This is a genomic window from Mycobacteriales bacterium, from assembly GCA_035550055.1.
GTDB lineage: Bacteria > Actinomycetota > Actinomycetes > JAFAQI01 > JAFAQI01 > DASZTV01.
The window spans coordinates 1-57,671 of record DASZRO010000035.1 but is presented as its reverse complement, the minus strand read 5'-3'; the positions used below and the strand labels follow the sequence as shown (position 1 = coordinate 57,671).

Genomic DNA, 57,671 nt, shown 5'->3' with positions numbered 1-57,671 from the left:
TCCAGGTGTCCACCGTCATCGAGTCCCACTCGAGCGCCTGCTCGCGGCTCGGCGAGTCCCAGGGATGGGTGGGGTCGACCTGCTTGGCCAGCTCGTTCCACAGCAGCAGGGTCTCCGCGCCGCCGACGTCGCCGAGGTCGATCGGGAGCCGGGTGCCGCTGTCCGTCGTACGAAGCCCTGACACCGTCTCGTTGACGTAGGAGCCCGAGTCGTAGGTCTTGAACGTGTGGACGCCCACCGACTTGGCGAGATCGAAGATGCGGTGCTGAGTCCGCTGCACGGCTTGGCCGGGGATCGTCGACGAGGTGGTCTCGCCCGGGATCGGGCCGACCCACTGCCCGCCGACGTCGAGGACGCGCCCGTCCCGCAGTTCGTAGGACAGCGTGCGCCCGCCGACGCGGTGGCGGGCTTCGAGGACGACGACGCGCACCCCCTTGGCGACCAGCCGGCGTGCGGCGGTCAGCCCGGCGAGACCTGCCCCGACGATGACGACGTCGGTGGTGCGGGTTCCGGCCAGACCGTGCGCGGCGCCGGTGTCGACGAGCAACGGAGCGGCGCGCAGCTGCGCCGGCAACATCACCCCGGCTCCGGCAGCAGCACCCAGGAACGCCCGGCGACTGAGCACGAGGCAGAATAAGGCGCGATGCTGGCCGTTGGCGGGAACCGATGGCGGTGCCTTTCCCGCGGCGCCTTCGTCGCCTGCGCCTCATTCGGCTTCCTGATCGCGGTCGCGTTCCCGGCGAGCGCTCACGCGGTCCTCGAACACAGCTCGCCCGCGGCGGACAGCGTCGTCAAGACCGAGCCGCCCGTCGTCGTCCTCACCTACGACGAGACGGTCGTCACCGCCAGCGACGCACTGCGCGTGTACGACGACAAGCTGCGTGCGGTGCAGGTGGGGCCCACCACCCATCCGAACGGCCGCGGCGACACGGTCGAGACCACGCTGCCGCCGGGGCTCGCCGACGGCACGTACACGGTGACCTGGCGGGTGACGTCCGCCGACACCCACATCGTGTCGGGCAGCTTCGAGTTCTCGATCGGGCACCGGACGAAGGTGACGGGCGCCCCGCCGACCGTCCGGCAGGATCCCGCGACGCTGAGCGCATCAGGAGTGATCCGCGGCCTTGGCTACCTCGGACTGGTGGCCGGCCCCGGACTGCTCGTCGCTGCGCTGTGGCTGTGGCCGGCCGGCCTGGCGTTGCGGCGGGTGCGCTGGACGATCCTCGGCGGCGGGATCGGTCTGGCCGTGGTGACCCTCGCCGGCTTCGTCGTGCAAGGTGCGCTGGCCGCCGGGGTACCGCTCGCCCACGCCTTGCACCGCTCGGTGTTGCGGCTCGGGACGGACGGTCGCTTCGGCAGGGCCGGCATGGAGCGGCTCGCCCTCGTCGTGGTGCTCGCCGACATCTTCCTCATCACCCGCGACCACGAGCGGGCCAGGCGCTACGCGGCTTCCGGGGTGACGCTGGCGCTTGCCGCCACCTGGCCCTACGCCGGTCACGCCTCGACCGGGTCGCTGGTGCCGCTGGCGTTCATCGCCGACCTTGCCCACGTCGCCGCGATGACGATCTGGCTCGGTGGACTGCTGCTGCTCGTTGTCGGTGTGCTCAGCGTGGGTGACGACGCCGCTGCTGCGGTGGTGGCCCGGTTCTCGGACTGGGCGCTCGCGGCCGTCGCGCTGATCGTCGCCACCGGGTTGTTCGCCACCTGGCGCAACGTGCGGCACTGGGGTGCGTTCACCGCGACGAGGTACGGCGTGCTGCTGCTGGTGAAGACCGCGATCGTGGTGGTGGTGATCGCGATCGCGGTGATCTCCCGTCGGCTCGCGGCGCGACAGGTGTCCCGGCTGCGCAGGTCGGTCGCTGCGGAGTTCGCCGTGGCCGTGGCGATTCTCGGGGTGACCGCCGCACTCACCGGCACCGCCCAGGCCTACGAGGTCTACGCCCCGCCGTACACGCAGTCGGCGACCGACGGCGGGATCGTCGTCACCGTTCACCTCGACCACACCAGAGTGGGCAGCGTCGATCTGGTCGCGTCGACCCGCCGGCTCGACGGCGCAGCACAGCGGATCGACAAGATCACCGGCTCGCTCACCGAGGTCGATCCGTCGGTCGGCCCGCTTCCGATCACGTTCCGGCCCGCCGGGACCGGCCGTGAGCTCGCGACCGTCGTGTTCCCGGACCGGGGCTCGTGGCAGGTCCAGCTCGACATCCAGACCTCGCCGATCAACGAGGTCGCGGTCACCGCTACCGTCCCTATCGAATAGCTCCAGCAGAGGAGACCCGATGCTTCGCCTTCGCCGGCTGGCCACCGTGGTGGTGGTTGCGCCGATCGTCGTACTGGCCGCAGCGCTGCCGGCCTCTGCCCACGTCACGGTGCACTCGTACGACGCGGTGCGTGGCGGCAGCGACGCGGTGCTGTCCTTCCGCACGCCGAACGAGATGGACAACGCGACGACGGTGAAGCTGCAGGTGTTCCTGCCGACGGACACGCCGTTGCTCGGCGTCTTGGTGCAGCCGCTGGACGGCTGGCAGTTCGCGGTGAAGAACATCACGCTGAACAAGCCGGTCCAGACCGATGACGGGCCGATCACTCAGGCCGTCTCAGAGGTGACGTGGACCGGCGGCCACATCCCGGTGGGTGGCTACCAGGACTTCGACATCGACGTGAGTGACCTGCCGAAGGTGCCGTCGCTGACGTTCAAGGCGTTGCAGACCTACAGCAACGGCAAGGTCGTGCGCTGGATCGAGACGGCGCCCAAGGGCGGCCCGGAGCCGGACTTTCCCGCGCCGACCCTTCACCTGCCTCGACACCTCGCATCGACCGCAGCGGGCGGCCACTCCTCGAAGAACCTCAACCGGGGGCTCGCGATCGCGGGACTCGCCCTCGGCGCCCTCTCGTTGGTCGTCGCGGGCTTTGCGCTGCTCCGGCGCTGGGAAGCTGGCTGACGCGCAAGACTGTCGGTCGTGAGCACGATCCCGCTGCCGGAGCGGCAGCGCGGCGTGCCACCCCCTCAGCGCGGCGTGCCGGCGCGGGTCGCCAGGTGGACGTGGCGGCGCATCGAGAGGTTCTTCGGCGGTCCCGCGCGCACACAGGTCGTCGTCGTACTCGGCGGGGTGCTCGCCTTGTCCAGCGCGGACACCGCGACCGTGGGGGCGTCGGCGACGCCGCTGCGCAACGCCCTGCACATCTCCAACTCCGACATCGGCCTGCTGGTCGGGGTGAACTGCGTCGTGGCGGCGATCGCGAGCCTGCCGTTCGGCGCCCTCGCCGACCGGATGAAGCGCACCCGGCTGCTCGGGTTGTCGATCCTGCTGTGGGGGGCGTGCATGGTGTGGAGCGCGCTGGTGCACTCGTTCACCCACCTGCTGATCGCCCGGCTCGCCCTCGGCGTGGTGACGGCCTCTGCCGGGCCGGTGATCGCGTCGATGCTGGGCGACTGGTTCCCGAGCGGGGAACGCGGCCGGATCTACAGCTACGTGTTGGCCGGCGAGCTGCTCGGCGGGGGCGTCGGCTTCGCGGTGACCGGTGACGTGTCGGCTCTGTCCTGGCGGTTGTCCTTCCTGCTCCTGGCCGTGCCCGCGTTCCTGCTCGGGCGCATGGTGCTGCGGCTGCCCGAGCCGATGCGCGGCGGCGCCGGCATGATCCCCGACGGTGCCACCGAGATCCCGCGCCGAGCGCTGGTGATCGACGAGCCGCTCGACGTGGTCGAGGAGACGGTCGACAACGTGGCGCACGACGTCTCCCGCCACAAGGGAATCGAGCCGGAGCACGACCAGGTGCTCGACATGGATCCGCGGTTGATGGGCTTCTGGCAGGCGACGCGCTACATCATGTCGATCCGTACCAACGTCGTGATGATCATCGCCAGCGCGTGCGGCTACTTCTATCTGACCGGGGTGCAGACCTTCGGCGTCGAGATGGCGCAGAACCAGTACGGCGTGAACACCGCGCTCGCGAACCTGCTGATCCTGGTCGTCGGGATCGGCGCGGTCGCAGGTGTCCTCATCGGCGGCCGGCTCGGCGACGGAATGCTGAAGCGGAAGTTCCTGAACTCACGCGTCTTCGTCGCCGCGGTGGGCTCGGCGATCGCCGCCGGGGCGTTCATTCCGGCGCTGATGACGCACCACCCGATGCGGGCGCTGCCGTACCTGATCCTTGCCGCGTTCGGGTTGTCGGCGCAGAATCCGCCACTCAACGCCGCCCGGCTCGACATCATGCCGGCGCCGCTGTGGGGGCGCGCGGAGGGCATCCGCACGTTCCTGCGCACGGCTGCGCAGGCCTTGGCGCCGATGCTGTTCGGCGTGGTGTCCGACGTCGTGTTCGGCGGCGGCAAAGGCGCGCTGCGCTGGACGTTCCTCGTGATGCTGGTGCCGCTCGTCGCGAGCGCGTTCTATCTGTTCAAGGCGATGCGGACCTACCCACGTGACGTGGCGACCGCCGCGGCGCATGCCGAGTACCGGCGATGACGCGGCTCTGCTGTCTCAGCGCCTGCGGTCCCCGAGCCGCTGCAGGTAGTCGTTGTACGCCGCGAGGGCTTCGTCGCTGTCCGGATCGGCGGTCGGTGCCGGCTCGCCGTCGTTCACCGGCCGCGCGCCGACCAGGTCGTGCTGGTAGTTCGCCCGCGCCGAGTCGAGCCAGCCGCCCAGGTCAGAGGTGGCACCCGTGCCGGCGGCCCGCGCCCAGCCGACCGCGGCCACGCCGAACATGACAGCCATGATCGCGTCGCCGCCCACCCACATCACCGCACCGCCGGCGTGGAGGTCGGTGAGCAGGCTCGGTGCCCACGCCGGGTGCATCGCGGCCATCATCGGCCAGGGGTAGGAGTTGGTCTGGCCCAGCACCACGCCGGTGAAGGTGTCGACGGGCATCGCGACGACGAGCATCGCCATGCGCAACGGCGCCGACAGCTTCCAGCGGATCGGCGCGTCGCCGATGAGCGGCAGGAAGAACAGCGTGCCGGCGACGACGTACATCAGCTGTTCGACGCCGGTCAGCCACGGGTGGAGCATCATCTGGTTCATGAAGCCGGTGAGGTGCGTCCCGACGATCACCGCGGCGTAGAGCGCCAGCCCGACGCCGGGATTGGTGACGAGTGACACCGCCCTGCCGCGCAACGCGCGGTCGAACCGTTCCCTCGCTGTGGTCGGCAGTGCGGCGCTGGTCAGGTCGAGCGGGCGGCCCGCGACCAGCAGCACCGGCACCACCATCACGAGCAGCAGGTGCCCGACCATGTGCACCCAGAACAACGCGTCGTCGTACACGCGCGGACCGCCCTGGGTCGTGAAGACGAGCACCGCGACCCCGCCGAGCCAGGACGCGGTCGCCCGGTGCTGCCAGGACGCGCCGCGCCGTCGAGCGGTCGCGAGGGCGATCAGGTAGCCGATCAGGAGCAGCGCCGCGGCCAGCGCGGACCAGACGTGCAACGACCACATCGAGAACAGCCGGGACGCGGTGAGCTTCGGTAGCGCCAGTGCGGACGGCGGCGACCGGCCGGTCGTCGTGGCGCCGACCGACATGCCGGGCATCGACATGCCCGGCATCTGGTCGGCCGAGCTGGTCGGGGACCCGGGCAGGCCGGTGTCGGCGACGACCGGAACGGTGAGGTTGACGCTGCCCGCCTTCGCAAAGACGACGGTGAGCTGCTCGACCATGCCCCGGCGTAGCGCCTTGGCCGGTTGCTGAAGCATCAGGTGGTAGGAACCGGGCGTGAGGACGAGCTGCCCGTGGGCGGGGACGACCGCGCCGCCGGGCAGCATCACCATCTGCTCGGCGCCGTCAGAGGTGGTCGCGTAGCGGTGCAGCGTCGCGCTGGCGAAGTCACTCGACGTCACCCGTAGGAGCTGGTCGGATGTCGAGCCGCTGTTCGTCACGGTGAAGTACGCCGCGGCCAGCGAGGCGGTCGCCGGCGCCGGGATGTAGGCGTGGGTGATCGACAGCGGGCCGACCCGCGCGTGACCGCCGGTCACGTCCAGGGAGGTGTCGGTGACCTGAAGGGAGCCGGACGAGGCGCCGCCGCAGGCCGCCGCCGCAAAGACGAGGCCGAGCAGCACGGGAACCAGGCGGCGCCGCCTCACGCGCCCCATTTGCCTTCCTTCACCAGGGCGGCGAGATCCCCCTTGATGTCCTGGATCGTGGTCGGTCCCTCGGTGTAGAGCAGATGCGCGAGGTGGTCCGGGGTGAACGCCAGGATCTCCGCGGAGTGCTCCACGGTGTAGCCGTGCTTGCTGTGCGGGCGCACCTGGCTGGCCGGCACCCCGAGTTCGTGCTGCACCGCGATGATCTGGCGGATGCTGCCGCGCAGCCCGATGAACGATGGGTCGAAGTGGTCGAGCCAAGTGCGGATGACCGTGGTCGAGTCGCGGACCGGATCCACGCTGATGAAGGCGACCTTGACGTGGCGGCGTACCGCCGTACTCGACTCGCGCAGGGCTTGGGCGATGTCGGCCATGAGGGTGGGGCAGATGTCCGGGCAGTGCGTGTACCCGAAGTAGACGAGCACGATCTTGCCGGCGGTCCGGGCGCGGAGGTCGTATTGGTGGCCCGAGGTGTCCTCGAGGGTGAACGACGGCTCGTGGGTGGGCGGTTGGAGCAGGTCGCCGGCGAAGCTCGCCTGGGTGCCTCCGCCGATGATCGCGACGGGGGTGTTCCCGGAGCCGGAGGAGCAGCCGGCGAGTACGGCGAGGGCAGTTACGGCGGCCGCCGCCGTACCGCGAAGTCGTCTCATCCGGATCTCGTGCCTCATAGCGTTCGCCCCATCGAATGGTCCCACGCGGCCGGGCCCGGCCTGCCGCCGCCCTGACGCCCGCCCCGGGTTCGAAGTAGCACACAACCCCGGTCCTTTTGCCGGAGTTGCGGCGTCGTGTCCGGTTCGTGGGCGGGGTTGTGTGCTACTTCGAGCAGGGGGCGAGGGTGACGTGGACCGGGCCGTCGCTGGTCAGGTGCACCTTCGCGTTGCAGTCGACGTGGGCCCGTCGTACGTCGATGACGACGCGCGCGATGTTGGTCGCCGCCACGTCGAGTACGTCGCGGCGGGCGGTCTTCGGCGCCGCGCCCCAGGTCTGGCTGAACTGCACGTAGGGAATGGCCACCTTCGTGCCGCCGGTCAGTACGCCGGCGCCGTAGCGTTCCCCCGACGGCGTCGGGTCGCCGCCGGCGAAGCCTTCAGAGCGCACGTCGATCGTCCCGATCGCGCCAGGCTTGCTCACCTTCAGCCCGGACAGCCAGTACGCGTGGTCGGCGACCACCTTGCCCAGGGCCGAGTCGCCCGACGGGTCGACGACGTAGGTGACGTGTGCCGGGTTGCGGTCGACGCGATGCGTGCCGAGCCACTGCGCGCCGGGTCCGTACTGGTCGTTGGTTGCCAGCGTCAGGTGGTCTGACACCGTGAACACGTCCTCGACGTAGCGCAACCCGTCCTTGGTCATCTGGGCGGTGTTCTGCAGCGTCTCGTCGATCGGTACGAGCTCGTCGGCGGTCGCGTTCCACGCCAGCACCGGGACGTTGCGCAGCGAGGGCAGCCCCGACGCCGGGCTGGCCTCGCCGACCACCGAGAACGCACGCGCGAACAGGTCCGGCCAGCGTTCGGCGAGGCGGTAGGTCCCGAAGCCACCCATCGAGTAGCCGCTGACGTCGACCCAGCTCGGGTCGAGGTGGTAGAGGTGGGCGACCGCGTTCCAGACCTCGAAGGTGTCGGCTTCGGCGATGCCGGCGTAGCCGCCGTCGGGGCCGCGCCCGTTCGGCGTGATGACGATCGACCCGGCACCGCGATCGGCGAGCTGGCTCTGGTTGGCACTCGTCGCGAACTGGTTGTAGTTCGCCGAGAGCGAGTGCAGCAGCAGGGTCAGTCCGTACCCGGTCGCCGGCGCCGGTCTGGGCGGAACGTAGACGTTGTACGGCTGCAGGTTGCCGACGAAGCGCCCCTTGCAGGCGGCGCCCAGGTCGACGCCGCCGACCAGCTCGCTGCAGACGCCGCCCGGGTTCAGGCCCTGGCCGAACGCGTAGTGGCTGGCGAGGATGCGGTCCATCGACCCGGAGGTCGGTACGCCGGAGTTGTCCGTCACGTCGTGGTGGAGCTTGGCGAAGCTGACCTCGGCGTGGAACGGCGTGACGGTCCCCAGCGCCAGCTCGCTCGCCTGCTCGTGCTCGCGCCACATCGCACCCTGCACGAAGCCGCCGGCGGCGGTGTCGGCGATGGTCTCGGTCGGAGCGTGGATGTCCGGCCACGGCTCGTGGTAGCGCGGCCCGACGTTGACGATCGCGGCCGCCGTCGGCCCGGCGCCACCCGGCGTGGTCGCGGTCGCCGGACCGAGCGCCGGCTTCAAGTAGGCGTCGTGCGCGGCGTCCCACAGGCCGACGCCGACGGTCATCCGCACGGTGCTCTCGCCCGGGTTCCACGCCGCGTGCGGGACCTCCACGGTGAACTGGTGGCGGCGCACACTCACCGACACCCTCGGAGCGGGCGTCACGGCCTTGCCGGTCGCGGCGTCGGTCATCGTCGCGGTCCGTCCGTGAACGGTGACGAAGTACGCCGCGGGTGAGCTGACCCCCGCGCCGTACGGCCACGCCCGCGGTTGCGCCGAGTCGCCGAGCGCGATGGTGAACCCGACGAGGGAGGGGTCGGTGAGGCTGTTGAGGGTGACGCGGAACGCGGTTGCGTCGGCGAGTGGCTTGGTCCGGAACTCGACGAGGTCGGCGGCGTTGTCGGCGTACTTCTTCGCGGTCGGGTACGTGTAGGTGCCGGCGGTCGAGGAGAACAGGAAGTCGACCAGCTTGTACGGCGTCGTCGGGTCGAGGACGCCGAGCGCGCCGTGGTCGTCGTAGAGGTAGTCCTGGTACATCCACTCGCCGTCGCGGTACGCCGACGTCCCGGAGACCAGGATCGGCGGGGCCTTCCAGATCCCGCGGTTGTCGAGCTGAGGTGCGACCGCCGGCTTCGCGTAGAGGATGTCCGGCCCGGGCCGGTGCCCACTGCTGACGTGAGGCAACGAGTCGGCGAGGGCCCATGCTGTTGCCGCCCGGCTGATGCCGGTCGGGCTCGATGTCGCGTTGGAGGCGGCCGCGGCACCGACTCCGGTTGCGGTCATCAAGACAGTCACGACCGCAATGGCCGGGCGTCGCTTCATGCTCGCCAACTTCGACGCAGGTGACGAACGAACCTCCCGATATGGTCCGCATCGTGGCTGTCTGCTCCGCCGTACCGGTGATCGACCTGGCGCCGTGGTTCGAGGGAACTGCTGACGGCCGCGCGAAGGTCGCCCACGCGGTCGACGTGGCGCTGCGCGAGATCGGGTTCTTGCTGATCGTGAATCACGGCGTCGATGTGTCGCTGCGCGACGCGGTCCGTGAGACGTCGCGTAGCTTCTTCCGGTTGCCCGCCTCGGTGAAGGAGCGTTACCGCTCGCAGGTCGGCGGCGACACCTGGATGCCGCGCGGCTGGACCCCGATGGGCGCGGAAGCGAACGCGAACTCCGACGAGGGCGTGACCGCCCCGCCGGATCTGAAGGAGTCGTTCAACATCGCCTGCTTCACCCCCACCGGCGACCCGGCGATCGACCGCGAGTGGTTCACCGACAACGTGTGGCCGGCCGAGGTTCCCGAGTACCGGACGGCGGTCACGGCGTACGTCGAGAAGATGCGCGGCCTGGTCGACGAGCTGCTCGAGATCGCTGCCGTCGCGTTCGGTCTGCCGGACCGTCACTTCCTCGACCAGGCCGGTCATCCGACGTGGTCGTTCTACACGCACTGGTACCCCGCCCTTCGCGAGATCGGCGAGCCTGCGCTTGGGCAGCTGCGGATCGGGTCCCACACCGACTTCGGGACGTTCACCATCCTGGACCGCCAGCTCGGCACCGGCGGGCTGCAGGTGCTGGGCAAGGACGGCGAGTGGGCTGACGCCCCCTGGGTCGACGGCGCGTTCACCATCAACATCGGCGACCTGATGGCGCGGTGGAGCGGGGACCGCTGGCTGTCGAACCGCCATCGGGTGCTCGCTCCGGACGCGTCGGCGCCGGACGAGGACCTCATGTCGCTCGTCTACTTCCACGAGGCGGACCCGGCCGCCGTCATCCGCAGCGTCCCACCGCCGGTCGGGATCGTCGAGCACGAACCGGTGGTCGCCGCCGACTACCTGCGCGCGAAGCTCGCCGCGATCGCGGTCTGACTAGCAGCCTTTGATGGTGACCGCTTCCACCTGGGCGGTCACCTGCGCCTGAGCAGCGTGCACCAGCGGCGAGGAGTTCAGCACGGCCACGCCGAGCGTGGCGCAGGTCGCGGACAAGGCGACACCCACGGCGGTGCCTGACCCGAGAGCGAGGTGCTCGTGCAGCGCGAGGATGGCCAGCAGCGACCCGAAGGCAGGCTCGCCGATGTCGATCATCGGCAAGGACACCGACAGCGGCGCGATCCGGAACGCCGTCTGCGACAACAACAGCCCGGTGATCGCGAAGACGGCGAGCAGGTAGCACTGCGAGTGCAACAGCGTGCGGATGCCGTCGTGCTGGAACTGCCGTCCCACGACCTTGGTCATCACCGAGAGCATGCCGAAGCAGGCGCTGGATGCGAGTGCCAGACCGCTGGCCCGGATCATCGGCCGGTTCGCGAACGTCTCGGCCACCGCGACGACGATCGCCACCCCCGCGCCGGTGAAGACGCTGATGGCGAAGGTCGCCGTCGTCGTGATGTGACTGCTGTCTCCTGAGGGGTTGCCGATCAGCACGAACGTCGTGATCCCGGCGGCGACCAGCACCGCGCCCGTCCACTCACGACGGCCGAGCCGGCGACCCGCGTACCAGGCGGCGAGTGGCAACGCGAACAGCAGCTCGCTGACGATCAGCGGCTGCACGAGGACGACCGGCGCGAGGAACAGCCCGATCGCCTGCAGGCCGTAGCCCCCGACGGACGTGGCGAGCCCGATGAGCCAGCTGCGGTCCTTGGCCAGCCGGACGAGCAGTGTTGTGCTGACCTCGGCCGGCGCTTCGGTACGACGCGCGGCGCGCATCTGCTCGACGTTCGCGATCGCGAAGGTGATGGCCGCACCCACGCCGCAAGGCACCGCGATCGCGATGCTCGCCCCGCTAGCGATGGTCGATCCCCATTTGTGGTGATCTTATTGCCGGTGCAAGCGTGGCTATGCCGGACGACGGCTGCCTCTAGTTGAAGCGCTCGCGCGCCTTGTCGAACTCCCCGGACTGCACCAGGCCGTGCACCGCGATCCGATCGATGTGCCGCTGCGTCGTGCGGTCGACGTCGGCGTACATGTCGATCGCGAGCTTCGCGACGCCGAGTACGTCGGGGGAGATCGCGGTCAGCTTCCGGCAGAACGCGTAGACGTCGTCGAGGAAGGTCTCGGCCGGGAAGATGTCGTGGACCAGGCCGATGGCGAGCGCGCGATCGGCGTCGACCCGTATGCCGGCCATCGCGATGTACTTCGCCCACGCCGGCCCGACGATCCGGGTGAGCCGGCTGGTCCCGCCGCTGCCGGCCATCACCCCGATGTTGACCTCGGGCAGTCCCATCTGCGCCTGCGGCGTGCAGAACCGGAAGTCACACGACACCGCCATCTCGACGCCTGCCCCGAGCGCGATGCCCTGCCAAGCGATGACCACCGGCTTCTCGATCGACTCGATCTCGTCGTAGAGCAGATGATGGCTGCGGTAGTTGCGCCGGAAGTTCCAGCCGGGGTGCTGGCCTTCGGTGTCGGGGTTGCCCGGGCTCGACCCGACCTGCGTCGAGAGGTCCATCCCCGCGGTGAAGTACTTGCCGGTCCCGGTGATCACAAGGCAGCGCAGATCATCGCGCATCGACAACAGGTCGAGGGCCTCCCAGAGCGCGGCGGTCATCTCGGGCGTGATCGCGTTGTGCTTTTCGACCCGGTTGAACGTGACGGTCAGGATGCCGTCCTGCTCGGTGATCGGGGCGTGCTCGCAACCGGCCATAGCCCGTCAGCCTGCCACGTTCACTTCTGCGCGGGGTGGAGCATCCGCATGGCCAAGGTCGCGAGCGCATCGACGACCGCCGTACGGTCGAGGTCGACGTGCCAGGTGCGCACCTGATGGGCGGTGCGGTCGGTCATCGCGATGATCGCCAGTGCGGCCGTCCTCGGGTCGACGTCACTGACGCCTCCGGCCGCGAACCGTTCGCCGAGCAGGTCCGCGAACCGGCCGGTGAGGACGACGGCCCGGGCGCGCGCCTGGGGGTTGCCGGCCCGCAGCATGTTGACCTCGTCGACCAACGGCCCCCAGCGCTCGGTGATCGAGACGAGGTCGGCCAGCCAGCGTGCGAGCGTCGCGCGGCCGGCGGCGTCCGGCGTGACCGCACCGAGGTGCTCGGCGGTCTCCAGGACCTCGGTCATCATGCGGTCGACCAGGGCGTCGAAGAGCTGGTCCTTGCCCTCGAAATAGCGATAGAACGTCGCGCGGGAGACACCTGCGCAGCTGCAGATGTCCTCGACGCGGGTGTCGGCATAGCTGCGCCGCGACAACACGACCAGGGCCTGTTCGAGCAGCTGGTCGCGACGGTCGACTCCGGCCGGGGCGGCGATCGGATCAATGACCGCCATCGTCGCCTCTGGTTACGCTGCTGCGATGGCGCAGGCGCCCGCATGGCTTCCGCCGGGCGACCGAGACGTGGTGCGCCCGGGCCGCGGGCGTGGCGAGGACACCGTGCAACGCATCCTCGCGGCCGGGCGGGAGTGCTTCCGCCGCTACGGCTACGCGGCGGCCCGCATCGACGACATCGTCGCGGTCGCAGGTACGTCGCACGGCGCGTTCTACCTGTACTTCCGCAACAAGGAGGACCTGCTGCACCGGCTCGCCGTCGGCACCGCCGAGCGGTTGCGGGGCCTCACCGGCGCCCTGGTCGCACTGCCACGGCCGGTCGAGCGCGCCACCCTCGAGTCGTGGGTCGGCGAGTTCGTCGCGGCCTACCACGACGACGGTCCCGTGATCCGGGTCTGGCTCGACGACCGGGATCCCGACCCGTTGATGCAGGCGTTGGCCAGCGACGCGCTCGGGCCGCTCGCGCAGGCGTTGGCCGCGCTCATCGACCCGACACTCGCCGAGCAGGTCGACGGCCGGGTCGCAGGCCTGGGCTTGCTGTCGATGCTGGAGCGGCTGAGCTCCTACCTGCGTGATGACGTACCGGTCGATCTGGCGGTTGCGACGGCGGCACGGTTGATCTTCGCCGCTACGTAGGTTCGGTGAGCTGGAAGCCGTAGCCCTTGACCATGAAGCAGGTGGTCGCCGGGTTGGCCCGGGTGACCCACTTGTTCTCGCTGACCGACCACTGGGCCGCGGACACGCAGTGTCTCGTCGCCTTGGCGTAGAAGCTCGGCGGGTAGTGGACGAAGCTGACGTAGGGCACGGTCACGCCGTCGCCGCCGAAGTCCTTCTTCGTGTCCATGTACTTGATGACGCACTTGCGGGTGAGGTCGGCGCCGCAGGACTCGGCGGCCTCGGTGAACCACTCGGCGCCGATCCAGCCCTCGAAGGCCCACTCGTGGTTGTGCACCAGGTCGCTCGGGAAGTACTGCTTCATCGCGGCCTGGAACTTCGCGACCTCCGGGTTGGAGGTGTCGTCGAAGTTCAGCGTGTAGCCGTCGCTCCAGCTCTTGCCGAGACATCCGGGCGTGCCTGACAAGTCGCTGCCGAGGCTTTGCGCCCAGTCGGAGATGGTCGACAGGTGGACCTTCATCTGGTTGAGGAACGGCGTGTTCTGCTCGATCGCCTGGCACAGCTTCTGAGTGCCGTTGAGGTCGACCGCGTCGGCGACCAGGTCGACGCCGTCGGCCTTCATCTGCGCGACCGCGGAGGCGAAGTTCGGCAGGCCGAGGTTGACCTGGTACTGGCTGACCTTGACGCCGGCGTGCTCGAAGTCCTCGATGAGCTCGTTCGCGCCGTACCGCGAGCTGGCCTGGTCGTAGTAGACGACGCCGGCGTGGGTGATGTGCTCCTTCTGCTTGAAGTAGGTCGCCTCCTCGTCCCACCGGTAGGCCATGTTGTTGTCGCCGAGCGTCTTGCCGTTGCCCATCTGGTTGAGGCCGTCGATCGAGAACAGGTTCGGGTACTTGTAGTAGTACGTCGAGATCGGCTGGCTGCCGATGTCCGGCACGCCCTTCTGGTAGACGTACGGCGCGCCGGCGTACTCGTAGATGTTGTTCGCCACGAACGCGAACGCGTGGTCGGTGTCGATGCAGGTGTGGATCTCCTCCAGGTCACCGGAGTCCGAGCCGTCGTCGGGGTGGGTGTCGAAGGTGACCTGTCGCCCGTCGATGCCGCCGTGTGCGTTGAGGTAGGCGAAGTACGCCGCGGCGCCGTAGTAGCTGGGAGTGAACTGGTACGGGCCGAACGGGCCACCTTCGGTGACGACGTTGCACAGCGTGATGCTGTTCGCCGTGACACCGGTGTCAGAGGCGAAGTTGGCCTGGCCGCCGCCACTGGACGGGGCGGTGCTGGGCCCCGACGAGGCCGGCCCGCCGTGGCCGGACCCGGTCGGCTGCACCGGGCCGGTGCCCACGCCGGTCGGGGGAGTGATCGGGGACACGCCACCGGGCTCGCTGCTCGGCAACGGCGCCCCTGGGGTCTGCACCGGCGCGACGGCGCCGGGCAGGGAGCTGGCGGTCGGGTTGACCGTGTACTGGCTGAACGCCGAGTCCGACAGGCGGGTGCCGCAGCCGGTGAGGACGAGCAGCGTGACCGCCGCTACGAGCGGCCGTGTGACACGCACGTCAGTTCGCCGCCGACGCCTGCCCTTCGGTGTGAAACCGCGTTGCGGTCCCGCCTGGAGTGTCGGGCTAGACAGAGACGTCAGACGCGGCATGATCGAGTATTGTGAGCCTCGCCACACGGCAAGTCCAGCGAGGGGGCCACGTGACGGCGACGAGCCTCGCGCTCCGCAGGCGGGGTCGTGTCCTTGCCTGGCTCGCCGCGGTCGGCATGACGATCGCGGGTGTCGCGGGAGCCGGGTCCGCCGGCGCCGACAACCCGCCCGCGCCGCCGGCGTACAACTTCTCGACCGATGCGACTGCGATCGGCATCCAGGTCGCCTTCCAGCAGAACCCCGAGCTGTCCTCGCTGCCGGACCCGTTCGACGTGCGTACGCCGGAGGCCGACGGTGAGCTCGACAGCTTCGGCACCTCCCAGGCCGACGGCCACATCGCCAACCTCAACGGGCTCGGTGGCATCCCAGGCCTGATCTGCCTGCTGGCCGGCGCCGCGGCCTGCGCGGAGATCCCGATCGGCACGCTGACCGGCGGACTGATCCAGAGCTTCCCGCCGCCCGACCCGCTCGACGCCGCCGCGGTCTACCCGCAGAACCCGACGGCGAAGGCGCCGGTGATCGGCACGCACGCCGCGCAGGCGTCGTTCGACTCCAGCGGGTTCAGCCTGGGCGCGGCGACCGCGAACTCGACGGCGAACCAGTACAACACCTCCGCCACCGTCAACGACCAGAACCTCGGGATCGCCGGGGCGCTCTCGATCGGCTCGGCCACGGCGTCGACCACGCAGAACGCGACCGCGGACGGCCTGACCACCACCGCGACGACGGCGGTCTCCGACATCGACCTCGGCGGCAAGCTGCTCAGCATCGGGACGCTGAAGTCCTCGACGACGGTCGTGTCGGTCCCGGGCAAGCCGGCGAAGGACACGACCTCCACCGTCCTCACCGACGTGAAGGCGCTCGGCCTCCCGGCGACGATCGACCACTCGGGCATCCACATCGACGGCAAGGCGCTGCCGGGCAACCTGGTCGCCACCGCAGAGACGCTGCTCGACAAGATCCTCGGTGCCGCCGGCATCCATGTCTCGATCGCCGAGGCCAAGAGCAGCAACGGCGACACCGGACGCACCGTCAAGGCGGCCGGGCTGCTGATCACCTTCGACCACACCGTCACCGGCGTGAAGCCGATCGTGATCGCGCCGCCGACCGGCATCCCGTGCCCGCCGCAGTTCGCCGCGCTGCCGATCGACCCGTGCGCCGGCGTCAGCCTCAGCCTCGATGCCGCCTACCACGGCCAGGTGGCGCTCGGTCAGGTCGGCGTCGTCAGCCTGGCCAACCCTCGCGCGTCCTCGACGATCCCGACGCCGACCACTTCCACTCCCGCGACGAGCCCGTCGAGCGGCCCCGGTGTCGGACCCGGTTCCACCGGCCCGATCCCGACCGGACCGGGGGTGACGACGAGTCCCGCGCCGGGCAGCTCGCAGCCGCCGATGGTCGCAGGCAACCAGGCCGAAGCTGCCGATCAGCTCGAGGGCGCCAGTCACCGGCTGCTGTGGTTCTTCCCGTTGTTGTTCGTTTGTGTCCTGTCCGTCCTCGGACGGTTCCGTTCACCCGCTCGGCTCCCGAAGGTCTGACGAAGGGACTGGAGACGATGGCATCCGCTCGCGCCATTTCGACGAGGACGCCCGACCCTGATCGGGTCGAGGTCACACCGTCGGTCGGCTTCGCCTGGCTGGTCGAGGGCGTCCGGCCCTACCTCGGCTACCTGTTCGTGGCCGCCGGGCTGGTCGCGCTGTTCGTCGGCTGGTATGGCGTTTCGGGCGAGTCGCTCGTCGCCAAGCAGCTGCCGTATCTGGCGAGCGCCGGGCTGCTCGGCATCGTGCTCGTCGCGATCGGCAACCGGATCTTCATGATCAACGACTTGCGCCGCGACTCGGGCCGCCTCGACCGGCTGGAGGAGATGGTCGCCGAGCTGCACGCCGTACTGCTCGCCCGCAGCGACGCCGTCGCCGACGTACCGGCGCCCGGGGCGCGCGCCGCGGCGAAGCCGTTCCGCGCGGTCGCCCGAGGCGCCAGCTACCACCTCCCCGACTGCGCGATGGTCGAAGGCAAGAAGGCCGACCAGATCAGCCGCGGCGAGGTCACCAGCCGCGGGCTGAAGCCGTGCCGGATGTGCCACCCGGATCAAGCCTGAGGCCTCGATCTCGATGACCCTCGACCCACGGCTGGCAGGCGCCGCCGGTCCGTCGGCCAGCCGGCTGCCCGCCGCCGTCCCGGCGCGGCTGCGTCACTGGGGCGTGCCGGTCGCGGTGCTGTTCCTGCTCTGGGTCTACGCCGCCGACCCGAACGACTGGTCTTTCTACGGCCAGCAGATCGTCGCCGGCCTGTCGATCGGCGCGGTTGCCGCCCTCGGTGGGACCGGCCTCGTCGTCGCCTACCGAGCGACCGGGGTGTTCAACTTCGCGTTCGCCGGCATTGCGACCGCCTGCGCGTTCATCATGTACGAGTTCACCAGCCACGACGGCATTCCGGTCTGGCTGTCGCTGCTGATGGTCGTCCTGCTGATCGGTCCGGCGATCGGCACGCTGGTGGACCTGATCGTGTTCCGGCCGCTGGAACGCCGGTCGGCGGGGACAGCGGAGAAGCTCGTCGCGAACCTCGGCGTACTGATCCTGCTGCTCGGCATCGGCGGGGTCATCTACGGCGAGAACAGCTACCAGCCGAAGAACGTCTTCTCCCTCGGTCAGGCGTTCCAGATCGGCAGCGGCAACAGCGCGGTGTCCGTGTCGTGGACCGTCGTCGGCAACGTCGCGATGATCGCCGGCGCAGCCGGCGGCCTGCTCCTGCTCTTCCGTTTCACCCGGCTCGGCCGGCAGGTGCGTGCCGTCGTCGACCGGCGCGAGCTGGCCGAGCTCTTCGTCGTCAACGCCAACCGGATCTCGATGCTGTCGTGGGCGATCGCCGCGGGCTTCGCTTCGCTCGCCGGGGTGCTGGACTCGCCCACCGTCGGCCTGCAGAACGGCGCGCTCGCGCTCCAGGTGCTGCAGATCATCGGCGTCGCGGTGGTCGCGAAGCTGCGCAACATCGGTACGGCGGTCGCGGCGGGCCTCGGCCTCGGGCTGGTCGGCAGCCTCGGCTCGGCGTTGGTCAGTCCGCACTACCCCCACTGGCTGAACTGGCTGCCCGGCGTCAACTCCGACATCGTCGTCCAGATCCCGGTGCTCACCACCGTGGTGTTCCTGCTGATCTACCGCAACCTCGACGAGTCCGGTAGCGGCGGCACCGCGGGTGTCGTGACGGCGACGTTCAGCCGGATCGGCCGGCGCAGCACCGCGGCGACCCTGCAAGGCGTGCTGGTCGCCGGGCTGGTGGCGATCGTCGTACCGGCGTTGCTGTCGGGGCAGAACCTGGTCACCGCCCAGCAGGTCGTCGCCTACTCGGTGGCGTTCCTTTCGATCGTGGCCATCACCGGTTTCAGCGGCCATCTGTCGCTGGCCTCCGCCGCGTTCGCCGGCCTCGGCGCCTACATCACGGCGCGGTTGCAGAACGGCCTGTTGCCGTTGCCGTACAACACCGCCATTCCGCACTTCCCGGTGATCCTCGCCATGATCGTGGGCGCGCTCGTCGTGATCCCGATCGGCGTGATCGTCGGCTACCCGGCGTTGCGCCGTCGCGGCCTGATCCTCGGCCTCATCACGTTGGCGTTCGCGCAGTGCGTGGACGCGTTCATCTTCCAGAACCCGAGCTGGACGAGCGGGCGCAACAGCAACCGGCCGAACCTGTTCGGCTGGTCGCTGTCGGGCGACCGGACGTTCCTGTACTACGAGCTCGCCGTGCTCGGCCTCGTGCTGCTGCTCGTCCGCAACCTGCGCAGCGGCTCGCTCGGCCGGGTGCTCGGCGCGATGCGCGACAGCGAGCGAGGCGCGGTCAGCGTCGGCATCTCGCTGCGCCGCTACAAGCTGCTGATCTTCGGTGCCAGCGCTTTCATCGCCGCGATCGGCGGCAGCCTGATCGTGCAGCAGCAGGGGACCCTCAACGTCAACCCGGACGGTCCGTTCTCCCCGCTGTTCAGCCTCTACTGGTTCGGCGCGGTCGTCGTCTTCGGGCTGTCCTACCGGTCCAGCGCGATCCTCGCCGCGACGCTCTACGTCGCGGTCGACGTCGCCACGGGCAAGACCGGGTCGAGCCTGATCGTGATCGGTGGCATCGCCGTCCTCGTCGGCTACCTGCCGGGCGGTCTGATCGGAACGGTGCTGCGCTACGTCCGGGGCGACGGCGTCGGCCCGTCGCCGGCGCAGCGGAGCCTCGCGGCGTTCGCGGCGCGACGGGCCGCGGTCGAGCACGCGCCGCCACCGGGCCACGACCTGCAGCCCTCGGCGTTCGCCGAGCGTCTGCTCGCAGGGGGTGACTCGTGAGCGGCAACGACCTGCGCGGCGCGGTCCTCGAAGCGCGTGACATCACGGTGCGCTTCGGCGGCTTCGTCGCGGTCAACGACGCGAGCCTCACCGCGCACCCGGGCCAGGTCACCTCGCTGATCGGGCCGAACGGCGCCGGCAAGACGACGATGTTCCACGCGATCAGCGGGATCCTGAACCCGGACGGCGGCGCTGCCTATCTCGACGGCCGAAGCCTCAAGGGCATGACGCCGGACAAGCGCGCCCGGGCCGGCATGGCACGGACGTTCCAGATCCTCGAGCTGTTCTCCGGACTGTCGGTCGCCGAGAACCTCCAGGTCGCCGTCGAGGGCCGGGCCAGCCAGCACATCTGGCGCGACCTGTTCTCGCTGCGCCACCCGGACAACCCGGCGGTGTTGCGCAGAGTGCGCGAGGCCATGGACCTGGTGGGGATCGCCGATCTCGCCGATCGGCCCGCCGGCTCGCTGCCGACCGGGTTGTCGCGGCTGGTCGAGCTCGCCCGGGCGTTGTGCACCGAACCCAAGGTGTTGCTGCTCGACGAGCCGGCCAGCGGCCTGTCCAACGCCGAGACCGAGCGGCTGCACTCCGTGCTCGCTTCGCTGGCCGACCTCGGGCTGACCATCCTGCTGGTCGAGCACGACATCGAGCTGGTCATGGCGCTGTCGAGCCAGATCTACGTGCTCGACTTCGGCCGGATGATCGCGCAAGGCACGCCCGCGCAGGTCCGCCAGGATCCCGTCGTACGAGCGGCCTATCTCGGCGCCGACCTGGACGAGGATGCGGTGGTGGACGCGTGACGCTCGCATTGCAGACCGAAGGCCTCTCGGCGGGCTACGGGAAGGTCACCGTCGTCCACGACCTGTCGATGGCGGTGCCGGAGGGCGCGACGGTTGCGCTGCTCGGACCGAACGGTGCGGGAAAGACGAGCACGCTCGGCGCGCTCACCGGAACTGTCGCGACGACGGCGGGTTCGGTACGCCTGTTCGGGCGGCGGATCGACGGTCTGTCGACCTACTATCGCGCCCAGCGCGGCCTGACGCTGATCCCCGACGGACGCGGGGTGTTCCCCGGCCTGTCGGTGGGGGAGAACCTCGAGCTCGCCGCCGAGTCCGCGCAGGGGGTCGACAAGGCCTGGCGGCGCCGCCAGCTCGCCCGGGTGAACGAGATGTTCCCCGCCATCGCCCACCGGCAAGGTCAGCGGGCAGGGACGCTGTCCGGCGGCGAGCAGCAGATGCTGGCGATGAGCCGGGCGTTCCTGGCCAACCCGAAGGTGCTCATGATGGACGAGATCTCGGCGGGCCTGGCGCCGCTGATCGTCCAGACGCTCTACGACGCGGTCGAGCACCTCAAGGGCGACGGCATGACGATCGTGCTCGTCGAGCAGTACACGCAATATGCGTTGCGGTTGGCCGACATCTGCTATGTCATGGCGAAAGGCACCTTCACGTTCGTCGGTGAGCCGGCGGAGCTGCAAGGCGCCGGATCGGGCATCAGCTACCTGTAGGAGTGCGAACCGCCGTGGCCGACGAACGCCGGTTCGTGCCCGCCGGGTTCGAGCCCGTGACGCATCTGACGATCGGGCCGTTTCGGCTCGAGCCCCTCGGTCCGCAGCACAACGACCGGGACTACGCGGCGTGGATGTCGAGCATCGACTACATCCGCTCCCTGCCGGGTTTCCCGGACGGGCGCTGGCCCGAGGAGCTGCCGTTGGAGCAGAACCTCAGTCATCTCGAACGCCACGCCCGCGAGTTCGCCGAGAAGCGCGGATTCACCTATACCGTCCTCGACAGCGACGACGACGTCGTCGGCTGTGTCTACATCTTCCCGGACACCGACGGCGTCCACGATGCCTACGTTCAGTCGTGGCTGCGCGAGTCCAAGGCGGCACATGAGGAGGCGTTCCGGCGTGACCTCGCGGCGTGGCTGGTCGGCGACGACTGGCCGTTCGCTCGCCCTCGATACGAGCCGCTCCTCGACTAGCGCATCGACGACGCGTACCGAGAGCGGTCAGGTCGATCTCTCGCTTCAGGTTCTTCGAAGCTCGACGGTGCCGTCTTTGTTTCGGGTGTGATGCCAGTCGGTGTGGTGTTCGAGCCAGTGGTGGTAGGGGCACAGGTAGATGGCCTTGTTGAGGTTGGTGTGACCGCCGTGCTCCCAGTAGTCCTCGTGGTGGAGGTCGCATCGGACGATGGCGGTCTGGCATTTGGGTGATTCGCAGTGCCCGTTCGCGCGGATCTTCGCGGCTCGGCGTTGTGCTCGGCTCCAGGTCCGGGTGGATCGGCCGAGGTCCAGGATTTCGGAAGCTCCTCCGAGCACTGCCGGGATGATGCCGGCGTCGCAGGCGAGCATCCGGGCGGTGTTCGGGGTGATCGGGACGTCTTCGAGCGTCGCGTGGCAGGTGTCGCCGGCCTCGAGGCGGGCGGTCAGGTCGGCGAGGTGGGTGAGCACGGTCACCTGGGTGGGTTCGCCGGCGGTGTCGGGCAGCTCGCCGGCTTTCATGGCGAGGGTGGCGAGCTCGACGAGGGCGTCGGCGTTGCGTTGGGTCGGGGTGCGCTCGTCGACCTGCCCGGCTTTGGCCGACAGCGGGTAGAGCGCTTTGCGCAGGATGGCGGCGCCGGTCCGGTCGAGCATCCCGTCGATGCGGACCATTTCCTCGATGGTGTCGGTGAAGGTCAGGTAGCGGCCTTCGTAACGCCGCACCGCGCGCTCCTCGGCTGTCTCGTTGAGGCACAGCTTGTCGGCAAGCTCGCGCAACCCCCGGGTCATCAGGGTGGGGTCGGCGTAGCGGGTCAGGTCGAGGAGCTCTTTCTCGGCGTGGTCCCGAGTCTGCGCCGAAGGCAGTTTGGGCAGGAACGCCGTGATGACTTTCGCCTGGTCCTGGGTCGCTTCGCCGGCGAGCATCGCTTCTACGATCGCCGGCCGGGTTGGGTACGAGCGCGCGACCGCCAACCGGGCGCAGGCGTCCGTCTGCGACAGCTGCTGTTCTTCGACCAGCCAGGCACGGGTCGAGCAGCCACACTCCGTCGTGGTGGCCTGCCGGGTGTCCATCACCTGAAGCCGACGCGCCAGCACCCCGTCCAGGCGACGGCGGGCGGTCAGCAGCGCCTCGGTGGAGGCCAACAGCAGTGAGTCGGGCAGGTCGTGCGGGTCTTGTGCGACCAGGCGCGCGACGTCCTCCATGAGGACTTGCGTCGTCTGGTCGAGCACGGTCTCCCCATAGTCGAACGTATGTTCGAATGATAGCCGCACGCGGCGACAAGATCAACAGGAATTCCGTTGCAAATCAAGGAAAAATCATCCACAGGGGTGTGGACAGGGGCCCTACCGGTGACGGGCGTGCCAGGTACGCCGGACCAGCTCGGCGCGTGGGTCGTCGAGGGCCTCGGCGAGCGGTAGCTGCAGCAGGATCAGATCGGACGGCGCGCCCGGCGTGATCCGCCGCCGTGGCGCGTGAAGCGCATCCGGGTGACGCAGGTAGCCGTCGAGCACCATCGCCGCCGCGACCCACTCCTTCACGTTGACCCGGGCGCCGCTCTCGCTGCGGCGGTCGCGTGCCGCTCGCATGATGGTCCAGGGATCCAGCGGACCGTAAGGCGCGTCGCTGCTGGGTACGACGCACGCCTTCGCCTCGACCAGCGACGAGTAGCGGTAGAGGTCGGGCAGGTCGTCGGCGGGGACGTCGGCGAGATAGCGATCGCCTCGCTGGCAGATGAATCCGGGCTGGGTGACGACCGCGACCCCGAGCCTCGCGATCCGCTCGACGGTGGTGGCATCAGCGATCGACGCATGCTCGATCCGATCGCCGGTGACGGCGCCGATCTCGTCGAGCACCGCAAGCAGCAACAGCAGCGACTCGCGGGTGACGCAGTGCACCGCGACCGCCCGGCCGAGCACGCGGGCGTCCGCGATGGTCTCCCGCAGCTCGGTGTACGACGGCAAATCGTGGTCTTCGAGCACGATCTTGCGTGGCCCGGTGACGCCCCATGCAGGAGCGTCGGCGGCGAGGAAGTGGATGCGTTGCGGCAGCGTCGCCGCTGCGATGAGCTCGGCCCCCGCACCCAGGTGAGGGGTCGCGTCGGTGACCCCGGTGATCCCGTGGTCCGACAGCCGGCGCCCGAGCGGACCGAGGTCGGGCGGATCGTCGTCGACCCGCGAGCCGAGCCAGTCGTCGAGCCGCCACAACCGGCCGGTCGGCGACCCGGACGCGTCACGTTCGATGCCGTCCTCGGCTGCCTCCGCGGAGCCGACCGCGGCCAGGCCCGCCGAGTTGAGCACCCACATCGCGCCGCTGTGGTGCTGGACGCGCACCGGCCGGTTGGTCACGACCCGGTCGAGCGCGGCGGCGTCGAGGTCGTCCGTGCCACCGACCGCCCGCAGCCAACCGCCCGTCGCGGGCGCGGCGGCGAGTGCGTCGACCCCGCTGCTGACGTCGATCGACGTCGCCGCGCGCGCTGTGGCGAGCAGATGGATGTGGTGGTCGTGCAGGCCGGGAAGCAAGGCACACCGGCCACCGTCGATTACTTCCTCGTCGTCGAGCGGGGTGAGGGGGTGGGGTGAGACCTGACGTACGACGCGACCGTCGAAGCGGACGTCGACGATCTTGCGATCGACCTCCGCGTGCCGGACGAGGGTCATCTGCTCGCCTGACGTGTTGCAGGTTCGGCGACCGGGACCAGTCGGTCACCGAGATCGACCGCCCAGCCGTCCCCGTCGCGGACGACCTGCGCATCGGGCAGAGGAGCACGCGTCGACCGCACGACGTCGTACATCGAGATGTCGACGACACCCGACGTGCCGGCGCTCCAGGCGTCGAGCGCGGCCGCGGCGGCGTGGCAGCCCGTGAGCGGGTCGGCGATCGCGTCGGCGGCGAACACCGGCCCGTCGCCGAGCAGACCCGCCGCCGCCGCGACGTCGTCGCCGTAGCCGATGCGGTTGTGCGCCCGGCCGTACGCCGTGATCGACACCCAGGTGCCGCCCGACTCGGCGGTGATCGCGGCCGCGTCGATCCCGAGCTGCTCGAGCGCCCGCGGCCGCGACGCCTCGATCACGATGTCGGCTTGCAGCAGCAGGTCCCGGAGCTTCGACCGGCCGGCTGCGGTGGTGAAGTCTGTCGTCCATCGCCGGGTGCCGTCGCGGAGCAAGCCGTGAAACGCGGGAGCGGCTTCGGCGCCCGGATCAGGGCGCGTCGTGCTTTTCGCGTCAACCACGTGCGCGCCGACCAAGAAGAGCAGGTGGGCACACAGCGGGCCCGCCCACAGCGACGACAGGTCGACGACCAGCGGCGGGCCGGTCCGGGTCCCGGGGCGCGGCTCGGCCCGCGGCGGTCGTGTCCCGGGCAGGGTGTGGTCGACCGTCCCGGCGGCCAGGCCGAGCAGCGTTGCCCGGTCGACGATGTCGTCGGCGCTGTGGTCGCGACACCACGCGGTGACGGCCGCCCACGGTTCGTCGTCGATGTCTCGAGACAGCAGAGCGGACAGCGACGCGAAGTCGTCGGGGCGTGACAGGGTCAGTGCGACGGTGCCGTCTGCGGCATCGAGCAGTCGGCATGCGCCGCCTGGCGACACGCGGCCGCCGCGCGTCAGGCCCATCGCCGCGGCGCGCTCGCCGATCAGCCGCTCGTCCGGCAGTCGCGTCGTGTCGAGGCCCATCGCGGTGGCGGTCGTGGACAGCGCGCGCAGCGACTCACGGACGGCGGTTGCGGGGGCGCCGGCGACGAGCTGCGGCGGGCCGTCGCGATGGCCGGTCAACGCCATCGCCCCGCTGGACGCCCAGCGGCGGATCTCTGCGCAGGGGTCGGTCTCGTCGCGCGGGCTCATCGGGTGATCTCATCGATCAGGCCCCAGTCGAGTGCCGTCGCCGCGTCGATCGGCTCACCGGACAGGGCGAGCTCGGCGGTACGCCGCGACCCGATCCGCCGGGGCAGGCTCACCGTCCCCCCGGCTCCGGGGATCAGCCCCATGGCCAGCTCGGGCAGCAGGAACGTCGTGGCCGCGTCGGCAACGACGTGACCGGCGAAGGCGGGAAGCTCGACGCCCGCGCCCGCGCAGCCGCCGTGCACGTGCACGGTCGTCCGGTCGCGCAGCCGGTGGATCGCGGCGGCGAGGCTGCGCGTCGTACGGATCAGATGACCGCTCGCCGGGTCGCTCACCGTGCCGAACTCGTCGAGGTCACCGCCGGCGCAGAACGCAGGGCCGACGCCGGAGAGCACGACCGCGAGGCCAGGGTCGGCGTCGGCGATCGCGAACGCGTCGAGCAGCGCGTCGCGGGTCGCGGCGTCGATCGCGTTGCGCCGCTCGGGACGGTTGAGCCGGATGGTCAGCACGTCGTCGTCGCGGCTGACCAGGACGGGGTCGGCCACCCTCAGCTGCTCACGAGGCTGACGGGACGCCAGCCACTCCCGATGCTCCGGTCCCGCCTGCAACGTCGAGTAGCCGAGGGACTCGACGACCAGTGCGTCGACGACCTCCAACGACGCCGTCACGCGAAGGACGTCGCGCAGCACCGCGGCCGCCATGGTCACGGTCGCGACGCTAGCGGCAAGTACGATGCCTGCGTGTCCGCTGCCCAGGAGACGGTCCATCGTGCCATCGCGGACCTGTTGAGCCGGCGCGACGGCGACGGGGTCGCGGTGGCCATCACCGACGACACGCGCATCTACGACGAGCTCGAGATGGACTCCCTGGAGGTGGCCGAGCTCTCGGTCCTGCTCGAGGACGAGTTCGGCAAGGACCCGTACTCCGAGGGCCTGGTGCCCCAGACGGTCGGCGAGCTCGTCGGCTTCTTCGACTGAGTTGTTGCTCGACCTGGTCGAGGCGGTCGGTTCGGCCGATCCGGACCGGCCACTGCTCGTCAGCGACGCGGGGACCCTGACCTACGCCGAGGTCGCGGCGCGCAGCCGGGTCGTGGCCGACGGTCTGGCGAGGGCCGGGGTGGAGCGCTTCGGGGTGGCCGAGCTGAGCGCGGTCGACACGATCGTCGTACTGATCGCGGCGTCCGCGGTCGGCGTGGAGCCGTGCGTTTACCCGCGGTGCGATCTCGCCAACACCGAGCTGCTCGCCGCCGAGTTCGGGCACCACGTGGTGTTCGGCGCGACCGCGACGCTCGCGGACTTCGACCGCGGCGCCGGCGGGGAGCTGCCACCGGCGCCCGGTGACCCGGTCCTGATCCTGACCTCCGGCACCACCGGGCGGCCGAAGGGGACCCGCCACCAGTGGTCGCGGCTGCTGGCCGCGGCGCACCCCGAGCGCCGTGCTTCGCCGCGGCGCTGGCTGCTGGCGTACAACCTCAACCAGTACGCCGGAATCCAGGTGCTGCTCCACGTCATCGGCAGCCAGGACACGCTCGTGCTGCCCGAGTCGCCGCAGCCCCGCCATGGCGTCGCCGCAATGCGCGCCTACGGCGTCACCCACGTCAGCGCCACACCGACGTTCTGGCGCTTCGCGCTGCACCTGCTGGACCGGCCGGACGAGCCGCTGCCGGCACTCGAGCAGATCACGCTGGGCGGTGAGGCGGTCGGCGAAGCGTTGCTCGCCGGGCTGCGGCGGCTGTTCCCGCGGGCGCAGATCTCGCAGGTCTACGCGTCGTCGGAGTTCGGGTCGAGCGTGTCGGTGACCGACGGCCGTGCGGGCCTGCCGCTGGCCGTGCTCGACCGGCCTGCCGAGGCGCCGGTGCAGTTCCGGATCGTCGACGGCGAGCTGCACGCCAGGTCCGCGATCGGCATGCGGGGCTACTACGCCGGTGAGGACCGCGACGACGGCTGGCACCCGACCGGCGACCTGGTCGAGGTGGACGGCGACCGCATCCGGTTCGTCGGGCGTACGACGGAGGTCATCAACGTCGGTGGGGTGAAGGTGCACCCGCTGCCCATCGAGGCGGCCGTCGCGACCGTGCCCGGCGTGGTCGCCGCCGCGGTGTTCGGCCACCCGAACCCGGTGACCGGTGCCGTGGTCGCGGTCGACGTGGTGGCCGCCGAAGGCACGGACGCCGACGCCTTGAAGACCGCCATCCGCGAGGCGACCGGCTCACTGCCGCCGGCCCAGCGGCCGCGGCGGATCCGGCTGGTCGACAACCTCGACATCGCCAACTCCAAGGTTCGACGCAGCGGTCAGGAGGGCACCGGATGAGCGGTCGGTCCGTGGTGATCACCGGCGGCAGCCGCGGCCTCGGAGCGGGGTTGGTCGAGGCGTTCCTCGCCGCCGGCGACACGGTGTCGACGTGCAGCCGCAGCCGCTCCGATCTGGTCGACCGGTGGGAGTCCGACGCGGGCAACGCCGGCCGGTTCTCCTACACGCCGGTCGACCTGGCCGACCGGGAGGCCGTGAAGGCCTTCGTGCATGCGGTCGTCGCCGAGCGCGGCCGGATCGACGTGCTCGTCAACAACGCCGGGATGGCCAACGACGGGGTGCTCGCGACGATGGCCGACGACGACGTCGACCAGGTGATCGACCTCAACCTGCGCGGGACCCTCACCGTCACCAAGGCCGTCGTACGCCGCATGCTGCGCCAGGGCGACGGTCGGATCGTCAACGTCTCGTCGGTGGTCGGGCTGTCGGGCTACCGCGGCCTCGCCGTCTACAGCGCAACGAAGGCCGCACTCGACGGCATGACCCGAGCCCTGGCGCGCGAGCTGGGCTCGCGCGGCATCACCGTCAACTCGGTCGCGCCCGGCTACGTCGCCACCGAGATGTCGCACGGGCTCACTGCCGAAGACCTGAAGCAGATCGTCCGGCGTACCCCGCTCGGGCGGCTGGCCGAGCCGGCGGACATCGCGGACGCGGTGATGTTCCTCGTCTCACCCGCGGCGAAGTTCATCACCGGCCAGGTGCTCGTCGTCGACGGCGGCCTCACGGCGTGAGGCGGCCCGCGATCAGGCCGTAGCCCATCGTCCCGTCACCCCAGAACCCGTCGAGGATGTCGCACGACGCGAGGAACGCGTCGAGCCCGTCGCGCCCGATCTGGGCGACCACCGCGGCCTCGTGAAGCGCCGCGTTGCGCCGCCAGGCGTCGAAGGTCGGCCGGGTCGCTTCGGTGAGGTCGAGTGAGACGTCGACGTCGATCCCGTTGTCGGCGAACAGCTGCTCGTAGCGGTCGCGGGTCTCCATCCGCGCCGCGCCGAACGCATCTCGCAGGGTGCCGAGCGGCTTGTGGAGCCGGCGTACCTCCTCGAACGGCATCGGCCGCGCCAGCATCAGGTCGCACAGCGCGATCCGCCCGCCCGGCCGAAGCACCCGAGCGCACTCGCTGATCAGCCGGTCGCGGTGGCGCATCAGGTGTGACGACTCGAGCACCCACACTCGGTCGGTGCTGTCGTCGGGCAGCCCGTTGGCCATCCCGTCGCGGGCCTCGAACCGAACCGTCTCCGAAAGGCCGGCGGCGGCGGCGCGCGCGGTGGCGCGATGGATGCCGATTGTGCTCGGGGTGATGCCGAGCACCGCCACGTCCTGCTCCGCTGCCAGTCGGCACGCCGAGTGCCCGGTCCCGCAGCCCACGTCGAGCACCGACAGCCCGGGCTCCGGTCGGACCGCCTCGATCATCGCGTCGGTCAGGCGCGCGGTCGCGACGGCGAGTGGCTCGGTGGGCGTGTCGAACACGCCGTAGTGGAGGTCGGCGCCCAGCAGCAGCGACCACGCGTCGGTGACGTGGTCGTAGTGGGTGCGCGGGTCGTAGCCGCCGCCGGTCATCCGGCGGCCTCCCGCTGCTGCGGGCTCAGCTTGCGCACCGCGCGCGCCGGGTTGCCGAGCAGCACCACGCCCGCGCCGTAGCTGCCGGTGCCGACCAGTGCGTTGGCGCACACGACCGAGTTGTTGGCGATGGTCGTGCCGTGTACGACGACCGCCCCGCTGAGCAGCAGCACGTTGGAGCCGATGACCACCGGGGCGGACCCGAGTGGCTGCTCCATCGTCCACACGTCGCTGCCGTCGACGTCGTGGAAGGAGTCGACGACGGTGACCCGTTCGGCGATCGTGGAGCGGCCGCCTACGACGACCGACTCGTGGCAGTGCACCGCGGCCCCGCGCCCGACCTTGACCTGGTCGTGCAGGTGCAGGTGCGCCTGCGGCGAGGACACCTTCAGCACGGCGTTGTCGCGGACCTCGCCCTGCACGCCGATGCAGATCGACCCGGCCCACAGCTGCAACCGCACCGCGTGTTCGAGCTGCGACCGCGGCCCGATCGTCAGCGACGAGGACTCGCCGCGGCGTACGTCGATGATCAGGGCGCTGCCGAGGTCGACGTCGTCACCGACGTCGATGAACAGGGCGCCGCCGCGCGGCCCGTTGCGCACCTTGAACATCGGCAGCCGGTCGAAGGTGACGTTGTGGCCGAGGTGGATCCGGCAGTCGAAGCCGAGCAGCCGAAGCTTCGCGGTCGTCCCCAACCGCCAGCACGCGAGACGGACCGAGTGCGGGACCCCGCTCGCCTTGCGGGCGGCGCTGCGCAGCATCAGCGGCTAGCCCGCCGTCAGCTCGTCGACGAGGACACGCCGCAGCAGCTTGCCGGTCGCGGTCACCGGCAGCTCGTCGCGGAAGACGATCCGGTCCGGCGTACGGCTGCCGCGCAGCGACTTCCGCGCGAACGCCCGCAGCTCCTCCGGGTCGACCTCCCGGTGGGCGACCACGACGGCAACGATGCACTCGCCCCACTCGTCGTCGGGCACACCGACGACGGCGACCTCGTGCACGTCCGGATGCTCGACCAGCACGTCCTCGACCTCGGCCGGTGCGATGTTCTCGCCGCCGCGGATGATCGTGTCGTCGGTGCGGCCCTCGATGAACAGGTAGCCCTCGGGGTCGATCCATGCCCGGTCGCGGGTCGGGAACCAGCCGTCGGCGTCCACCACGCTGCCCTTGCCGAGGTACTCACCTGATACCTGCGGGCCGCGGACCCACAGCTCGCCGGCCTCGCCGGGGGTGAGCACGGCGCCGTCGTCGTCGCGGACCTGCGCCTCGATCCCGGGGATCAGCTTGCCGGCGCTGGACAGCCGCGCCTGGACGGCCGGGTCGTCGCTCGTGAGCGCCGCGCGGTGGTCGTCGGCGTCGAGCAGTGCGATGGTGCTGGAGGTCTCGGTGAGGCCGTAGGCGTTGACGAAGCCCGTCTCCGGAAACGCCTTCAAGGCGGCTGCGAGCACCGGGTGGCTGACGCGCGCGCCGCCGTAGGCGATCGAGCGCAGCGAGGGGACGTTCGCCTGGGCACCGTCGAGATGGTCGACGATGCGCGACAGCATCGTCGGGACCACCATCGCGTTGGTGATGCCCTCGGCGGCGACGACGTCGAGCCAGCCGTCCGCGGCGAAGTCGGGCAGGTGGACCACGCGCCGGCCGGCGGCGGTGTTGGTGAGCACCGTCCCCACGCCCGCGACGTGATACGGCGGGACGGACACCAGCGCGGCGTCCGCCTCGTCGGCGGAGCCGGGGTCGACGGTCTGCAGCACGTAGGACACGAGGTGCTCGTGGCGCAGGATCACGCCCTTCGGGGCGCTCGTCGTACCGCTGGTGAACAGCAGCACAGCGGTCGACTCGTCGGGGACGTCCACGAACTCCGGCTCCGCGTCGGGCAGCGCGAGCAGGTCCGTCGTCGTGATTGTGGCGACACCGGCCGGCAGGTGTGCCAGGTAGGCCTCGTCAGCGACGACCAGTGGCGCGTCGAGCTGGCGGATCAGGTCGGCGAGCTGGTCGTCGGCGAGCCGGTAGTTCAGCGGGGCAGCCGGCACCCCGGCGTGGGCGGCGGCGAACAGCGAGGCGTGGAACGCCGGGCCCGACAACCCGACGTAGGCGAGCGTCCCGGCTCCCTCGGCCTGGATCCGGGCGGCGGCGTTGCGCGCCAAGCGGTCGAGGTCGACGAAGGTCATACCGGCCTCGCGCGTGCCGACCGCGACCCGGTCCGGCACGATCCCGACCGCGAGGTCGAGCAGCAGGGTGATGCTCACTTCTCTCCTAGCTCGTGGCTGAGTACCGCATGACGATGATGCAGGCCCGGCTCGTTACGGCCGAACACCAGGTGGGGCGACAGGCCGGTCGCGAGGTTCGCCTGGAGCCGCTCGGCGAGCGCGTAGTCCTCGTCACGGACGGTGTGGTGGGCGTACTCGAACACCGCCTCGGCGCTTTCCCGCGTCGCGACGTCGTCGATCGGGAGGCGCCAGGAGTTCTGGTGATACGTCGTCGACTCGCCCGCGCTGTCACCCGGATAGACGCGGAAGATCTCGCCGTTGACCGCGGTCACCGACAACACGACGTTCGGGTAGATCGCGTAGATCACGACCAGCCGGTCGAGCGGCACCCACTCGTCCTCGGGGCGGTCCGCGGCGTCGTCGATCGCGCGAAGCGGGAAGACCAGTCGATGGTGACGGCCGAAGCTGTCGAACACCGTGCAGTTGCTGTGCGCGACCGTCGCGAACGTCGACGCATGCACCGTGGCGAAGTGGTAGTTCTCGGCGAAGGTGTCGAGGCCCAGCTTCCAGTTGATCTTCGCGTCGAGTCGCTTCTCGCCGACCGGCGCCCACGAGCCGAAGTCCCACGCCGCGAGCTGCGGACCGAGCTCACCGAGGTGGGCGGCGACGTCCAGCGGGCGGGCCGGGTCGAGGCCGACCCACAGGAACCCGGCGTACTCCGCAGCCGGTAGCTCGGCAAGCTTCGCCTGCGTCGACCGGTCCGGCGAGAACCCTTCGTCTCCGGGCACTCCGGTCACCAGGCCGGTGAGGTCGTAGGTCCATGAGTGGTACGGGCAGGCGAGCCGCTGGGCGAAACCGCAGCCGGTTGCGACGGGTGCCTGCCGGTGCTTGCAGATGTTGTGGAAGGCGCGGACCTTGCCGTCCTTCGCGCGGGTGAGCAGCACCGGCACACCCATGACGTCCTTGGTCGCGAACGATCCCGGCTTCGACAGCTCGCCGGAGTAGCCGACCAGCTGCGGCGCCGCCGCGACGAGTGACTTCTCTCTCGTGTGCCGTTCCTCGTCGGTGTAGTGCCGGGCCGGTTCGAGTCGCTCGGCCGGCATCAGGTCCGTCGTGTTCTCGGCGCGCAGCTTCACCGCCCGCCGCATCACGTCGATGAGCTCGTCGCGGGTCATCGGTCGCCCATGACGCAGCGGTTCACCAGGTCGCCGTGTTCTTCTTGCCGTCGGTGATGACGGCGACCGTCTCGCCGACCAGCTCGCGGGACTTGGCGTCGTCGAGCAGCTCGGCCTCGAACGCGCGGGCGAGGGTGCGGCCACCGGGCACGTCGAGGACGAGCAGCGCGTTCTGCGCACCTTCGCGGTCGTGGGCGACGGTGTATGCCGCAACCGTGGCGGGCCCTTCGTAGGCGTCGACGAGGCTTCGCCGTGCCTGGGCGGCATCGACCTCTGGCTGGACGTCGGGCGTCGGAGTCCAGCCGGGCTCGCTGCGATAGACCGCGGCGACGTGCTTTTGGAGGTGCATGCCGACGCCGGTCACGAACGCGCGGCCGCCGTCCGCGCGCAGCCGTTCGACGGCGGTCGCGATGCCGTGTACGCCGTACCCGCTGCCGGGGCCCCCGGCGAACGGCAGCCCGCCGGTGACGGTCAGCCCACGCGGGTCGAGCGGGTCGAGGCCGAGGGCGTCGCAAGCGAGCGTCAGCGACGACGGGAAGCAGGAGTAGAGGTCGAAGCAGGTGACGTCGGCGAGGGTGATCCCCGCGGCGTCGAGGGCGGTGCGGCCGGTGACCCGCATGGCCGCGGACGCGGACATGTCCTCCCGCTCGGCGATGCCGGCCGGGTCCTCGGCGTACGCGCTGCCGGCGAGGTGGACCCGCCGGTCCTGCGGGATGCCGAGTGAGTCCGCCTTCTCGACCGTCGTGACGAGCAGCGCCGCCGCCATGTCGACGTCCATGACCGACACCTCGTACTTGGTGTAGGGCCAGCCGACGAAACGGTTGCTTGCGTCGACGGTCTCGACCTGCTCGACGGTGAGCTCTTCCGGGCTCCAGGCGTATGGGTTGGCCGCGGCGACCGGCGTCATCGCGGCCATGACCTCGGCCATCTCCCGGGCGTAGGACCCGAGGTCGCTTCCGCGCGCCGCGCGCCGCGCGGTGTCCCACAGCGGGAACGTCTCCCACGCCTGGAAGACCTCATGGGCGAGCTCGACCGCCGGCGGCGGCGTCCACGGGAACGCGGAGCGCTCGGTCTCCCGGTGCGACCAGGCCGGCTTCTCGCCGGCACGCTTGAGCGCCTTCTTGGTGGCGAGGCATTCCGCCGCGACGATCAGCGCGCTGTCGAGCTCGCCACGTCGCATCGCCTCGGCGGTCTGCGACACGAGCAGCTGAGGGACGGTCCCGCCGATCCCGGAGTACACCCGGTGCTTCGGTGACGCGCCCAGCCGTTCGGCCAGCCGCGCCACCGGGTCGTCGTAGGACCAGCTCTGGCAGTACACGATCTGGATCGAGTCGATCGCGGCCAGCAGGTCGGGGACGCCGGCGTCCTGGGCCGCGGCGCGCGCCACCTGCTCCCAGCACTCGAGCGGCTCGGGGGCCGGGCCCGGTGGCCGGACGGTCTGTTGCGCGACCCCGACGACCACGAGGTCGGTGCTGGTCATCCTGCTCCTTCGATGCGGCACGGCAGCGACTTGATCCCGTGGAAGAACGCCGACCGCAGCCGCTTCGGGGGCTCGGTCGCGACGAGGTGCGGCGCCCGGGTGTAGAGCTCGTCGAGCATCACCGCGATTTCCAGCTTCGCCAGCTGGGCGCCGAGGCAGAAGTGGGTGCCGAGGCCGCCGAAGGCGACGTGCGGCCCGGGTTCGCGGTTGACGTCGAAGCGTTGCGGGTCGTCGAACACCCGCTCGTCGCGGTTCGCCGACAGGTAGTGCATGACGACCCAGTCTCCCGCCTCGATGTGCTCGCCGCCTATCTCGGTGTCGACCGCGGCGGTACGGCGGAAGTGCAGCACCGGGGTCGACCACCGCAGCAGCTCGTCGACGACGGCCGGCGTCGTCGCGCCGCGGTTCGCCAGCTGCTCGCGCTGCTCGGGGTGCTGGGAGAGCGCGTGGATCGAGTGGCTGAGTGTGTTGCGGGTGGTCTCGTTGCCCGCGACGGCCAGCAGCAGGAAGAAGTCGTTGAGCTGGGCGTCGGTGAGCGCCTCGTCGTCGACCCGCGCGGCGAGCAGCGCACCGATGATGTCGTCGCGCGGAGGCGCCTTCCGGCGTTCGGCGACGAGCTCCTGGCAGTAGGCGAACATCGCCATGCCCGCTTCGGCGAGGGCGGTGGGCGTGGGCGCGTAGTCGGGGTCCTCGATGCCGAGGCTGCCGATCGCGTTGCTCCAGTCGAAGATCCGCAACCGGTCTTCCTGCGGGATGCCCAACACCTCGGCGATGACCTGCAGCGACATCTCGGCACTGATCTCGGGAACCGCGTCGAACTCGCCGAGGTCGAGCACCCGGTCGACGATCGCGGCCGCGGTGGTGCGCAGCCGGTCTTCGAGCCGGGCGACGTTGCGCGCGGTGAAGGCCTGGTTGACCAGGCGGCGGATCGTGGTGTGCCGCCGCGGGTCGAGGCTGGGCAGCATCGCGGAGTCCGCCGCGGCCGGCACCTCGACAAAGGTGTTGCCGGTCGAGGAGCTGAACGTGGCGTCGTCGCGGCTGACCCGGACCACGTCCGCGTGCCGGGTCAGCAGCCAGATCGATGGCAGCTCGGGGAGCTCGACGCGGTGGACCGCAGCGGTGGCACGCAGCCGCGCGAGTGCGTCGTACGGTGCGCCCGACGTCCACGTGTCAGGGTCCAGGACCGCGGCCGCATCCGTTTCCGCCGCCGGGCTCACGGCGCGACGCCGATCAGGTGCGGGAGGTGGCGCGGCTGTGGCACGTGGGCGGTCCAGGTCGCGGGGTGGCCGGCCATCGCCATGATCGCCCCGATGCGCTGGACGATCGCTCCGCTGCGGAGGTTGGCGAGGACGTCGTAGAAGTGCAGGTCGGCGAGCTCGCGCCCGGCGGCTTCCTGGTACCAGTCGATGATCGTCGCGCGTCCCGGGTAGCCGGGCAGGTCGGTGCCGGCAGTCTCAGCGGCGTGCTCGTGCAGTGTCAGGAACCACGCGACGTCGAGCTCGGCCGGGCCGAGCCCGGACATCTCCCAGTCGAGCACCGCCGCGATCTCGCCGTCGTCGCCGGTGACCAGGTTCTGCAGCTGGGGGTCGCCCCACAACACGACGGTCGGCGGGGTGGTCGCCGGGAGGTTGGCGCGGCACCACGCGATCGCCTCCCGGTAGATCGCGGTGCCGTCGGCGTCGTCGGTGGCCCAGTCGAGGTAGGCCTCCCAGTAGTCCACGACGCTCGCCAGGTCCGGGCCGCCGCCGGTCGTCGCGTCCGCGACGACGGCGAGGTCGAGCTGGTGGATGCGCGCCAGCATGTCCACGAACCGGCGGAACGTCGCGGCCTGCTCGCCCGGGCTCGCCTCAGCGAGCCAGCCGTGAGTGAGGTACGGCGGGCTGGTGGTGAGCGTCCGACCGGCGACGCGTGGCATCAGCAGGAACGGCGAGCCCACCCACGTCGGGTCGGTCTCCATCGCGATGAGCGGCGCCGCCGGGATGCCCGCGTCGCGCACCGCGCGTTGCACGTGCGCCTGCCGGGCGAGGTCGTAGTCGGGGAACAGGCCCGGGCCTTGCGGTGGCAGCCGGGCGACGTAGCGCTTCCTTGCGTCGACGCCGTCGTCGACCTCGAGCAACAGCGTGTCGCTGGACAGCCCCGGTTGCGGTCGCTCGACGCTGACCTGCGGGGCGGCGCCGTCGCGACTGGCGAACCACGCCGCGAAGCCGGCGGCGAGCGCCTTCCGGCTGCGCGACGCGGCAGGTCGCTGCGGCGCCAGCGAGAGCCGGTCGTTCGCCTCGAACTCGGCGTACAGCGCGGTCCGGTCGTCATCGGTCAACCGCTGGTAGGACGCCTCGCGGTCCGGTCGCCACCACACCGGGTCGCTGGTCGCCCACGCTTCGCGCTTGATGCGCTGCCGGTCGGTCTTGTCGTGGGCCACCGTCGGCAGGGTGCGGCAGACCCGGACGAACTTCGGCAGCCACTTCGTGCCGAGATCGGGCTGCGCGGCGAGCCATTTGCCGAACGTCGCCGGGTCGAACTCGGCGCCGTCGACGAGCTGGATGGCGGCGAGCACCTGGTCGCCGTTGTGCGCGTCGGCTACCCCTACGACCGCGACGGCGGCGACGTCGTCGTACCGGTCGATGATCCGCTCGACCGGCGCGGAGGCGAAGTTCTCCGAGTCGACGCGAATCCAGTCGCCGGCGCGGCCGGCGAAGAAGAACACCCCATCGGCGTCGCGGTAGGCGAGGTCTCCCGACCAGTACCAGCCGTCGCGGAGCCGGCTGCGGTCCGCCTCGGAGTTGGCCCAGTAGCCCTCGAAGGCCCCGGTCGAGTCGCGGCGTACCAGCTCGCCGATCGCCTGCTCGGGGTTGCGCAGCAGACCGTTCTCGTCGAGGTCGGCGACTGCCTTCTCCTCGCCCGTCGCCTGGTCGACCACCGCGATGTCGGTGCCTTGGGGGGCGCGGCCGAGTGCGCCGTGACGGCGGCTCGGCAGCAACGTGATGCCGCCCTCGCTCTGGCCGTAGCCGGTGACGACGGGTACGCCGAACCGGGCGGTGAAGTCGCTCGCGTCGCGCGGCGAGCTTTCCGGGGCGAGGACGATGCGCAGCTTGTGGTCGCGGTCTTCCGGGCGGGGCGGGGTCGCCAGGAGGTAGGACAGTGCGCGACCGACGGTGGTGGTGAAGTTCGCGTCGTAGCGCCGTACGTCGTCGAGCCAGCCGCTGGCCGAGAACCGGTCGCGCAGCGCGATCCGCGCCCCGGCGGCCAGCGCGGGGAACAGCGCACCGAACAACGCGTTGCCGTGGATCAGCGGCATCGAGATGTAGAGGGTGTCGGTCTTGGGGAACCCGAGATTGGCGTCGGCGGCGATCCGGCCGGACGACTTTCGGACCGCCTTCGGCGCGGACGTCGAGCCTGAGGTGAAGATCAGCAGCAGCAACGTCGACGGGTTCGGGAGCTCAGCGGGCAGCGGCGCGCCGGCGTGCTCGCGCCAGGGTACGTCCTCGACCAGTAGATGCGCCGTGTCGAGCAGCTCGGCGAGCCTGCGGTCGGTGAGCACCAGCTGGCAGTCGGTGTGGTCGATGTCGCGCTGCAACTCGGCGCCGCGGCGGGTCGAGTTGATGCCGACGACGCTCGCTCCCGCGAGCGCGGCGCCGAACAACGTGAAGACGAAATCGGGGGTGTTGTCGAGCAGCAGTCCGACGTTGAGCGGCCTCGACGGATCGAGGGTGGCGAGCAGCCAGGCGGCCCGGGTGCTGGCCTCCGCGACGACCTCTCGCCACGTCCACGTCTGGTCGCCGTACAGCAGTCCGACGTCGCCGTCGTCTGCGCGGGCGACCACAAGCTCGGCGACCCCGACGACGGCCGCATCGGTCACACCGTGGAACCCTAGGGGAGCGCCGTTCTCATTTCCAGCCAGGACCGTTCCGCACCGCGGCGCTTCGATACTGAGCTGTGCTTGTTGTCCGCCCAGCGCGGGTCGAGGATGTCGGTCGCTGCGCTGAGCTGATCGCCGCCCACGAAGGCGGGCTTTCGCGAGCTGTTGCGATTCCGGTCAGTAGAGATCGAGGGCGGTGATGGGGTTCTTGGACATCGATCCACCGGCGGCTAGCCGCGATGCGGTGTTGGCAGGTCGTCGCATCTTTCACATCACGGAGCCGACCACCTGGCGAACGGCGACGCGGGCCGGAACCTTCACCGAGTCGACCCGGGGCAAGTCGTTGGCCGATGTCGGCTATATCCACTGCTCCTTTGCCGACCAGGTCGTCAGCGTGGCGAACGTTGTGTATGGGGACTGGGACCAAGAGCTGCTGCTCCTCGAGATCGATTCGACTCTCGTGCCGTCGGAGATCCGGATTGAAAACCTCGAGGGAGGGTCGCAGCGATACCCGCACATCTATGGCGCCCTCCCCGTCGAGGCCGTGGTCGCAACTCGCACCATGACGAAGCAGTCCGCCGGTTGGGTCCTGCCGACCGACATGTAGTCGCGGTGGGCGCTGCAGCCGCCTGAGGCGCTAGTCGATGAGGGCCGTGAGCTTCTTCGGCGCGATGAGCCGGTAGCTCTCGGTGACGAGCTCACGCACTTCCATCCAGTCAGTGCCGGCGGACACGAGGATGCCGAGCCGATCCGGCGCGCCTCGGGGTGCGAAGAACGGCGCGCCGGCGGCGATAAGCGCCGCTCGCTCACCCGGGCGAGCTCGAAGGACCACCATCGTCCTCGCTCGCCCGTTGCGGTTCTGCGCAGCGATGAGTGTGCAGAACGGCCTCCGGCGGACATCGAACACGTACGCCGTCGACCGCGCCGGGGATTGCGATTCGTCGACCCGTGTCGCCACCTCCGGTAGCGCAAGGCAGATCTCGCGGACGTGGTTCACGAACTCCTCGGGAAGATCAAGGGGTGCGTCCACTTTCCGAACGCTACGCGGGAAGCCCGCTACAGCCGCGGTCGCTGCGGGCATAGCCTGCGGGGGCCTTCGTGCCGTCGCGCAGCTTTGGGGGTTTCGTGACCCGGGTCATGCAGTACTACGGCGATGCCGGTGTGCCGATGCGCGTCGCCAACGAACCTGCCCAGATCGAGGCCGCCTGGCGATCCCATCGTGCCCGGCTGCGGGGCTGGCTCGGCGAGCTCCCGGCGTCGCGGTGGTCGACGCCGACCCGGTGCTCCGCGTGGGATGTGACCGGCTTGGTGCAGCACCTGATCTCGGGAGCGCAGTTCCTCGGGTACACACTCCATCTCGCCGGCAAGGGCGAAGCCAGCCGCTTGCTGCAAGGGTTCGACCCGCAGCAGACACCCGCAGTGACGGCGGAGCAGTTCCGAGGTCTGTCGCAACGCGACCTGCTCGACCGGTTGGCCGGCATGGATGAGCGGGTGCAACGGGAGTGCGAAGTGCTGGCCGAAACCGGGTGGGACAGGTTGGCTGAAGCGCCCGCCGGCAACGTGCCTGCCTACTTGTCCCTCAACCACTTCCTGTTCGACTCCTGGGTGCACGAGCGCGACCTGCTGCTGCCGATGACCGAGACGCCGGTCAGCGATCCGGTCGAGGCTTCCGTGGTCACCGGCTACGTTCTGGCTCTTGCCTGTGTCGCACGGGAGGCGGACGCTGCCACCGATCCGGCGGCGGCGTACGACGTGCACATCAGCGATCTGGACCAGACGATGCACGTCGAGTGCGCGGCCGACGGCTCGGCCACAGCCGGCTTCGCGCCGAGGGCGGCAACGTCACATGTGTCAGGTCGTGCCGGAGATCTGGTCGACTCCCTGACCGGGCGCTCCCCGCAGCAGCCTCCGGTCGGCGAGGCGGGTGCGTTGAACCGGTTTCACCGCCTCGCCGAGGTCATGGCGTGACCGGCTCAGCGCTTGCTGGTCGCGTCCCAGACCATCGCGTCGGGTAGCCGGTCGCCGGCGAGCAGGTCGGCTGGGCGTTGCTTGTCGATGTGACCGATGAGGCCGCTGTAGACGCCGTATCCCACCAGCTCCTGGAGGCGCGGCGAGAACGTGCGGACGAGGTCGGCGGGCAGCCCGAGCTGCTGGTTCTCCTGCTGGCGGATGTAGCCGGCGCAGTAGTTCATCGCGATGCCGTAGCGCCGCTCGCCGCTGCGGTTCGCGCCACCGTTGTGCCAGAGTGCGCCGTCCCACACGAGCACGCTGCCCTTCGCCATCTCGGCCGGGATCGTGGGGTAGTCGCCGCCGTACGTCGGGCTCGGTTCGAGATGCGATCCCGGTACGAGGCGGGTGGCGCCGTTCTGCTCCGTGAAGTCTGTGATGGCCCACATCGTGTTGCAGACCAGCGGCGGGTGCGGCTTCGGCAGCGGGATCAGGATGTCGTCGCTGTGGATCGGCTGCGCCGTCTCCCCGGGGCAGATGACGATCGAGGACAGCGAGGAGATCAGGCAACCGGCGTCGAGGACGCCTTCGACGATCGGCAGCACGGTGGACCACGTCGGGATCTGTCGATACAGCGCGCCGCGCGCCAACAGGTTGTAGATCCGTAGCGTCTTCAATCCTTCGAAGTCGTTGTCCGACGCAACGACACCGAGCTCGTGCTCGAGACGATCGAGGTCTTCGCGCAGCTCGTCGGCGAGATCAGTCGGGAACGCGTTCTCGATGATCGCGTAGCCGTCCCGCTGTACGGCGGCGACGACGTCGCTCATCGGACTGCGGTTACGCCGAGACGGTCGGTGAAGAAGTCGAGCACCTGGTCGAGCGCCTCTCGGGTCGGAGTACCAGGCTGGTCGACCAGGTGCTCGGTGAGGACCGAGTGTGCGCCCTTCGGGTGCCCGTGCGGGTTCGACTCCGAAGAGTCGAGCTCGACCCCGATGAAGCCGTCACCGAGCTCGCGACGCAATGTCGCGAACCGGTCCGCCGGCGCCATCGGGTCGCCGGTGAAGCGAAGCCCCATGACGCAACCGCCCTGCGCGACCTTCTGCTTGACCACGGCCAGCTCCGCGTCAGAGATCCCGAGGTCGGCCTTGCGGCGTGACCCGAACGGGAACGGCACCGACGGCTGGCTCAACACCGGCGCGACGACCGGTGCGTCGACCATCATCCCGAGCGCGAAGCCGCCGGTGAAGCACATGCCCACCACGCCTACCCCGGGCCCGCCGCAGCGCTCGTGCTCCGAGCGGGCGAGCGCCCGCAGCCACGTCGTGACCTTGCCCGACTGCTTCGTCGCCATCTTGGTGAACTCGCTGGAGATGCACAGCTTGGCCAGCGTGTTCAGCGTGTACCCCATCGAGATGTCCTTGCCGGGCTCGCCGAACAGGTGCGGCATCACCGCCGTACAGCCGCGGTCGACGACCATGCGGGCGAAGTCGGCGACCTTCGGCGTGATGCCCGGGATCTCGGAGATGACGATCACCGCCGGGCCGTCGCCCTTGCGGTAGATGTCCTTGGTCTTGCCGTCGGCCGTGAAGGGCTCGCGCGTGAAGTCACTCAAAGCATCGGTCACGGCAGCATCATCTCCGGCCCTTCCGAGAACTTGTCGTGCTACTTCGAGGACGTCAGCAGGCGCTTGAGGAGCTTGCCGTTCGGGAGGCGTGGCAGCGAGTCGACGAAGCGGACCTCACGCGGGCACTTGAAGTGGGACAGCCGCTCGCGGCAGAACTCGACGAGCTCCTCGGCGAGCTGCGGCGAAGCGGGCTCGCCCTCGCGGAGCTGGACGAATGCGGTGACCTGCTCGCCCATCACCTCATCCGGCGTACCGATCACCGCGACGTCCTCCACCGCGTAGTGCAGGATCAGCACGTCCTCGGCTTCCCGCGGATAGATGTTGACCCCGCCCGAGATGATCATGTTCGACACCCGGTCGGTGAGATACAGGTAGCCCTCCTCGTCGAGCCGCCCGATGTCGCCGATCGAGTTCCATCCCTTGTCGTTGAACGCGCGCGCGGTCTTCTCCGGATCACCGTGGTAGGCGAAACGGTGGATCGCCTCGAACCAGATCTCGCCCTCTTCGCCGACCGGCAGCTCGTTGCCGTCCTCGTCGAGGATGTGCACCGCGCCGAGCAGCGACTTGCCGACCGAGCCGGGATGATCGAGCCACTCCTGCGGGCCGATCGCGCAGAAGCCGGTGCCTTCACTCGCCGCGTAGTACTCGTAGACGATCGGTCCGAGCCAGTCGATCGCGGCGCGCTTGACCTCCGGCGGACACGGCGCCGCGGCGTGGACCACGACCTGCAGGCTCGACAGGTCGTAGCGGGCGCGGGTCGTCTCGGCCAGCTTGAGCAGCCGGACGAGGTAGGTCGGGACCATCTGGGTGTGGGTGACCTTGTGGTCGGCGACCAGTTGCATCCAGTCCAGCGGATCGAACCGATCCATCACGACGACGGTGCCGCCGATGCGGTGGACTGTCGTGGTCCAACCGGCCGGCGCCGCGTGGTAGAGCGGCGCGGGGGAGAGGTAGACCGACTCCGGGGTGAACCCGTAGAGCCCGCTGATCAGCCCGACGAGCGGGTTCATCGCCCCGAGCTCGATCGTCGGCAACGCCGGCTTGATCCCCTTCGGTACGCCGGTCGTCCCCGAGGAGTAGAACATCCAGCTGCCCTCGACGTCGTCGGCCGAGGCGACCTCCGGCTGCCCGGCAGTCGCGTCCTCGAGTGACTCGAAACCCGGGAGTGAGCCGCCGATCGAGAAGCGCAGCGAGACGTTGTCGGCGGCCTCGCCCAAGGCGGCGACGGTGTCGGCGAGGGCGGCAGAGGCGATCAGCGCCTTCGCCTCGCAGTCGGCGACGATGTAGGCCGCCTCTTTCGGCGTCAGGTGCCAGTTGACCGGCACCAGGTAGAGCCCGCAGCGCTGGACGCCCCACACGATCTCGAACCACGCCACGTCGTTGGGCATGACGACCGCGACCACGTCGCCGTGCTCCAGCCCGCGCGAGCGCAGCATTGCGGCGATCCGGTTGGAGTTCGCCTCCATCTCGGCGTACGTCCGGCTCTCGCCGGTCGACGGCATCACGACCGCGAGGCGGTCCGGCGCGTTGGCCGCGTGGACCGAGGGGTGGAACTCGCCGCTCACCTGCTCAGTGACTCCTTCACTACCGACCCTGCCAGTTCGGTTCGCGCTTCTCCGCGAACGCCTGTGGCCCCTCCTTGGCGTCCTCGGTGGCGAAGACCTCTTGCGAGATGGCCGACTCCAGCTTGTACGCCGCGCGCATGTCCGTCTTCAGTCCTTCGATCACGCTGCGCTTGGTCGCCTGGACCGCGAGCGGGGCGTTCTTGGTGATGCGCGCCGCCATGCGGAACGCCGCGTCGAGCAGGTCGTCCTCCGCGACCACCTCGTTGATCAGCCCCATCTCATGCGCGCGCCTCGCGTCGATGCGGTCGGCGCACAGCAGGAACTCCTGCGCGAGTGCGAACGGCAGCTGGCGGGGCAGCCGCACCGTCGAGCCGCCACCCGCGAACAGGCCGCGTGCCGGTTCGAGCACGCCGAAGCTCGCGTTGTCCGTCGCGATGCGGATGTCGGTGCCCAGCAGCATCTCCATGCCGCCCGCGACGCACGGGCCGTTGATGGCGGCGATGATCGGCTTGTAGATCTTGCTGCCGCGCAGCACCGCGTCGGTGCCGTCGGACAGCGAGTAGTCGCCGATCTTGTCGGTCTCGCCCGCCTGGATCCGCTTGGCAAGCTTGGTGACCTCGGGGATGTAGGTCTTGAGGTCCGCCCCCGACATGAAGTTGCGGCCGACGCCGGTGATGATCGCGACCCACGCCGCGTCGTCCTCGCCGAAGCGCTTCCACGCCTGAGCCAGCGCGTGGAAGTGTTCGAGGTCGCAGGCGTTCTTCGCCTCGGGCCGGTCGATCGTGATGAGTGCGACGCGCTCGGCGCCGTCGCGCGCACCGACCTCGTAGTGAATGGGCACTGTTCTTCCTTCTATTCGAGCGGGAGCTGGACCGAGACCGAGCCCTTTGCCTGGACCTGGTCGTCCTGGTTGACGATGCGTACGTCGACGTCGGCGACATGCACCCGACGGCGCTCCTCGCGTACGCCGGTGACCGTGCCGGTGATGAAGCTGGCGTCGCCGGTCAGCGCGGGGGAGCGGTACTTCACGTCGGCGTGGGTGATGTGACCCCATTCGCCGGCCCAGGCCGCGACGTAGTCGAGCACCCACGCGCCCATCGACGCGCCGTACCCGTAGCCGCGTGCCATCCCGATCTTCTTCGCCCACTGCGGCTGCAGGTGACCGCGTGACGGCCCGTAGTACGCACCGTCGGTGCGCTCGGGGTCGCGGCGTTCGAGGTTGCGGTCGCCTTCGTTGCCGGCGAACTCCTTCGTGTAGCCGAGGTCGATGCCCTTGACCGACGTCGGGCCTTTCGCCATCGCGCCCCACGTGGTCATCGGGTAGGCGCGCCACTCGGTGGTGAAGCTGGCGAGGGTGTGCGGGCCGAGGACGTTGCGCGGCAACGTGTCGCCTTCCTTCACCGAGCCGAGCAGCCGCTTGTCGTGCCCGAGTGCCTGCACCGCGTCGATGAACTCGCCCTTGATGACGTCGAGCTCCGCGATCTTCTCCTCGGTCCACTCCGGTTCGGCGTCGCCGGCTTCGGAGTCGGCGTTGTAGAGGTCCTTCTCCTTCGCCTTACGGACCTTGTAGCGGATCGCGGTCGAGCGCTGCAGCGCGACGCGGCCCCCCTTGTCGGTGATGTAGAGGGTGTCGCCGCGCTGGAAGCAGGTCGGGCCGGCGAAGGAGGTCTCCGACACCTTGTAGTCATAGGGCATCCGGTGGCAGAGCACCTTGTCGCCGGGCTCGAGGCGAGCCTCGAAGAACCACCATTCGTCGCCGCCGAAGACCAGGTGCGAGTCGGGGATCCGGCCGACCTGCGCCGGTGCGCAGCCGTGGCTGGTGTCGGTCGCCACGGTGAAGGACTGGGGCGCGACGATCCGCCCGAACCGGCTCTCCGCGGCGTACTTCTCGTCGTAGTGCAGCGGGTTCGGGTAGTGCATCGCCTGCACCCAGCGCCTGATGTCGTTCAGGGCGATCGGGTCCTTGAGCTCGCCGGGCATGATCGGCACGCCCATGTGCCGGGCGAGGTCGGAGACGTCCAACCCCTCGCCTGCATCAGTGGAGTCCGTATCGGTCATGCCTTCTCCCTTGCTTCGAGCAGCGCGCGCAGCTCGTCGTCTCGAACCTTGGTCTTGCTTGCGGTCAGCGGGATCTCGCCCGCGCCGAAGAACTCCACCCGCTTGGGCACCTTGTACGCCGCGATCCGCTCGCGCAGGAAGCCTTGCACGTCCGCTGCCGTCTCGGTGGCCCCGTCGCGCAGCTCGACGCACAGCACCGCGAGCTGGCCCAGCCGTTCGTCGGGCACACCGAGCACCCGGGCCAGCTTGACGGGCGGGTACGCCCGCAGCGCCACCTCGATCTCGGCGGGGGACACCAGCGTCCCGGCGGTCTTGATGACCTCGTCGCGCCGCCCGCTCCAGTGGACGCCGCCGTCCTCGCCGACGTGGCCGACGTCGCCGGTGTGGAACCAGCCGTCGGCGTCGAAGCACTGCTGCGGGGTCTTGCCGAGGTAGTGCTGCATCAGGGTCGGGCCCTTGATGAGCAGCTCGCCCTCCTCGCCGGCGGGCACCGGCTCGTTGGTCTCCGGGTCGACCACGCGCAGCTGGTTGCCCGGCAGCAGTACGCCGAGGCTCGAGCGCATCAGCTCGCGCGAGCTGCTCGACGGGTAGGCGCAGATGAACGCGCAGGTCTCCGACATGCCCCAGCCGACCGGCATCTGCCAGTCCGGGTCGGGGTTGGTCACGCTCGGGTGCTTCGCGAACACCGCCTTGCCGAACACGCTGCGCAGGCTGGACAGGTTGGTGCTCGCCCAGTCGCCGTGTTCGGCGAGGCTGCGCGCCTGGTGCGGCAGGGTGTAGGCCTCGGTCACCCGCTCTCGTTGCATCAGTGCCAGCGCGATGCCGGCGTCGAACCCTTCCTGCATCACCCAGGTGCCGCCGGCGGCCAACGTCGCACCCATTGCGGTGTTCATCCCGGCGGTCCAGAAGATGGGCAGCGCAGTCCACATCCGGGTCTGCTCGTGGCGACCGAACAGCTCGGCCTGGATCCAGAACTGAAGGGTCGGCGCCTGGTGGTGGTGCACGACGCCTTTCGGCGTCGACGTCGTACCGGAGCTGAACATGATCAGTCCGGTGTCGCCGGGATCGGTGACCGCGACCATTGCGCCGATCACGCCGTCGTCGGTCTCGTCGGCGTCGCCGAGGAACGACTCCCAGCCCTCGATGCCGTGCCGGTCCTCCTCCGGCCCGAGGGCGACGACCAGTGCCGGCACCGCGGCGTCGTCGTCCTGTAGCGAGGCGATGTCAGCGGCGAAGCTGCGGTTGCCCATCGACGTCTGCAGCAGCAGCGCGCTGGGCGCGGCGGCCTCCAGCAACGTGGCCAGCTCGAGCTTCGTCGCGAACGTCGACAGCGGCACGATCACCGCGCCGGCGAGGGCCGCCCCGAAGTAGGCCGCGACCGCCTCGGGCCGGTTGGCCATCAGTGTCGCGACGCGCTCGCCCGGGTTGACCCCGCGCGCGATGAGGGCGCGAGCGACGTCGCGTGCCTGTCGCTCGAGGTCGGCGTACGTCCAGCGGATCGTCTCGCCGCCTCGCAGCGGGTCGTCGAAGACCAGCGCCTCGTTGGCGGCGTACCGGCGGGCGATCTCGAGCAGGAAGCCGCCCATCGTGAGCGGCCGGCCGGAGGCGATGAACGCGTCGGGATCGAACGGCGGACCCTCGTAGAGCGGATGTGCCATCCGCCCCCCTCTAGCCATAGCAATCTTCCATTCGGCCGACGTGCGAGAGCGGATGTGCCATTCGCTCCGCTGTGACAGACTTCCACACGTAGGAGAGCAGCGTTCTCCTCCAGCGCCGTCCAGATTCTCTTACGGAGGCTCCGCCGTGACGATCGAGGCCAGCCCAGGGGTCGACGCGGTCACCGCGACGGTGATCCGCTCGGCGATGGAGACCATCTGCTTCGAGATGGCGACGTACGTGTCGCGCACCGCGACGACGCCCATCCTCAACCAGTCCAACGAGCGCAACGCGACCATCCTCGACGCCCACGGCCGGCTCGCGGCGCTGTCGGTCGGCATCCCGCAGTTCATGCTCTCCTCGACGCTGCCGGTCCGTTTCGCCAGCGAGTTCTTCGACGGCGAGCTCTACCCGGGCGACGTGCTGATCGCCAACGACCCCTACCACGGCGGCGGCCACCTGCCCGACGTCAACGTCTTCGCGCCGGTGTTCGACCCGGACGGCAACCTGATGCTGTTCGCCTCCATCCAGTGCCACCACGGCGACACCGGCGGCGCGATGGCCGGCGGTTACAACGTGTTCGCCAAGGACATCTGGAGCGAGGGCGTCCGCTACCCGGTGCTCAAGCTCGTCGAGCGCGGCGTGGAGCGGCGAGACGTCGTACTGATGATGCGGTCGAACAGTCGGCTGCCCGGCTTCATCGGCGACCTGCGTTCGCAGGTCGGCGCCGCGCAGCTCGGCGCCCGGCGGCTGACCGAGATCATCGAGGAGTACGGCGCGGCCGCGCTGCAGGGGACCGTCGACTGGACGATCGCCGACGCGACGCGTCGGTTCTCCGAGGAGATCGCAAGCTGGCCCGACGGCACCTACACCGCGGACGTCTACTGCGACCACGATCCGGCCGGCAACACCGACATCCACGTGCACTGCGAGATCACGGTGACCGGTGATCGGCTGATCATCGACTTCGAGGGCTCCGACACCCGGCCCCACATCCAGGCGTGGTCGACGTTCGGCAACACCCGCGGCAACGTCATCGCGCAGCTGGCGAGCCTGGTCGACCCGACGATCCCCAAGAACGAGGGCTTCTTCAACTGCATCGACCTGCGGGTGCCGGAGGGGTGCTGTCTCAACCCGACGGAGGGCAAGCCGGTCTCGAGCGGGACCCATCACCCAGGGGTGGAGGTCGGCGACGCGATCGCCATCGCGATGAGCAAGATCCTCCCGGACCGGTGCTGCCCGCAGAGCTACAAGTTCGGCAGCCCGCGCCAGATGTGGGGCGACGTGGACCCGCGCACGGGACGCCCGTTCTTCGACCACGGCGGCGAGGTCAGTGCCGGCTGGGTGAGCGCGGTCAAGGGCACCGACGGCTGGGGCGCGCTCGCGGCCTCGATGGGCAACCTCATCAAGGCGAGCGCGGAGATCAACGAGCAGCTGTTCCCGCACATCCTGCGCGGCCGCAACTTCATCACCGACTCGGGAGGCCCCGGTCAGTGGCGGGGCGGCTGCGGCAGCCACTTCATCAAAGAGGTGCGTACTCCGACCCAGATCAACCAGTACGTCGTCAACCAGCGTCACACCCACCCGGGCATCGCCGGCGGCCATGACGGGTCTCCCGACATCTGCTACGTCGGGGAGACGAAGGTCGAGACCGCGGTGTCCGGCGTACTGCTCGACACCGGCGACCGGCTGGACTACAAGTTCGGCGGCGGTGGGGGCTGGGGCGACCCGCTCCTGCGCGACCCGCAGGCGGTGCTCGACGACGTGTGGGACGAGTACGTCTCGATCGAGGCGGCGAAGCGCGACTACGGCGTCGTCATCACCGGATCGCTCGAGGACATGACGCTCGCGCTCGACGAGGACGCCACCCAGAAGGAACGCGCCGCGCGCGCGGCGAAGGGCTAGCTCCGTGGCGGGTTATCGAATCGGTGTCGACGTCGGCGGCACCTTCACCGACTGCGTCGTGATGCGGCCCGACGGCAGCCTGCTGCTCGAGAAGTCGCCGACCACCCCCGCCGACCAGAGCGACGGCGTCGTCAACGCGCTGACCCAGGCCGCCGCGGCGGAAGGGCTCAGCCTCCACGAGCTGCTCGGCCGGACCGACACGATCGTGCACGGCACGACCACCGGCGACAACACGATGATCCAGATGACCGGCGCGCCGACCGGGCTGATCGTCACGAGGGGCTTCCGCGACGAGATCGAGTTCCGCCGTTGCTACAAGGAGGACATCTGGGACCCGTCGCTGCCGGCGCCGTACCCGATCGCCCGACGTCGGGTGCGGCTCGAGGTCGACGAACGGATGACCGCCGAGGGCGAGGTCGAGACGCCGCTCGACGAGGAGGGCGTGCGCAAAGCAACGGCACGGCTGCGCGCGTTCGGTATCACCTCGATCGCGATCAGCTTCCTGCACTCCTACCTCAACCACGCGCACGAGCTGCGGGCGCGCGAGATCGTGCTCGACGAGTACCCCGACGTGGAGATGGTGTCGCTGTCCCACGAGGTGCTGCCGAAGCCGCCGGAGTTCGAGCGGACCTCGACCACGCTCGTCAACGCATACGTCGGCCCGCCGATCGCGCGCTATCTCGGCCGCCTGACCTCTCGGCTCGCCGCGGCGGGGTACGCCCACGAGCTCCTCGTCGCGACCTCGTCGGGCGGGGTGGCGACGGCCGATGCGGCAGCGCGCCGAGCGGTGGCGACGATCGGCTCCGGACCGACCGGCGGTGTTACCGCGTCGGCCAAGGTCGCCGGCAAGGCCGAGCTCGGTGACGTCGTCAGCGTCGACATGGGTGGGACGAGCTACGACGTCTGCCTGATCCGCGACGGCCGGCCCGAGATCAAGATGGATTGGAACTGGTTCCATCGCTACTGCATCGGCATCCCGATGATCGACATCCCGTCGGTGGGCGCCGGCGGCGGTTCGATCGTCTGGGAAGAGGGCGGCGTCCTGCACGTCGGCCCGCAGTCGGCGCAGAGCCAGCCCGGTCCGGTGTGTTACGGCCGGGGCGGGACCGAGCCGACGGTCACCGACGCCGATCTGGTGCTCGGCCGGTTGGCGCCGGACGGCTTCGCGAACGGCCGGATGACCCTCGACGTCGACGCCGCGCGGAATGCGCTCGCCAAGGTCGGCGAGCGCGTCGGGATGTCGGTCGAGGACGTGGCGGCCGCCGCCGTACGGATCGTCGACGCCAACATGACCGACGCGGTACGCCGGGTGCTCTCCCTCGCCGGCGCCGACCCGCGCAAGCTGAACCTGGTCGCGTTCGGCGGGATGGGCGGCGTGCACGCGACGGTGCAGGCGCGCGCGCTGGGGATGCGCCGCTGCGTCGTACCGGCCGCCGCGGCAGGGTTCTCCGCGCTCGGCCTGCTGTCGGCGAACCACGTGATCGACGACTCCCGCGGCTACATCTCGCCGATCGCGAAGGTCGACCTGACGCATCTGGGCGCCCTGGCCTCCGAGCTCGAGGCCAACGCGCGTGCCGAGCTGAAGGTCGCCAACGTCCCCGACGAGCGGATCAAGCTCGAGTGGTCGCTGCTGCTGGTCTATCCGGGCCAGACCTTCGACGTCTCGATCCCGGTCGAGCACCCCGCCGACGTCGACGCCGCCGTCAACGAGTTCCACCGCCGCAACGCCGAGGCACGGTTGATCGAGGCGCGCGCGCAGGACCCGATCCTTCGCGGCGTACGGCTCGTCGCCGTCGGTGAGGTCGCGCAGCCGATCGACCTGGTGCTGGAACGCGCGACGTCGATCGAGCCGGCGAGCTCGCGGCGGATGTACATCGGCGACTCCTGGCACGACGAGGTGGCGGTGTACGACATGGCGTCGATGCGCCCGGGCGTCACCCTCACCGGGCCGGCCGCGATCACCGGCCCGTTCACTACCGTCATCGTCGGGCCGGGCGAGCGCGCGCAAGCGACGCCCGAGGGCGACATCCTGATCGACCTCTGACGGTGATGGACCACGTCGGGCTGTGCCCGGCCGACTTCGACGCCTCGCTGCGGTTCTACGTCGACGGCATCGGCCTCGAGGTCGTCTTCGACGTCACGCTTCGCGGCGACATGTACGACCTGCTCGGGGTGCGCACCGACTCGGTGCGGACCTGCTTCCTCGCTGATCGGGCCACTCCGGGATCGGCACGGCTGGAGCTCATGCAGCTCTTTCCGGGTGACGGCGTCGACGGGCCGAGGACGGGCTATCCGCAGCGAGGCCTGACATTGGTGTCCTTCATCAGGCCGGTCGAGCAGACCCTGGCCAGGCTCGCCGACCTCGGCCTCGGCGGGACGCCTCGCATCATGCCGACGCCGGCCGGCAAGCTCTCCGCCATGGTCGTCGACCCCGACGGGGTGATGGTCGAGCTGCTCGACCAGGCCGTCTCCTTCGGCTGAGCACTCGAACCGGTCTTCGGCGGGTGGCCGGATCGACACGGAGTGGGGCTAGTCCCCGTCACGCATGTAGATGGATCGGATGGGGCTGCTCATCAGCGAGCGGACCAGCGGTTCGTAGTGCTCGAGCGGCGGGGTGTCGTACGCCGGCTCGAAGGCGGGCGAGTCGTACTCGGCGCAGAACTCCGCGGTCAGGTCGAACTCCGGCTGGCCGCGGTACTTCTCGCGGATGTCCCGGTCCAGGCCGAGGTGGTGGAAGAAGTAGTAGCCCTGGAACTCGGCGTGGTGCTCGACCATCCAGTGGATCTCGGGGCTCACGAACGGCTTCACGATTGCGGCTGCGATGTCGGCGTGGTTGAACGAACCGAGGGTGTCACCGATGTCGTGCAGCAGCGCGGCCAGGACGTAGCGGTCGTCGCGGCCGGCCCGCTCGGCGCGAGCCGCCGTCTGCAGCGAGTGCGTCAGTCGGTCCACCGCGAACCCGCAGAAGTCGCCGTCGAGCAGACGCAGGTGGTCCAGCACCCGGCTCGGAAGATCGACCATGTAGTTGGCCTGGTGCGTGGCGATGATCTGCCAGTCCTGCTGCGTGCTCTGTGCCATGTCGTGGAACGTCGCGCGATCACTTACCTGAGTCATGTTGCCAATCCTCCAACGGCGAGCGCCTCGGCGCCGAACCCTACCTCCCGCCGAGCCCAACGTTGTTGGTCTTTCAACCCCCCTTGAGAGACCAAGAACGTTGGGCTCGGCGGGGGTTCATATGCTCTTGCGTCGTGGACTATGACCTTGGTGCGGACGCCGCTGCGCTTCGCTCGCGGCTGCGTCAGCTGATCCACACTCACATCCCCGAGACCTTCCAAGGGGCGTGCACCGACGACCCGGCCGACCTCGAGTTGTGCAACGAGTTCTGCCGCATCCTCGCCGAGCAAGGTCTGCTCTGCTTGGCCTGGCCGGAGGAGTACGGCGGCGGTGGCGGCTCGGCGTGGGACCAGACCATCGTCCGCGAGGAGATGTGGGCTCACCACGAGCCGCGCGGCCCGCAGTACATGGGCGTCAACTGGGTCGGCCCTGCGTTGATGCGTCACGGCACCCAGGCCCAGCGCGACAAGCATCTGCCGCCGATCGCGGCCGGTGAGGTGATCTGGTGCCAGGGGTTCTCCGAGCCCGAAGCCGGCAGCGACCTCGCGTCGCTCCGCACTCGTGCAGTCAAGGACGGCGACCGCTGGGTCGTCACCGGCCAGAAGGTCTGGACGTCGTACGCGCTCATGGCGCAGTGGTGCGTGCTCGCCACCTGCACCGACCCTGAGGCGCCGAGCGAGCAACGCATCACGCTGTTCCTCGTCCCGATGGATCGGGACGGCATCGAGGTACGCCCAATCCCGTCCATGCTCGGGCCGCACCACCTCAACGAGGTGTTCATCGACGGGCTGCGAGTCGGTCCGGAAGATGTGCTCGGCGAGGTCGGCGCCGGGTGGAAGGTGATGCGCGACGCGCTCGCCTACGAGCGGGTCGGCATCGCGCGGTACGCCCGGTGCGAATCGCTCATGCAGCGCCTGCTCGAGGTGCTCGACGTCGACGCCGGCGCGTGGGAGTCGCTGGCGCCGGCCCTGCACGCGCGATGGGTACGCGCTCTGGTCGACCTGCGCGTCGCCCGGCTGCTCGCCTACCGCGCGGTCGGTGACGGCGCCGGGATCGACCCCTCGGCCGCGTCGACCGCTCGCATCGTCACGACGATGTGCGACCAGACCGTCGCCGAGGTGCTCGTCGACGCGGTGGGAGCCGGTGCGCTCGACGCCGGTCCCGACGCCATCCTGCACGGCTCGATCGACGACCACTGGCGCTACGCGCAGGCCGCCACCGTCGCCTCCGGCACGATCGAGGTGCAGCGGATGCTGGTCGCCCGGTCGGTTCTCGGGTCGTCGCGGTGAACACCGCGCTGCCGGAGGACGCCGTTGCGTACGGCGAGGCGGTGCGCGGCCGGCTGGAACGACTCGGTGGGGTCGAGTTCGGGCTGCGCGCCGAAACGGAGCGCGGGCTGCGCGACGATGCCGTCAAGGCACTCGACGAGCTCGGGGCGTTCGAGCTCGACGTGCGCGACGACCTCGACCAGTTCCTCGCTGCCGCCGAGCTGTGCCGTGCGGCCGGTGCGCTGTGCCTGCCGCTTCCGGTCGTCGAGACGCTGTTGCAGGTCGACGGGCGGCGCCTCGCGTTGATCTCACCGGCTGCTCCACGGGTCGATCACGGCGACCTGCCCGGCGAGTGGATCGGGTCCGATCTCGACGGAGCCGCTCACCTCCTGACGATCGGCGGTCTACCGGCGCGGGCGAAACTCGGCCCGTTCCTCGTGCCGGCCGGCCTCGGCGAGCCGGTCGACCCCGTCGCCGGCGACGACGTCGCCCGGCATCTCGTCCTCGGTGCGTGGCGGATCCTCGGTGGCCTGCAGGCCGCGTTCGCTCAGGTGGTCGAGCACGTCAAGGCGCGCAAGCAGTTCAACCAGGCGCTCGCGCAGTTCCAGGTAGTGCGGTTCGGCATCGCCGACGCAAACGTTGCGCTCGTCGGGCTCGACGAGCTCGCCCGCTACACCGCGTGGCGGCTCGCCGCCGCTGAACCGTCGAAGCGCCGGGCTGACGCGGTGGCGTTGCGGTTGCATGCCGTGGACACCGCGCGGTCGGTGATGCGTACCTGCCACCAGCTGCTCGGCGCGATCGGGTTCTGTGACGAGCACGACGTGTCGGTGATCGACCGGCACCTCCAGCCGTTGCTCCGGGAGCCGTTCTCCGGCGAGTCCCTGGCGCTGCGGCTCGTGCCGGCGGTCCGCAACGGCGAGTTCGAGACGCTGTTCTCTTCATGAGGACGGGGATCCCCGGCGTCTTGGACGCCGCGCTGCGGGACCGGCCGGACGCGACGGCGGTCATCGCGCGCTCGGCCCGACTGACGTACGCCGAGCTCGACGCGGCAGCCGATCGCGCCGCTGCGGCGTTGTGGGAGCTGGGTCTGCGTCCTGGCGATCGGCTCGCGGCGAGCCTGCCGAACGACATCGACGTCGTACTCGCCTTCCACGGCGCGATGCGGCTGGGCGCGATCTGGGTCGGCGTCGGTGAGGCGCTGGCCGTGCCCGAGAAGCAGCACCTGCTCCGTGACTGCGCCCCGACGCTGCTGCTGGCGGGCGACGCCGCGGTCGCGGACTGCGCCGACGCGCTGCGGTCGGTCGGTGGCCGCGGCGTGACGGCCGAGGAGCTGCGTGCCGCGACCGACTCGGCGGGACAGCCGCCGACGGTGACGATCGACCCGCATGCCCCCGCCGGCATCGCCTACACGAGTGGCACGACCGGCGTACCGAAGGGAATCGTGCATTCGCAGCACAACCTGTTGCTGCCCGGGGAGGTGCTCGTCGCGAGCCGCGGGTGGGGTCCGTCGTTGCGCAAGGGCGACTGCCTTCCACTCACGATCCTCAACCTCATGGTGCTGACCACGCTGCTGACCGCGCAGGCGCAGGGTTGTTGTGTCGTGATGGACCGCCGCGACGCCGAGGGCATCACCGAATGGATCGAGCGTGAGCAGGTCACGCATTGGAACGGTGTGCCTGCTCAGCTGCACGACCTCGTCACCCGCAAGCAGGTCGACCCGGCGCGGCTCGCGTCGCTGCGTGAGGTGTGGAGCGGCGGCGGCGACTGCCCCGACCAGCTGCGGGCGCGGTTCGCCGAGCTCTACGGGTTGCCGATCCGCGCGACGTACGGCCTGACCGAGGCCCCGACCGTCGTGTCGATCGACCCGGTCGGCGGGGAGCGGCGGCCGGGCGCCAGTGGCCGGGTGCTGCCACACCTGTGGGTACAGGCGCGTCGTGACGACGGCACGCTGCTGCCGCGAGACGCGGAGGGCGAGCTGTGCCTGTCCCCGCGTTCGGAGAGTGAGTGGACGGGTCGCTGGACGCCCTACCTCGGCGTGTGGCGCGAGGGTGAGGTGGTCGACCAGCCGACGGTGCCGGTCCCGACCGGTGACTACGGCGTCGTCGACTCCGAAGGCTGGCTGACCGTCCTCGACCGGTTGAAGGTGCTGATCGTGCGCGGCGGGGCGAACGTGTACCCGGCAGAGGTCGAGCGCGTGCTGGTCGCCGAGGAGGCTGTCGCCGGCGCCGCCGTGTTCGGCGTGCCGGACGAGCGGATGGGCGAACGCGTCGCCGCGCTCGTCGAGACCGCTGGCGAGGTCGATGTCGATGCGTTGCTGGCGGCGTGCCGGCGGCAGCTGGCGGACTACAAGATCCCGGAGCGGATCGCGGTGGTCGACGCGCTGCCCCGCAACGCTATGGGCAAGGTCGTGCGTACCGGTTTGGTCGAGCTGCTGGAGAGTGTCGAGGGTGACTGAGCAGAAGCGCACCGCCATCGTGACCGGCGGCAGCGGCGGCATCGGCTTTGCGATCGCCGAAGGGCTGGTCGGACGCGGGTACGACGTCGTCATCACGGCCCGCAACGAGGACCGGCTGCGCGCCGCCGCCGAGAAGATCGGCGCCCGCTACGTCGTAGCCGACGGCGCGAACGAGCAGCAGATGTCCGCGGTGGCGGACGCGGTCGACGAGGTGCATCTGCTCGTGCACTCCGCGGGCATCCTCAAAGGCACGTTCCTTCGCAAGCTCTCCCTCGACGACCTCGACCAGGTGCTGAGCGCCAACTTGCGATCGGCGTTCGTGACGACGCAGGCGGTGCTGGCGAAGATGCCGGTCGGTGGTCGGCTGGTCTACATCGGCTCGTCGGCGAGCAAGGAGCCGATGAAGGGCCGTACGGCGTACTCGGCGTCCAAGGCAGGGCTGGACGCGTTCGCGTCGGCGCTGCGCCGTGAGGTGAGCCGCGACGGGATCAACGTCAACGTGGTGATCCCGGCGCCGGTCGAGACCGACATCCTCGAGGAGGTCACCTTCGAGATGGTGGCGCTGCAGTCGAGCGACGTCGTCGACGCGGTGCTGTTCCTCGACAGCCTCCACCCGCGCGTCGTCGTACCGGAGATCTTCATGTACGCCAACCCCGAGGGACCGCTGGCGCCGCCGCCGCTGCTCCCTCCCGCAGCGAAGGCGAAGCAGCAGTCATGACCGCCCCGGAGATGACACCGATCCCTTTCGGCACCAAGTTGCAGCAGCTGGCCGAAGCTGATCCCGACGGCATCGGCGCGGTCCTGGTCTCCCTCGACGGCGCCGACACCTTTCTCACCTGGTCCCAGCTGGATCGTGGCGCCAACCGGTGGGGGCGAGTGCTTCAGGCGCACGGCGCCGGCGTGGGTGACCGGATCGCCGTCGCCGTACAGAACTCGGTCGACCTCACTTGCGCGCTGCTCGGTTGCTGGAAGGCCGGTGCCGTCCCGATCCCGGTGCGCTGGGACCTGCCCGACTGGGAGCGCGACCGCGTCCTCGCGGTCATCGATGCGGCCGTCACGGTGTCCAGCGACAACCTGGACGCGATGCGCGCCGAGGTCGCGGCGGCAGACGAAAGCCCGATGCCGGAGGTCGTCGCGCCGCAGATCAACGGCATCTGTAGCAGCGGCGCGACGGGTACGCCGAAGGTGATCATGAGCACCCGCCCGGCGGAATGGCTGCCGAGCCTGTCGGACCCGTTCATCTCCAACTGGCAGGGCTGCACCCGCCCGCAGGTCATCCTCGTGATGGCGCCGATGTACCACACGAACGGTTTCGCGACGCTCAACTTCCTGCTCGGTGGCGACCGGTTGGTGATCCTCGAGAAGTTCGACGCGAGGGTTGCCCTCGATGCGATCGAGCGGCACAAGGTGACGACGTTCACCGCGACGCCGACGATGCTGCAGCGCATCGCCGACGTCGAAGGCGTAGCTGACCGCGATCTGTCGACGGTCGAGTGGATCCTGCAGGGCGCGGCGATGATGCCGCCGTCGCTGCTGCGCACTTGGTTCGACCTGCTCGCGCCCGAGAAGGTCGTGATGGCGTACGGGATGACCGAGCAGCTCGGCCTCACCTCGTTGCGCGGCGACGAATGGCTGGCGCACGAGGGAAGCGTCGGGCGCGGCTTCCGGGACACCGAGATCCGCATCCTCGACGAGAACCGCAACCCGGTCCCGGTCGGCGAGCTCGGTGACATCTATATGCGCTCGCCGCTGACCGGCTCCTATGACTACCGGGGCGGCGCGGCGCTGCTGCCGATGACCGAGGACGGGTTCGGTACGGCGGGGGACATCGGCCGGGTCGACGAGGACGGCTACCTCTACCTCGCCGACCGTCGCGTCGACATGATCGTCACGGGTGGGGCCAACGTGTTCCCCGCCGAAGTCGAGAGCGCGCTCATCGACCACCCCGAGATCGCCGATGTCGTCGTGATCGGGCTGAAGGACGAGCAGTGGGGCCGCCGGGTGCACGCGGTCGTCGAGGCGAGGGACCACGCCGCGCCACCGACGCAGGCCGATGTCATCGCGTACGCGAAGGGCAAGCTCGCCGGCTACAAGGTGCCCAAGACCGTCGAGTTCGTCGACGCCATCCCGCGAAGCGCGGCCACCAAGGTCAGCCGCGGCGCGATGGTCGAGGCTCGCGGCGGCTGACCTCGGTTCCCACTCGGTCGTGAAGGGTTTCCGTCGTCCCCCGGGCGTTCGCCCTTCACAACCACCGTTCGGCCCGGGATGCATCCACACTTGGCTGCTCGACGGGACGGGCGGCGTTGCGCGCCGCCGACCGTGGGCGCGTGCTCAACCCGCTGCGTGATGCCGGTCTTGCCTATCTAGGTCGCGACACCGAGGGGATCGTCGACCTCGCGGCCTGCAGGGCAGCGGGCATGTCAGCCAAGAAGGTCCGCTGGCTGGTGGAGTCGGGTCGTTGGCAATACGTGTATCCGCGCACGCTGGCGACGTTCAGCGGGCCGGTTCCTTATCCGGCGCGGTTGCACGCGGCGGTGATGTACGCCGGCGCCGA

52 protein-coding genes (1 of these 52 running past the window's edge) are annotated in these 57,671 nt (G+C 70.2%); 25 read left to right on the top strand and 27 right to left on the bottom strand.

Annotated elements, in window-relative coordinates; genetic code table 11:
* On the bottom strand, positions 1–625 hold the 5' portion of the coding sequence (locus VG899_06260; protein ID HWA65958.1) for an FAD-dependent oxidoreductase. 1,019 nt of this gene lie to the left of the window's left edge; the window shows 625 of its 1,644 coding nt (coding positions 1–625); it begins with the start codon at positions 623–625; the stop codon falls past the left edge of the window.
* An 18-nt stretch (positions 626–643) separates the two neighbouring features.
* Here VG899_06260 and VG899_06255 point away from each other — a divergent pair, with 18 nt between their 5' ends.
* Genes VG899_06255 through VG899_06245 form a run of 3 tightly spaced genes read left to right on the top strand, consistent with a single transcriptional unit; the run spans position 644 to position 4,466 of the window.
* Positions 644–2,263 (top strand): copper resistance protein CopC, encoded by a 1,620-nt coding sequence (locus VG899_06255; protein HWA65957.1) that lies wholly within the window; start codon positions 644–646, stop codon positions 2,261–2,263.
* Positions 2,264–2,282: 19 nt separating this feature from the next.
* Positions 2,283–2,945, top strand: coding sequence for a YcnI family protein (locus tag VG899_06250; GenBank protein ID HWA65956.1), 663 nt, complete (start codon positions 2,283–2,285; stop codon positions 2,943–2,945).
* An 18-nt stretch (positions 2,946–2,963) separates the two neighbouring features.
* Positions 2,964–4,466, top strand: coding sequence for an MFS transporter (locus tag VG899_06245; GenBank protein ID HWA65955.1), 1,503 nt, complete (start codon positions 2,964–2,966; stop codon positions 4,464–4,466).
* Positions 4,467–4,481: 15 nt separating this feature from the next.
* Here the strand turns inward: VG899_06245 and VG899_06240 are convergent, their stop codons facing one another.
* The 3 genes from VG899_06240 to VG899_06230 form a co-directional block, all read right to left on the bottom strand.
* On the bottom strand, positions 4,482–6,074 hold the full coding sequence (locus VG899_06240) for a cytochrome c oxidase assembly protein (protein ID HWA65954.1): 1,593 nt from the start codon (positions 6,072–6,074) through the stop codon (positions 4,482–4,484).
* Positions 6,071–6,724, bottom strand: a complete 654-nt coding sequence (locus VG899_06235; protein HWA65953.1) for an SCO family protein — start codon at positions 6,722–6,724, stop codon at positions 6,071–6,073. Before VG899_06235 ends, VG899_06240 begins: the two co-directional genes overlap by 4 nt.
* A 163-nt stretch (positions 6,725–6,887) precedes the next feature.
* Positions 6,888–9,122, bottom strand: a complete 2,235-nt coding sequence (locus VG899_06230; protein ID HWA65952.1) for a hypothetical protein — start codon at positions 9,120–9,122, stop codon at positions 6,888–6,890.
* A 53-nt stretch (positions 9,123–9,175) separates the two neighbouring features.
* Here VG899_06230 and VG899_06225 point away from each other — a divergent pair, with 53 nt between their 5' ends.
* A complete protein-coding gene (locus VG899_06225; GenBank protein HWA65951.1) occupies positions 9,176–10,159 on the top strand; it encodes a 2-oxoglutarate and iron-dependent oxygenase domain-containing protein in 984 nt (327 codons plus the stop codon).
* Here the strand turns inward: VG899_06225 and VG899_06220 are convergent, their stop codons facing one another.
* The 3 genes from VG899_06220 to VG899_06210 all read right to left on the bottom strand — a co-directional run bounded on the left by VG899_06220 (position 10,160) and on the right by VG899_06210 (position 12,556).
* Complete coding sequence (locus tag VG899_06220) at positions 10,160–11,038, bottom strand: DMT family transporter (GenBank protein HWA65950.1); 879 nt, start codon at positions 11,036–11,038, stop codon at positions 10,160–10,162.
* 109 nt (positions 11,039–11,147) lie between these two features.
* The gene (locus VG899_06215; protein HWA65949.1) at positions 11,148–11,933 is read right to left on the bottom strand and encodes an enoyl-CoA hydratase/isomerase family protein; all 786 of its coding nucleotides are present in this window, start codon (positions 11,931–11,933) and stop codon (positions 11,148–11,150) included.
* A 20-nt stretch (positions 11,934–11,953) separates the two neighbouring features.
* Complete coding sequence (locus tag VG899_06210) at positions 11,954–12,556, bottom strand: TetR/AcrR family transcriptional regulator (GenBank protein HWA65948.1); 603 nt, start codon at positions 12,554–12,556, stop codon at positions 11,954–11,956.
* Between the two features lie 25 nt (positions 12,557–12,581).
* Here VG899_06210 and VG899_06205 point away from each other — a divergent pair, with 25 nt between their 5' ends.
* Complete coding sequence (locus VG899_06205; protein ID HWA65947.1) at positions 12,582–13,190, top strand: TetR/AcrR family transcriptional regulator; 609 nt, start codon at positions 12,582–12,584, stop codon at positions 13,188–13,190.
* Here the strand turns inward: VG899_06205 and VG899_06200 are convergent.
* The gene (locus tag VG899_06200; protein ID HWA65946.1) at positions 13,183–14,721 is read right to left on the bottom strand and encodes an ABC transporter substrate-binding protein; all 1,539 of its coding nucleotides are present in this window, start codon (positions 14,719–14,721) and stop codon (positions 13,183–13,185) included. The genes VG899_06205 and VG899_06200 overlap by 8 nt on opposite strands.
* Positions 14,722–14,864: 143 nt before the next feature.
* Between VG899_06200 and VG899_06195 the strand changes: the two genes are divergently transcribed.
* From VG899_06195 to VG899_06170, 6 genes are read left to right on the top strand one after another with little or no spacing between them, the layout of a single operon-like run.
* On the top strand, positions 14,865–16,349 hold the full coding sequence (locus VG899_06195) for a hypothetical protein (protein ID HWA65945.1): 1,485 nt from the start codon (positions 14,865–14,867) through the stop codon (positions 16,347–16,349).
* A gap of 17 nt (positions 16,350–16,366) precedes the next feature.
* Positions 16,367–16,909: a hypothetical protein gene (locus tag VG899_06190; GenBank protein ID HWA65944.1), complete on the top strand. Its 543-nt coding sequence runs from the start codon at positions 16,367–16,369 to the stop codon at positions 16,907–16,909.
* A 13-nt stretch (positions 16,910–16,922) separates the two neighbouring features.
* Positions 16,923–19,130 carry an ABC transporter permease gene (locus VG899_06185; GenBank protein HWA65943.1) on the top strand — a complete coding sequence of 736 codons (2,208 nt, stop codon included), beginning with the start codon at positions 16,923–16,925 and terminating at the stop codon, positions 19,128–19,130.
* The gene (locus VG899_06180; protein ID HWA65942.1) at positions 19,127–19,927 is read left to right on the top strand and encodes an ABC transporter ATP-binding protein; all 801 of its coding nucleotides are present in this window, start codon (positions 19,127–19,129) and stop codon (positions 19,925–19,927) included. Before VG899_06185 ends, VG899_06180 begins: the two co-directional genes overlap by 4 nt.
* A complete protein-coding gene (locus tag VG899_06175) occupies positions 19,924–20,634 on the top strand; it encodes an ABC transporter ATP-binding protein (GenBank protein HWA65941.1) in 711 nt (236 codons plus the stop codon). Before VG899_06180 ends, VG899_06175 begins: the two co-directional genes overlap by 4 nt.
* A gap of 14 nt (positions 20,635–20,648) precedes the next feature.
* Entirely contained in the window at positions 20,649–21,110 is a 462-nt protein-coding gene (locus VG899_06170; protein ID HWA65940.1) for a hypothetical protein, read from the top strand.
* A gap of 45 nt (positions 21,111–21,155) precedes the next feature.
* Here VG899_06170 and VG899_06165 read toward each other — a convergent pair whose 3' ends face one another.
* The 4 genes from VG899_06165 to VG899_06150 all read right to left on the bottom strand — a co-directional run bounded on the left by VG899_06165 (position 21,156) and on the right by VG899_06150 (position 25,644).
* On the bottom strand, positions 21,156–22,337 hold the full coding sequence (locus tag VG899_06165) for a DUF222 domain-containing protein (protein ID HWA65939.1): 1,182 nt from the start codon (positions 22,335–22,337) through the stop codon (positions 21,156–21,158).
* A gap of 114 nt (positions 22,338–22,451) precedes the next feature.
* A complete protein-coding gene (locus VG899_06160) occupies positions 22,452–23,765 on the bottom strand; it encodes an amidohydrolase family protein (GenBank protein ID HWA65938.1) in 1,314 nt (437 codons plus the stop codon).
* A complete protein-coding gene (locus VG899_06155) occupies positions 23,762–24,946 on the bottom strand; it encodes a CoA transferase (protein HWA65937.1) in 1,185 nt (394 codons plus the stop codon). Before VG899_06155 ends, VG899_06160 begins: the two co-directional genes overlap by 4 nt.
* Entirely contained in the window at positions 24,943–25,644 is a 702-nt protein-coding gene (locus tag VG899_06150; protein ID HWA65936.1) for an enoyl-CoA hydratase/isomerase family protein, read from the bottom strand. The genes VG899_06155 and VG899_06150 overlap by 4 nt, the downstream gene beginning before the upstream one ends.
* A 39-nt stretch (positions 25,645–25,683) precedes the next feature.
* Here VG899_06150 and VG899_06145 point away from each other — a divergent pair, with 39 nt between their 5' ends.
* Genes VG899_06145 through VG899_06135 form a run of 3 tightly spaced genes read left to right on the top strand, consistent with a single transcriptional unit; the run spans position 25,684 to position 27,984 of the window.
* Positions 25,684–25,920: a phosphopantetheine-binding protein gene (locus VG899_06145; protein ID HWA65935.1), complete on the top strand. Its 237-nt coding sequence runs from the start codon at positions 25,684–25,686 to the stop codon at positions 25,918–25,920.
* Positions 25,921–25,924: 4 nt separating this feature from the next.
* The gene (locus tag VG899_06140; GenBank protein ID HWA65934.1) at positions 25,925–27,253 is read left to right on the top strand and encodes an AMP-binding protein; all 1,329 of its coding nucleotides are present in this window, start codon (positions 25,925–25,927) and stop codon (positions 27,251–27,253) included.
* Positions 27,250–27,984 carry a 3-oxoacyl-ACP reductase family protein gene (locus VG899_06135; protein ID HWA65933.1) on the top strand — a complete coding sequence of 245 codons (735 nt, stop codon included), beginning with the start codon at positions 27,250–27,252 and terminating at the stop codon, positions 27,982–27,984. Before VG899_06140 ends, VG899_06135 begins: the two co-directional genes overlap by 4 nt.
* Here VG899_06135 and VG899_06130 read toward each other — a convergent pair.
* From VG899_06130 to VG899_06100, 7 genes are read right to left on the bottom strand one after another with little or no spacing between them, the layout of a single operon-like run.
* Positions 27,974–28,810 (bottom strand): methyltransferase domain-containing protein, encoded by an 837-nt coding sequence (locus tag VG899_06130; protein HWA65932.1) that lies wholly within the window; start codon positions 28,808–28,810, stop codon positions 27,974–27,976. The genes VG899_06135 and VG899_06130 overlap by 11 nt on opposite strands.
* Positions 28,807–29,571, bottom strand: coding sequence for an acyltransferase (locus VG899_06125; protein ID HWA65931.1), 765 nt, complete (start codon positions 29,569–29,571; stop codon positions 28,807–28,809). The genes VG899_06130 and VG899_06125 overlap by 4 nt, the downstream gene beginning before the upstream one ends.
* A 6-nt stretch (positions 29,572–29,577) precedes the next feature.
* Positions 29,578–31,053 carry a fatty acid--CoA ligase family protein gene (locus tag VG899_06120; protein HWA65930.1) on the bottom strand — a complete coding sequence of 492 codons (1,476 nt, stop codon included), beginning with the start codon at positions 31,051–31,053 and terminating at the stop codon, positions 29,578–29,580.
* Complete coding sequence (locus tag VG899_06115) at positions 31,050–32,189, bottom strand: SRPBCC family protein (GenBank protein ID HWA65929.1); 1,140 nt, start codon at positions 32,187–32,189, stop codon at positions 31,050–31,052. Before VG899_06115 ends, VG899_06120 begins: the two co-directional genes overlap by 4 nt.
* A gap of 22 nt (positions 32,190–32,211) precedes the next feature.
* Positions 32,212–33,669: an acetyl-CoA synthetase gene (locus tag VG899_06110; GenBank protein HWA65928.1), complete on the bottom strand. Its 1,458-nt coding sequence runs from the start codon at positions 33,667–33,669 to the stop codon at positions 32,212–32,214.
* Complete coding sequence (locus tag VG899_06105) at positions 33,666–34,886, bottom strand: cytochrome P450 (protein HWA65927.1); 1,221 nt, start codon at positions 34,884–34,886, stop codon at positions 33,666–33,668. Before VG899_06105 ends, VG899_06110 begins: the two co-directional genes overlap by 4 nt.
* Positions 34,883–37,525 carry an AMP-binding protein gene (locus tag VG899_06100; protein HWA65926.1) on the bottom strand — a complete coding sequence of 881 codons (2,643 nt, stop codon included), beginning with the start codon at positions 37,523–37,525 and terminating at the stop codon, positions 34,883–34,885. Before VG899_06100 ends, VG899_06105 begins: the two co-directional genes overlap by 4 nt.
* Before the next feature lie 208 nt (positions 37,526–37,733).
* On the opposite strand from VG899_06100, the gene VG899_06095 reads away from it, so the two are divergent.
* A complete protein-coding gene (locus tag VG899_06095; GenBank protein ID HWA65925.1) occupies positions 37,734–38,132 on the top strand; it encodes a DUF952 domain-containing protein in 399 nt (132 codons plus the stop codon).
* 30 nt (positions 38,133–38,162) lie between these two features.
* On the opposite strand, the gene VG899_06090 is transcribed toward VG899_06095, so the two are convergent.
* Positions 38,163–38,555 (bottom strand): MmcQ/YjbR family DNA-binding protein, encoded by a 393-nt coding sequence (locus VG899_06090; protein HWA65924.1) that lies wholly within the window; start codon positions 38,553–38,555, stop codon positions 38,163–38,165.
* A gap of 95 nt (positions 38,556–38,650) precedes the next feature.
* On the opposite strand from VG899_06090, the gene VG899_06085 reads away from it, so the two are divergent.
* The gene (locus tag VG899_06085) at positions 38,651–39,493 is read left to right on the top strand and encodes a maleylpyruvate isomerase N-terminal domain-containing protein (protein ID HWA65923.1); all 843 of its coding nucleotides are present in this window, start codon (positions 38,651–38,653) and stop codon (positions 39,491–39,493) included.
* 5 nt (positions 39,494–39,498) lie between these two features.
* On the opposite strand, the gene VG899_06080 is transcribed toward VG899_06085, so the two are convergent.
* From VG899_06080 to VG899_06055, 6 genes are read right to left on the bottom strand one after another with little or no spacing between them, the layout of a single operon-like run.
* Positions 39,499–40,299, bottom strand: a complete 801-nt coding sequence (locus VG899_06080) for a phytanoyl-CoA dioxygenase family protein (GenBank protein HWA65922.1) — start codon at positions 40,297–40,299, stop codon at positions 39,499–39,501.
* Entirely contained in the window at positions 40,296–41,096 is an 801-nt protein-coding gene (locus VG899_06075; protein ID HWA65921.1) for a dienelactone hydrolase family protein, read from the bottom strand. The genes VG899_06080 and VG899_06075 overlap by 4 nt, the downstream gene beginning before the upstream one ends.
* Positions 41,097–41,134: 38 nt before the next feature.
* Positions 41,135–42,661, bottom strand: coding sequence for an acyl-CoA synthetase (locus tag VG899_06070; protein ID HWA65920.1), 1,527 nt, complete (start codon positions 42,659–42,661; stop codon positions 41,135–41,137).
* A gap of 19 nt (positions 42,662–42,680) precedes the next feature.
* A complete protein-coding gene (locus VG899_06065) occupies positions 42,681–43,502 on the bottom strand; it encodes an enoyl-CoA hydratase-related protein (GenBank protein HWA65919.1) in 822 nt (273 codons plus the stop codon).
* An 11-nt stretch (positions 43,503–43,513) separates the two neighbouring features.
* Positions 43,514–44,719, bottom strand: coding sequence for a MaoC family dehydratase N-terminal domain-containing protein (locus VG899_06060; protein ID HWA65918.1), 1,206 nt, complete (start codon positions 44,717–44,719; stop codon positions 43,514–43,516).
* Entirely contained in the window at positions 44,716–46,377 is a 1,662-nt protein-coding gene (locus tag VG899_06055) for a class I adenylate-forming enzyme family protein (protein ID HWA65917.1), read from the bottom strand. Before VG899_06055 ends, VG899_06060 begins: the two co-directional genes overlap by 4 nt.
* A gap of 145 nt (positions 46,378–46,522) precedes the next feature.
* Between VG899_06055 and VG899_06050 the strand changes: the two genes are divergently transcribed.
* From VG899_06050 to VG899_06040, 3 genes are read left to right on the top strand one after another with little or no spacing between them, the layout of a single operon-like run.
* Positions 46,523–48,280 carry a hydantoinase B/oxoprolinase family protein gene (locus VG899_06050; GenBank protein HWA65916.1) on the top strand — a complete coding sequence of 586 codons (1,758 nt, stop codon included), beginning with the start codon at positions 46,523–46,525 and terminating at the stop codon, positions 48,278–48,280.
* A 4-nt stretch (positions 48,281–48,284) separates the two neighbouring features.
* Complete coding sequence (locus VG899_06045; GenBank protein HWA65915.1) at positions 48,285–50,324, top strand: hydantoinase/oxoprolinase family protein; 2,040 nt, start codon at positions 48,285–48,287, stop codon at positions 50,322–50,324.
* Between the two features lie 5 nt (positions 50,325–50,329).
* Positions 50,330–50,761, top strand: a complete 432-nt coding sequence (locus VG899_06040; GenBank protein HWA65914.1) for a VOC family protein — start codon at positions 50,330–50,332, stop codon at positions 50,759–50,761.
* A gap of 48 nt (positions 50,762–50,809) precedes the next feature.
* Here the strand turns inward: VG899_06040 and VG899_06035 are convergent, their stop codons facing one another.
* Complete coding sequence (locus VG899_06035) at positions 50,810–51,394, bottom strand: HD domain-containing protein (protein HWA65913.1); 585 nt, start codon at positions 51,392–51,394, stop codon at positions 50,810–50,812.
* A gap of 134 nt (positions 51,395–51,528) precedes the next feature.
* On the opposite strand from VG899_06035, the gene VG899_06030 reads away from it, so the two are divergent.
* The 6 genes from VG899_06030 to VG899_06005 all read left to right on the top strand — a co-directional run.
* Positions 51,529–52,683 (top strand): acyl-CoA dehydrogenase family protein, encoded by a 1,155-nt coding sequence (locus VG899_06030; GenBank protein HWA65912.1) that lies wholly within the window; start codon positions 51,529–51,531, stop codon positions 52,681–52,683.
* The gene (locus VG899_06025; GenBank protein HWA65911.1) at positions 52,680–53,606 is read left to right on the top strand and encodes an acyl-CoA dehydrogenase family protein; all 927 of its coding nucleotides are present in this window, start codon (positions 52,680–52,682) and stop codon (positions 53,604–53,606) included. The genes VG899_06030 and VG899_06025 overlap by 4 nt, the downstream gene beginning before the upstream one ends.
* Entirely contained in the window at positions 53,603–55,117 is a 1,515-nt protein-coding gene (locus VG899_06020) for a class I adenylate-forming enzyme family protein (GenBank protein ID HWA65910.1), read from the top strand. Before VG899_06025 ends, VG899_06020 begins: the two co-directional genes overlap by 4 nt.
* Positions 55,110–55,835, top strand: coding sequence for an SDR family oxidoreductase (locus VG899_06015; protein HWA65909.1), 726 nt, complete (start codon positions 55,110–55,112; stop codon positions 55,833–55,835). Before VG899_06020 ends, VG899_06015 begins: the two co-directional genes overlap by 8 nt.
* Positions 55,832–57,304 carry an AMP-binding protein gene (locus VG899_06010; protein HWA65908.1) on the top strand — a complete coding sequence of 491 codons (1,473 nt, stop codon included), beginning with the start codon at positions 55,832–55,834 and terminating at the stop codon, positions 57,302–57,304. Before VG899_06015 ends, VG899_06010 begins: the two co-directional genes overlap by 4 nt.
* Positions 57,305–57,444: 140 nt before the next feature.
* A partial coding sequence (locus VG899_06005) for a hypothetical protein (GenBank protein HWA65907.1) occupies positions 57,445–57,671 on the top strand: 227 nt, incomplete at its 3' end.

What these genes read in the sequence shown, in the direction of transcription:
- VG899_06255 (HWA65957.1), top strand. Translation starts at nt 644, where the DNA reads ATGCTGGCCGTTGGCGGGAACCGATGGCGGTGCCTTTCCCGCGGCGCC.
- VG899_06250 (HWA65956.1), top strand. Translation starts at nt 2,283, where the DNA reads ATGCTTCGCCTTCGCCGGCTGGCCACCGTGGTGGTGGTTGCGCCGATC.
- VG899_06235 (HWA65953.1), bottom strand. Translation starts at nt 6,724, where the DNA reads ATGAGACGACTTCGCGGTACGGCGGCGGCCGCCGTAACTGCCCTCGCC.
- VG899_06230 (HWA65952.1), bottom strand. Translation starts at nt 9,122, where the DNA reads ATGAAGCGACGCCCGGCCATTGCGGTCGTGACTGTCTTGATGACCGCA.
- VG899_06215 (HWA65949.1), bottom strand. Translation starts at nt 11,933, where the DNA reads ATGGCCGGTTGCGAGCACGCCCCGATCACCGAGCAGGACGGCATCCTG.
- VG899_06210 (HWA65948.1), bottom strand. Translation starts at nt 12,556, where the DNA reads ATGGCGGTCATTGATCCGATCGCCGCCCCGGCCGGAGTCGACCGTCGC.
- VG899_06205 (HWA65947.1), top strand. Translation starts at nt 12,582, where the DNA reads ATGGCGCAGGCGCCCGCATGGCTTCCGCCGGGCGACCGAGACGTGGTG.
- VG899_06190 (HWA65944.1), top strand. Translation starts at nt 16,367, where the DNA reads ATGGCATCCGCTCGCGCCATTTCGACGAGGACGCCCGACCCTGATCGG.
- VG899_06185 (HWA65943.1), top strand. Translation starts at nt 16,923, where the DNA reads ATGACCCTCGACCCACGGCTGGCAGGCGCCGCCGGTCCGTCGGCCAGC.
- VG899_06160 (HWA65938.1), bottom strand. Translation starts at nt 23,765, where the DNA reads ATGACCCTCGTCCGGCACGCGGAGGTCGATCGCAAGATCGTCGACGTC.
- VG899_06155 (HWA65937.1), bottom strand. Translation starts at nt 24,946, where the DNA reads ATGAGCCCGCGCGACGAGACCGACCCCTGCGCAGAGATCCGCCGCTGG.
- VG899_06150 (HWA65936.1), bottom strand. Translation starts at nt 25,644, where the DNA reads ATGGCGGCCGCGGTGCTGCGCGACGTCCTTCGCGTGACGGCGTCGTTG.
- VG899_06135 (HWA65933.1), top strand. Translation starts at nt 27,250, where the DNA reads ATGAGCGGTCGGTCCGTGGTGATCACCGGCGGCAGCCGCGGCCTCGGA.
- VG899_06130 (HWA65932.1), bottom strand. Translation starts at nt 28,810, where the DNA reads ATGACCGGCGGCGGCTACGACCCGCGCACCCACTACGACCACGTCACC.
- VG899_06125 (HWA65931.1), bottom strand. Translation starts at nt 29,571, where the DNA reads ATGCTGCGCAGCGCCGCCCGCAAGGCGAGCGGGGTCCCGCACTCGGTC.
- VG899_06115 (HWA65929.1), bottom strand. Translation starts at nt 32,189, where the DNA reads ATGACCCGCGACGAGCTCATCGACGTGATGCGGCGGGCGGTGAAGCTG.
- VG899_06110 (HWA65928.1), bottom strand. Translation starts at nt 33,669, where the DNA reads ATGACCAGCACCGACCTCGTGGTCGTCGGGGTCGCGCAACAGACCGTC.
- VG899_06080 (HWA65922.1), bottom strand. Translation starts at nt 40,299, where the DNA reads ATGAGCGACGTCGTCGCCGCCGTACAGCGGGACGGCTACGCGATCATC.
- VG899_06060 (HWA65918.1), bottom strand. Translation starts at nt 44,719, where the DNA reads ATGACCGATACGGACTCCACTGATGCAGGCGAGGGGTTGGACGTCTCC.
- VG899_06055 (HWA65917.1), bottom strand. Translation starts at nt 46,377, where the DNA reads ATGGCACATCCGCTCTACGAGGGTCCGCCGTTCGATCCCGACGCGTTC.
- VG899_06040 (HWA65914.1), top strand. Translation starts at nt 50,330, where the DNA reads ATGGACCACGTCGGGCTGTGCCCGGCCGACTTCGACGCCTCGCTGCGG.
- VG899_06035 (HWA65913.1), bottom strand. Translation starts at nt 51,394, where the DNA reads ATGACTCAGGTAAGTGATCGCGCGACGTTCCACGACATGGCACAGAGC.
- VG899_06020 (HWA65910.1), top strand. Translation starts at nt 53,603, where the DNA reads ATGAGGACGGGGATCCCCGGCGTCTTGGACGCCGCGCTGCGGGACCGG.
- VG899_06010 (HWA65908.1), top strand. Translation starts at nt 55,832, where the DNA reads ATGACCGCCCCGGAGATGACACCGATCCCTTTCGGCACCAAGTTGCAG.